The 57,440-nt window shown below is 63.2% G+C and carries 50 protein-coding genes (2 of these 50 cut by a window edge); 24 read left to right on the top strand and 26 right to left on the bottom strand.

The window, feature by feature from the left end:
- Together HDG34_RS33070 and HDG34_RS33065 are read right to left on the bottom strand one after the other, a co-directional pair.
- On the bottom strand, positions 1–828 hold the 5' portion of the coding sequence (locus HDG34_RS33070; RefSeq protein WP_184066610.1) for an acyltransferase. Its footprint begins 255 nt before the window's first position; only the first 828 of its 1,083 coding nucleotides appear in the window; its start codon is at positions 826–828; its stop codon lies off the left edge, out of view.
- Between the two features lie 258 nt (positions 829–1,086).
- Entirely contained in the window at positions 1,087–1,353 is a 267-nt protein-coding gene (locus HDG34_RS33065) for a hypothetical protein (protein ID WP_184066608.1), read from the bottom strand.
- Positions 1,354–1,386: 33 nt separating this feature from the next.
- On the opposite strand from HDG34_RS33065, the gene HDG34_RS33060 reads away from it, so the two are divergent.
- The 3 genes from HDG34_RS33060 to HDG34_RS33050 all read left to right on the top strand — a co-directional run bounded on the left by HDG34_RS33060 (position 1,387) and on the right by HDG34_RS33050 (position 7,567).
- Positions 1,387–3,588, top strand: coding sequence for a hypothetical protein (locus HDG34_RS33060; protein ID WP_184066606.1), 2,202 nt, complete (start codon positions 1,387–1,389; stop codon positions 3,586–3,588).
- Between the two features lie 62 nt (positions 3,589–3,650).
- On the top strand, positions 3,651–5,117 hold the full coding sequence (locus tag HDG34_RS33055; RefSeq protein WP_184066604.1) for a flippase: 1,467 nt from the start codon (positions 3,651–3,653) through the stop codon (positions 5,115–5,117).
- Positions 5,114–7,567, top strand: coding sequence for a glycosyltransferase family 4 protein (locus HDG34_RS33050; RefSeq protein WP_184066602.1), 2,454 nt, complete (start codon positions 5,114–5,116; stop codon positions 7,565–7,567). Before HDG34_RS33055 ends, HDG34_RS33050 begins: the two co-directional genes overlap by 4 nt.
- A gap of 121 nt (positions 7,568–7,688) precedes the next feature.
- Here the strand turns inward: HDG34_RS33050 and HDG34_RS33045 are convergent, their stop codons facing one another.
- Positions 7,689–7,979, bottom strand: coding sequence for a contact-dependent growth inhibition system immunity protein (locus HDG34_RS33045; protein ID WP_184066600.1), 291 nt, complete (start codon positions 7,977–7,979; stop codon positions 7,689–7,691).
- Positions 7,980–7,988: 9 nt separating this feature from the next.
- Positions 7,989–8,825 (bottom strand): RNase A-like domain-containing protein, encoded by an 837-nt coding sequence (locus HDG34_RS33040; protein ID WP_184066598.1) that lies wholly within the window; start codon positions 8,823–8,825, stop codon positions 7,989–7,991.
- A gap of 70 nt (positions 8,826–8,895) precedes the next feature.
- On the opposite strand from HDG34_RS33040, the gene HDG34_RS39960 reads away from it, so the two are divergent.
- The 5 genes from HDG34_RS39960 to HDG34_RS33015 all read left to right on the top strand — a co-directional run bounded on the left by HDG34_RS39960 (position 8,896) and on the right by HDG34_RS33015 (position 11,793).
- A complete protein-coding gene (locus tag HDG34_RS39960) occupies positions 8,896–9,183 on the top strand; it encodes a hypothetical protein (protein ID WP_184066596.1) in 288 nt (95 codons plus the stop codon).
- Between the two features lie 126 nt (positions 9,184–9,309).
- Entirely contained in the window at positions 9,310–9,729 is a 420-nt protein-coding gene (locus tag HDG34_RS33030; protein ID WP_184066594.1) for a hypothetical protein, read from the top strand.
- The gene (locus HDG34_RS33025) at positions 9,729–10,292 is read left to right on the top strand and encodes a lysozyme (protein ID WP_184066592.1); all 564 of its coding nucleotides are present in this window, start codon (positions 9,729–9,731) and stop codon (positions 10,290–10,292) included. Before HDG34_RS33030 ends, HDG34_RS33025 begins: the two co-directional genes overlap by 1 nt.
- Positions 10,279–10,728 carry a hypothetical protein gene (locus HDG34_RS33020; RefSeq protein ID WP_184146169.1) on the top strand — a complete coding sequence of 150 codons (450 nt, stop codon included), beginning with the start codon at positions 10,279–10,281 and terminating at the stop codon, positions 10,726–10,728. The genes HDG34_RS33025 and HDG34_RS33020 overlap by 14 nt, the downstream gene beginning before the upstream one ends.
- Positions 10,729–11,028: 300 nt before the next feature.
- The gene (locus tag HDG34_RS33015) at positions 11,029–11,793 is read left to right on the top strand and encodes a hypothetical protein (protein WP_184066588.1); all 765 of its coding nucleotides are present in this window, start codon (positions 11,029–11,031) and stop codon (positions 11,791–11,793) included.
- Between the two features lie 47 nt (positions 11,794–11,840).
- Here the strand turns inward: HDG34_RS33015 and HDG34_RS33010 are convergent, their stop codons facing one another.
- Positions 11,841–13,088: an acyltransferase gene (locus HDG34_RS33010; RefSeq protein ID WP_184066586.1), complete on the bottom strand. Its 1,248-nt coding sequence runs from the start codon at positions 13,086–13,088 to the stop codon at positions 11,841–11,843.
- Positions 13,089–13,346: 258 nt separating this feature from the next.
- Here HDG34_RS33010 and HDG34_RS33005 point away from each other — a divergent pair, with 258 nt between their 5' ends.
- Together HDG34_RS33005 and galU are read left to right on the top strand one after the other, a co-directional pair.
- The gene (locus tag HDG34_RS33005; RefSeq protein ID WP_008921966.1) at positions 13,347–13,490 is read left to right on the top strand and encodes a hypothetical protein; all 144 of its coding nucleotides are present in this window, start codon (positions 13,347–13,349) and stop codon (positions 13,488–13,490) included.
- Positions 13,491–13,774: 284 nt separating this feature from the next.
- Entirely contained in the window at positions 13,775–14,692 is a 918-nt protein-coding gene (galU, locus tag HDG34_RS33000) for a UTP--glucose-1-phosphate uridylyltransferase GalU (protein WP_184066584.1), read from the top strand.
- Positions 14,693–14,763: 71 nt separating this feature from the next.
- On the opposite strand, the gene HDG34_RS32995 is transcribed toward galU, so the two are convergent.
- The 7 genes from HDG34_RS32995 to HDG34_RS32965 all read right to left on the bottom strand — a co-directional run bounded on the left by HDG34_RS32995 (position 14,764) and on the right by HDG34_RS32965 (position 21,830).
- A complete protein-coding gene (locus tag HDG34_RS32995; protein WP_184066581.1) occupies positions 14,764–16,938 on the bottom strand; it encodes a malate synthase G in 2,175 nt (724 codons plus the stop codon).
- 80 nt (positions 16,939–17,018) lie between these two features.
- Positions 17,019–17,423, bottom strand: coding sequence for a heme-binding protein (locus HDG34_RS32990; protein WP_184003617.1), 405 nt, complete (start codon positions 17,421–17,423; stop codon positions 17,019–17,021).
- A 538-nt stretch (positions 17,424–17,961) separates the two neighbouring features.
- Complete coding sequence (locus HDG34_RS32985; RefSeq protein ID WP_184066578.1) at positions 17,962–18,219, bottom strand: hypothetical protein; 258 nt, start codon at positions 18,217–18,219, stop codon at positions 17,962–17,964.
- A 354-nt stretch (positions 18,220–18,573) separates the two neighbouring features.
- A complete protein-coding gene (locus HDG34_RS32980; RefSeq protein WP_184066708.1) occupies positions 18,574–19,005 on the bottom strand; it encodes a MarR family winged helix-turn-helix transcriptional regulator in 432 nt (143 codons plus the stop codon).
- 96 nt (positions 19,006–19,101) lie between these two features.
- Positions 19,102–19,725: a ubiquinol-cytochrome c reductase iron-sulfur subunit gene (petA, locus tag HDG34_RS32975; RefSeq protein WP_184066576.1), complete on the bottom strand. Its 624-nt coding sequence runs from the start codon at positions 19,723–19,725 to the stop codon at positions 19,102–19,104.
- A gap of 134 nt (positions 19,726–19,859) precedes the next feature.
- Complete coding sequence (locus HDG34_RS32970; protein WP_090804862.1) at positions 19,860–20,291, bottom strand: carboxypeptidase regulatory-like domain-containing protein; 432 nt, start codon at positions 20,289–20,291, stop codon at positions 19,860–19,862.
- Between the two features lie 81 nt (positions 20,292–20,372).
- Positions 20,373–21,830, bottom strand: coding sequence for a PDZ domain-containing protein (locus HDG34_RS32965; protein WP_260321412.1), 1,458 nt, complete (start codon positions 21,828–21,830; stop codon positions 20,373–20,375).
- A 237-nt stretch (positions 21,831–22,067) separates the two neighbouring features.
- Between HDG34_RS32965 and HDG34_RS32960 the strand changes: the two genes are divergently transcribed.
- On the top strand, positions 22,068–22,949 hold the full coding sequence (locus HDG34_RS32960; protein WP_184066573.1) for an MOSC domain-containing protein: 882 nt from the start codon (positions 22,068–22,070) through the stop codon (positions 22,947–22,949).
- Positions 22,950–22,987: 38 nt separating this feature from the next.
- Here HDG34_RS32960 and cobA read toward each other — a convergent pair whose 3' ends face one another.
- On the bottom strand, positions 22,988–23,788 hold the full coding sequence (gene cobA, locus HDG34_RS32955; protein ID WP_184066570.1) for a uroporphyrinogen-III C-methyltransferase: 801 nt from the start codon (positions 23,786–23,788) through the stop codon (positions 22,988–22,990).
- A 594-nt stretch (positions 23,789–24,382) separates the two neighbouring features.
- Here cobA and nirB point away from each other — a divergent pair.
- From nirB to HDG34_RS32925, 6 genes are all read left to right on the top strand, one after another.
- Positions 24,383–26,923, top strand: coding sequence for a nitrite reductase large subunit NirB (gene nirB, locus HDG34_RS32950; protein ID WP_184066566.1), 2,541 nt, complete (start codon positions 24,383–24,385; stop codon positions 26,921–26,923).
- A gap of 39 nt (positions 26,924–26,962) precedes the next feature.
- Positions 26,963–27,328: a nitrite reductase small subunit NirD gene (gene nirD, locus HDG34_RS32945; protein ID WP_184066563.1), complete on the top strand. Its 366-nt coding sequence runs from the start codon at positions 26,963–26,965 to the stop codon at positions 27,326–27,328.
- A gap of 50 nt (positions 27,329–27,378) precedes the next feature.
- Complete coding sequence (locus tag HDG34_RS32940; protein ID WP_184066560.1) at positions 27,379–31,563, top strand: bifunctional nitrate reductase/sulfite reductase flavoprotein subunit alpha; 4,185 nt, start codon at positions 27,379–27,381, stop codon at positions 31,561–31,563.
- Between the two features lie 169 nt (positions 31,564–31,732).
- Positions 31,733–33,100 carry an MFS transporter gene (locus HDG34_RS32935; RefSeq protein ID WP_184066557.1) on the top strand — a complete coding sequence of 456 codons (1,368 nt, stop codon included), beginning with the start codon at positions 31,733–31,735 and terminating at the stop codon, positions 33,098–33,100.
- A gap of 118 nt (positions 33,101–33,218) precedes the next feature.
- Positions 33,219–33,680, top strand: coding sequence for an SRPBCC family protein (locus HDG34_RS32930; protein ID WP_184066555.1), 462 nt, complete (start codon positions 33,219–33,221; stop codon positions 33,678–33,680).
- Complete coding sequence (locus tag HDG34_RS32925; protein ID WP_184066552.1) at positions 33,664–34,029, top strand: helix-turn-helix transcriptional regulator; 366 nt, start codon at positions 33,664–33,666, stop codon at positions 34,027–34,029. The genes HDG34_RS32930 and HDG34_RS32925 overlap by 17 nt, the downstream gene beginning before the upstream one ends.
- A 203-nt stretch (positions 34,030–34,232) precedes the next feature.
- On the opposite strand, the gene HDG34_RS32920 is transcribed toward HDG34_RS32925, so the two are convergent.
- Positions 34,233–34,598: a hypothetical protein gene (locus HDG34_RS32920; RefSeq protein ID WP_026225375.1), complete on the bottom strand. Its 366-nt coding sequence runs from the start codon at positions 34,596–34,598 to the stop codon at positions 34,233–34,235.
- Between the two features lie 261 nt (positions 34,599–34,859).
- Entirely contained in the window at positions 34,860–35,660 is an 801-nt protein-coding gene (gene tam, locus HDG34_RS32915) for a trans-aconitate 2-methyltransferase (protein ID WP_184066549.1), read from the bottom strand.
- Between the two features lie 94 nt (positions 35,661–35,754).
- Here tam and HDG34_RS32910 point away from each other — a divergent pair, with 94 nt between their 5' ends.
- From HDG34_RS32910 to HDG34_RS32900, 3 genes are all read left to right on the top strand, one after another.
- Entirely contained in the window at positions 35,755–36,654 is a 900-nt protein-coding gene (locus HDG34_RS32910) for a LysR family transcriptional regulator (protein ID WP_090804878.1), read from the top strand.
- Positions 36,655–36,738: 84 nt separating this feature from the next.
- The gene (locus HDG34_RS32905) at positions 36,739–37,362 is read left to right on the top strand and encodes a glutathione S-transferase family protein (protein ID WP_184066545.1); all 624 of its coding nucleotides are present in this window, start codon (positions 36,739–36,741) and stop codon (positions 37,360–37,362) included.
- Between the two features lie 156 nt (positions 37,363–37,518).
- Complete coding sequence (locus HDG34_RS32900; RefSeq protein WP_184066542.1) at positions 37,519–37,863, top strand: hypothetical protein; 345 nt, start codon at positions 37,519–37,521, stop codon at positions 37,861–37,863.
- A gap of 82 nt (positions 37,864–37,945) precedes the next feature.
- Here the strand turns inward: HDG34_RS32900 and fabV are convergent, their stop codons facing one another.
- Positions 37,946–39,142 carry an enoyl-ACP reductase FabV gene (gene fabV / locus HDG34_RS32895; RefSeq protein ID WP_184043658.1) on the bottom strand — a complete coding sequence of 399 codons (1,197 nt, stop codon included), beginning with the start codon at positions 39,140–39,142 and terminating at the stop codon, positions 37,946–37,948.
- Between the two features lie 133 nt (positions 39,143–39,275).
- Here fabV and HDG34_RS32890 point away from each other — a divergent pair, with 133 nt between their 5' ends.
- A complete protein-coding gene (locus HDG34_RS32890) occupies positions 39,276–41,804 on the top strand; it encodes a transglycosylase domain-containing protein (RefSeq protein ID WP_184066539.1) in 2,529 nt (842 codons plus the stop codon).
- Positions 41,805–41,858: 54 nt separating this feature from the next.
- Here HDG34_RS32890 and HDG34_RS32885 read toward each other — a convergent pair whose 3' ends face one another.
- A complete protein-coding gene (locus tag HDG34_RS32885; RefSeq protein WP_184066521.1) occupies positions 41,859–43,211 on the bottom strand; it encodes an MFS transporter in 1,353 nt (450 codons plus the stop codon).
- 296 nt (positions 43,212–43,507) lie between these two features.
- On the opposite strand from HDG34_RS32885, the gene HDG34_RS32880 reads away from it, so the two are divergent.
- A complete protein-coding gene (locus HDG34_RS32880) occupies positions 43,508–43,915 on the top strand; it encodes a hypothetical protein (RefSeq protein WP_184066518.1) in 408 nt (135 codons plus the stop codon).
- Between the two features lie 81 nt (positions 43,916–43,996).
- On the opposite strand, the gene HDG34_RS32875 is transcribed toward HDG34_RS32880, so the two are convergent.
- A complete protein-coding gene (locus tag HDG34_RS32875; RefSeq protein ID WP_184066514.1) occupies positions 43,997–45,067 on the bottom strand; it encodes a DNA-binding protein in 1,071 nt (356 codons plus the stop codon).
- 98 nt (positions 45,068–45,165) lie between these two features.
- Here HDG34_RS32875 and HDG34_RS32870 point away from each other — a divergent pair, with 98 nt between their 5' ends.
- Positions 45,166–45,582 (top strand): FadR/GntR family transcriptional regulator, encoded by a 417-nt coding sequence (locus tag HDG34_RS32870; RefSeq protein WP_184066511.1) that lies wholly within the window; start codon positions 45,166–45,168, stop codon positions 45,580–45,582.
- Between the two features lie 353 nt (positions 45,583–45,935).
- Here the strand turns inward: HDG34_RS32870 and HDG34_RS32865 are convergent, their stop codons facing one another.
- Together HDG34_RS32865 and HDG34_RS32860 are read right to left on the bottom strand one after the other, a co-directional pair.
- The gene (locus tag HDG34_RS32865; protein WP_090812492.1) at positions 45,936–47,321 is read right to left on the bottom strand and encodes an MFS transporter; all 1,386 of its coding nucleotides are present in this window, start codon (positions 47,319–47,321) and stop codon (positions 45,936–45,938) included.
- A gap of 89 nt (positions 47,322–47,410) precedes the next feature.
- Positions 47,411–48,577, bottom strand: a complete 1,167-nt coding sequence (locus HDG34_RS32860; protein WP_184066508.1) for a Xaa-Pro peptidase family protein — start codon at positions 48,575–48,577, stop codon at positions 47,411–47,413.
- A 175-nt stretch (positions 48,578–48,752) separates the two neighbouring features.
- On the opposite strand from HDG34_RS32860, the gene HDG34_RS32855 reads away from it, so the two are divergent.
- Positions 48,753–49,748 carry a LysR substrate-binding domain-containing protein gene (locus HDG34_RS32855; RefSeq protein ID WP_184066505.1) on the top strand — a complete coding sequence of 332 codons (996 nt, stop codon included), beginning with the start codon at positions 48,753–48,755 and terminating at the stop codon, positions 49,746–49,748.
- Between the two features lie 16 nt (positions 49,749–49,764).
- Here HDG34_RS32855 and iolB read toward each other — a convergent pair whose 3' ends face one another.
- The 6 genes from iolB to HDG34_RS32825 form a co-directional block, all read right to left on the bottom strand.
- Positions 49,765–50,595, bottom strand: coding sequence for a 5-deoxy-glucuronate isomerase (gene iolB, locus HDG34_RS32850; RefSeq protein ID WP_184066502.1), 831 nt, complete (start codon positions 50,593–50,595; stop codon positions 49,765–49,767).
- A gap of 59 nt (positions 50,596–50,654) precedes the next feature.
- The gene (locus HDG34_RS32845; RefSeq protein WP_184066499.1) at positions 50,655–52,148 is read right to left on the bottom strand and encodes a mannitol dehydrogenase family protein; all 1,494 of its coding nucleotides are present in this window, start codon (positions 52,146–52,148) and stop codon (positions 50,655–50,657) included.
- A complete protein-coding gene (gene uxuA, locus HDG34_RS32840) occupies positions 52,135–53,193 on the bottom strand; it encodes a mannonate dehydratase (protein ID WP_311734902.1) in 1,059 nt (352 codons plus the stop codon). Before uxuA ends, HDG34_RS32845 begins: the two co-directional genes overlap by 14 nt.
- A gap of 417 nt (positions 53,194–53,610) precedes the next feature.
- Entirely contained in the window at positions 53,611–55,335 is a 1,725-nt protein-coding gene (locus HDG34_RS32835) for an FAD-binding protein (protein ID WP_184066496.1), read from the bottom strand.
- 66 nt (positions 55,336–55,401) lie between these two features.
- The gene (locus HDG34_RS32830; RefSeq protein ID WP_184066493.1) at positions 55,402–56,637 is read right to left on the bottom strand and encodes a CaiB/BaiF CoA-transferase family protein; all 1,236 of its coding nucleotides are present in this window, start codon (positions 56,635–56,637) and stop codon (positions 55,402–55,404) included.
- A 181-nt stretch (positions 56,638–56,818) separates the two neighbouring features.
- On the bottom strand, positions 56,819–57,440 hold the 3' portion of the coding sequence (locus HDG34_RS32825) for an enoyl-CoA hydratase-related protein (RefSeq protein WP_184066490.1). The gene runs 212 nt beyond the window's last position; only the last 622 of its 834 coding nucleotides appear in the window; its start codon lies beyond the right edge, outside the window — the gene reads right to left on this strand; its stop codon occupies positions 56,819–56,821.

Raw genomic sequence — 57,440 nt, 5'->3', positions numbered from 1 at the left:
GCACAACAGCCGCTTCACGATGCCCTTGCTCTGCAGCGCGATCACGACGATCGACGTACACAGCACCAGCGACACGCTATACAGCCCGGCATTCGACAACGGCGTATTCGCTGCGCGAAAACGCGGGTAGTGCAGATGCAGCCATGCCAGCACCGCGAGCGCGGCCAGAGCGCCGAGCACCGCGAGTCCCTTGAACGGTTCGAGCGCATTGCGATCGCGCCGCACGGCAACCGCGAGCAGCGCGCCGGCCGCGAGCAGATCCATGCGGAACGGCGTCAGGTAGTAGATCGGCCAGAACGAATCGAACCACGGTGTCGCGAGCGCGCGCAGCAGCGGCACCAGAACGATCAGCGCGGCCGCCACCAGCCCAAGCAGACGCTCGGGCACGAGCAGGATCACGAACGGCCAGAAGATATAAAACTGCTCCTCGACCGCGAGCGACCACAGCACGTTGAGGCTGTCATGACCGCTTTGATTGAGCGCATCGCCGATATTGGTCGCGAAGAACGCGTACCAGTACCAGTGCTGCGCCCACGCGAGGCCGAACAGCAGCGACGACACGGCCATCAGCAGCAGGTACGGCGGCAGGATGCGGCGCGCGCGCCGCGCATAGAAATAGCTGAAATACGACTGCTGGCGCGACTTGCGATCGAGCAGGATGCCGCTGATCAGAAAGCCGCTCAAAACGAAGAACAGATCGACGCCCATCCATAGCGGCGCTTTCAACGCGTGCTGCGCGAACACCGCGAGCACGGCGATCGCGCGCAGACCGTCGAGCTGCACGATGCGGGAATGGGAGGGCGCGAGGGGCAATGCGCTGGCTGTCATGAACCGTCCATGGTGTAAAGCGGATGAGCCGGGCGAAGCGCCGCGCGGTTCGCCACGGATTGCCAGCGAACAGGCGCGCGCTTCGCGTCGCAACTGAAGTGCAATCGATTCTAGGGAAAAGAAACTCGAGAAAAAACCCGTTGGAATCGGCTAATTGAATCAGATTGAAACAGGGTATTTCTTTGGCCATTCCCGAAAGATTTATATGTTTATGTGGTGAGCATCGGGCAATCCGTAATAAATGCGCATTGCGTGATATCACATCGGTAGGAACGGGGGATCGTCGCGACAGAGGCGACTGACGGCGAGGCTTGCGCTTTGATCGATTTTTAAAATCGTTTCTTTTGCGACGTATAAGCGGACGAATATTTTTGAATTATTTTCGATTTTCGTCACCGCATTTTTTCCGCGTAACTTAGCCGTGCGGACGGCTGCCTTCAGGCGCCGCGCTTCAATCGGTTGCGCTTCGTTTCGCTTTGCCACATCACTGAATTTCGCCCCGAGCGGGCGCAGGTCCGCGTGCATCGCGTTGACCGGACATCGACTGGAGGTTCCGCCTTGCGCCGTATCACGTTCAAAAGCTGGTTCGCCGTGACAGCCTGCACTGCCGGCGTCGTCGCCGCATCGGCCGGTCTGCCGGCGCGCGCCGAAACCGCTTTGAACGCGAAGACCTCATGGATCGGCAACAGCTTCGGCTTTGGCGATGGCACATGGACGCAGATCGATATCACCGCGATCGCGGTCACGCCCGACGGCAAGGTCTATACGAACGCGCCGTGGGACGAAAGCGGCGCTGAAGCGAGCGTCTATCAGGACGGCAAGATGCTCGGCTTCGCGGGCGGCACGCATGGCTGGGGCAACGCCGGCGGCAATGCGATCGCGGTCAACCGCAAATATGCATTCGTTGCGATCGCGGTCGGCAATGAGAAGGGGCGTCTGGTCGAGCCGGGCGTGTGGCCGGACAAGGGTAAGCAATGGTTTGGTATCTCGCGGCGCCTGATCGACGAGCCGAAGCGCGTGGCACCGTTTCAGCCCGCGGCTAAAAACGCGGACCCGCACGCGCAGCTCGCGGCCGGCTTTCTGATGATGAACGAAGTGCCGACCGGCACGAACGCCGAGATCGGCGGGCTCGCCGCGAACGACACGACGCTGTTCGCGGCCAATACCGCGCGCAATCGCATCGAAGTCTACGATGCCGAATCGATGCAGCAGAAAGCGACGTGGAACGTGCACGAGCCTGGACGTATCGCGCTCGCGCCCGACGGCACGCTATGGGTGCTCAGCGGCACGCGCGGCGATCGCGCGCCGGGTATCGGGCATTACACGGCGACCGGTCAGCGCATCGACGAGACCATCACGCTGCCGGCCGATACGGTCGCGGTCGGCCTCGCCGTCGATGCGCAAGGCCGCCTCCTGATCGCCGATAACGGTCCGCGCCAGCAGGTGCTGTTCTTCACGAAGCGCGACGGCCGCTACACGGAGTCGGGCACGCTCGGCGAGCGCGGCGGCATTTTCAGCGGCGTCGCGGGCAAGCCCGGACCGTTGCGATTCAACGGGTTGACCGGCGTGGGTGTCGATGCGCGCGGCAACGTGTACGTGTCGACCAATGGCATCGGTCCGCGTTACGAGCCGATCGGCGCGGGCCTCGGCGCGACGCTCGAAAGTTATGCGCCGAACGGCAAGCGCAACTGGCAGGTCGAGGGGCTGCTGTTCGTCGACGGCGCGTGGATCGATCCGGCCCGGCCCGACAGCGTCTATACCGGCAACAAGCGCTTCGAACTCGATTTGTCGAAGCCGTCTGGACAGGACTGGAAATACGCGGGGTTCCTGTCGAATCGGTTCAAGTACCCGGACGATCCGGTGTTCCATACCGACCAGTATCCGGGTCTGCCGATCGCGCGGCGGTTGAAGGGGCACACGTTCCTCTATCTGACCGACATGTATGCGGATCATCTGAAGATCTATCGCTTCGATCCGCAGCATGACGGCGAGACCGCGATTCCCTCGGGATTTATCGCAGGTCGCGAGCGCGCGGTCGCGAAGGTGCCGAATGCACCGCCGGGCGGTGACTGGATCTGGCGCGACACGAATGGCGACGGGCGCTTCGATCGCGACGAATACACGCTGAACACGAGCGGCACGAAGCTCGCCGGCGGCTGGGGCTGGTGGGTCGATATGGCCGGCGACATCTGGCGTACCCGGGATACGAAGGGCATCTATCGCTTCCGTTTCGGCGGACTCGACGCGAAGGGCAACCCGGTCTACTCGTACTCGAACCTGACGCAGTACCCGGTGCCGGCACCGTTCAGCGAACTGCATCGCGCGATCTATGAACCGGACACCGACACGATGTACGTGAGCGGCTATACGGCCGATATGCCGACCGCGCAGGGCTTCTGGAAGGAAGTGGGGCGCGTGCTGGTGCGCTATGACAAGTGGTCGAGCGGCAAGCCGGTGCAGCGCTACGCGATCACGCTGCCGTGGCAGACGCAGAGCAAGCCCATCGCGACGATCATCGGCGTCACGGTCGAGGGGCAATACGTGTTCGGCGTCGAGCCGGTCGGCGCGGTGCACGTGTGGGACAAGGACAGCGGCAAGGAACTCGGCGTGATCCGGCCGGGCCCCGAAGTGGGCCGCGCGTCGGGTTGGGTCGACGTGCCGAACGGTATCAGCGCGACGAAGCGCGGCGATGGCGAGTACCTCGTCTTCGTCGAGGAAGACGCGCGCGGCAAGGTGCTGATGTATCGCTGGAAGCCTTGAGGTGCGTTGGCCTCGCTGACGCAGCCCCGCACGCAATCTAACCGCAAAACCGAAGGGATTCGATGGACAAAGGCATTCTCAGGAACGTGGCGATCAACTTTTTCGGGCTCGTGCTGCCGACGTTCGTGTCGCTCGTGACCGTGCCGTCGTATATCCGGCTGCTCGGCGTGGAGCGCTACGGTGTGATCAGTCTCGTGTGGACGCTGATCGGCTACTTCGGGATTCTCGATCTCGGCATGAGCATGGCCGCGCAAAACCATATTTCGAAGGCGCGCGCGTCGGGCGATCAGCAGGAAAGCGCGCGCGTGTTCTGGAGCGCGACGTGGCTCAATCTGACGACCGGCGTGGCGGGCGGTCTGATCATCTACTTCGGCGCGTTCCTGTACACCGCGTATTTCACGAAGGTATCGCCCGAGTTGCAGCACGAAGTCTATATGGCGCTGCCGTGGCTCGCGGTTGCGATTCCGATCGCGAACGTGTCGTGGGTGTTCGCGGGCGCGATCAACGGCGCGGAACGCTTCGGCGTCTACAACACGAACCAGACCATCGGCACGTTCCTGTTCCAGCTGCTGCCGCTCGGTGCCGCGTGGTGGCTCGGCGCGACTTTGCAGAACGTACTCGCCGCGGCAGTCGTCGCGCGGATTCTCGCGGCGTTGCTGCTCGGCCGCTACGCGCTGAAAGTGCTTGAAATACGCAGCATTCAGCCGCCGCGGCTCGGCGTCGCAAAGGGGCTGTTCAACTTCGGTGGCTGGATGCTGATCGCGAGCGTGACGACGATGGTCGCCGATTCGCTCGATCGCGTCATGCTCGGTTCACGGCTCGGCGCGCGTTTCGTCACGTACTACACGGTGCCGCAGAACCTCGTCACGCGTCTGAACATCGTGCCGACCGCGCTGGTACGCACGCTGTTTCCGCGGCTTTCCGCAGTCGGCCGCGCCGACGCCGACACGATCACGCAGCAATCGCTCGAATTTCTGAACGGCGTGTTCACGCCGGTCGCGCTCGTCGCGATGCTGGTGCTCGAACCGTTCCTGCATCTGTGGGTCGGCAACGAGATCGCGACGGTCGCGGCGCCCGTGGGCCGCATCATGATCGTCGCCGTGTGGCTCGTCGGCCAGGCGAACGTGACGCGCATCCTGATTCAGTCGCAGGTCAATCCAGCCACCGCCGCGCGCATCGGCCTCGTCGAGTTGCCGCTTTTCGCCGGCGCGCTGTGGCTCGGTATCACGCATTTCGGGCTGACGGGCGCGGCGGTCGCAGTTGCTGCCCGCGCGCTGTTCGACTACGCGGTGCTGCTGCGTTTCGCCGCGATCCGCGCGCGCCAGATCGTGCTCGACATGCTCGCCCATCTCGCCTTCCTGCTCGCCAGCCTGTGGCTCGCCAGCTTCCTGCCGAGCCTCGCGCTCGCGATCGCCGCCGGTGTGCTGATGGTCGGCGCGAACGTCGCGTGGTCGATCACGATGACGCCCGCCTTGCGCAATCTTGCGCGTTCACTGCTATTGCGACTGAATCCGAGGAAAAGCGCATGAATCAAGACGTCCTTGAAAAAGACCTGTTGAGGCCCGCGACGCGCAGCGCGCTCGACGAACTGACGAGCGTGCCCGGCATCCAGCCGGCACCGCGCCGTACCGCACCGCGCGCGAGCAAAAGCGTGCGCATCGCGATCGTGCACGACTGGCTCGTCACCTACGCGGGCGCGGAGAAAGTGCTCGAGCAGATCATCGCGTGCTTTCCCGATGCGGATCTGTTCAGCCTCGTGGACTTTCTCGACGATCGCAGCTTCCTGCGCGGCAAGCCGGTGACGACGTCGTTCATCCAGAAGTTGCCGCTCGCGCGCAGCAAGTACCGCTCGTATCTGCCGCTGATGCCGCTCGCGATCGAGCAGCTCGACGTGTCGGCGTACGACGTCGTGATCTCGAGCAGTCACGCGGTCGCCAAGGGCATTCTGACCGGTCCCGATCAGGTGCATATCAGCTACGTGCATTCGCCGATCCGCTATGCGTGGGATTTGCAGCATCAGTATCTGCAGCAGTCGAAGCTGACCAACGGCCCGAAGTCGGCGCTGGCGCGGCTGATTCTGCATTACATGCGCAACTGGGATATCCGCACGTCCAACTCGGTCGACGGCTTCGTCGCGAACTCGGCGTTCATCGCGCGACGCATCAAGAAGGTGTATCAGCGCGACGCGCAGGTGATCTTCCCGCCGGTCGATGTCGAGGCGTTCACGCTGTGCACGCAGAAGCAAGACTTTTATCTGACCGCCTCGCGCATGGTTCCGTACAAGAAAATCGATCTGATCGTCGAGGCGTTCGCGCGGATGCCCGAGCGCAAGCTCGTCGTGATCGGCGACGGACCCGACATGGCGCAGATCCGCGCGAAGGCGGGGCCGAACGTCGAGATCATGGGCTATCAACCGTTCGAGGTGCTGAAGGACCGCATGAGCCGCGCGAAGGCATTCGTGTTCGCGGCCGAAGAGGACTTTGGCATTTCGGTGGTCGAGGCGCAGGCTTGCGGCACGCCGGTGATCGCGTACGGCAAGGGAGGGGCGCTCGAAACGGTGCGCGATCTGTCGGAGCCGAAGCCGACCGGCATGTTCTTCGATGAACAGGATACCGACTCGATCATCGCTGCCGTGAATCGTTTCGACGAGCTTCGGCACCGGTTCCTGCCGGAGAATTGCCGCGGCAACGCCGAGCAGTTTTCGGCCGCGCATTTCCGCGAGCGCTTTTTCTCGCAGGTGCGCGCGGCGGTGCCCGCGTTGCGCACGGCGACGCTGCCGGCCTATACGCCGTATCGGCCGGCCGTGCAGGGCGCCGCGAACGTGCCGCGCATTCTTGCCGTCGATCAGAGCGGCGTGCTCGGCGGCGCCGAACTGTCGCTGCTCGAAATCGTCAAGGCGCTGCGCTCGCGCATCGAGGTCGTGCTGTTCGACGACGGGCCGTTCAACACCGCACTCGCGAAAACCGGCGTCGAGGTCACTGTACTCGATGCCGGCGCGCTCAAAAATGTGCGCAAGCAGGGCGGTTCGATGCCGAAAGGTCAGGCGTTGAAGGGACTCATCTCACTCGTGCGTGCCACCGCGAAACGCGCGCGCAAGGTGGATGTGATCTACGCGAACACCCAGCGTGCGATGGTGATCGGCGCCGTGGCCGGCAAGCTCGCGAGACGGCCGGTGGTCTGGCATTTGCGCGACATCGTCAGCGCCGAGCATTTCGGCGGCAAGCAGCTTGCGATCATCAAGTGGTGCGCGCGGCTCGGCCTCACGCACGTGATCGCCAATTCGGCTGCGTCGGCGCAGGCGTTTGCGAAGCTCACGCGGTTCGACAGCAAGCGCATCGACGTCGTGTTCAACGGGATTGCCGCGGAGCCGTTCGACGCATTGCGCACGGTGCCGCAAGCGGTGCTGCGCGAGCGCCTGAATCTGCCGCGCGACGCGTTTCTCGTCGGCTCGTTCAGCCGGCTTGCGCGTTGGAAGGGGCAGCATGTGCTGCTCGAAGCGATGGTGCTCAATCCGCAGATGCATGCAGTGCTGGTCGGCGCGGCGCTGTTCGGCGAGGACCAGTACGAGAGCGAACTGCGCACCTTCGTCGCCGCGCACAAGCTTGGCGAGCGCGTACATTTTCTCGGCTTCCAGCACGATATTCCGGCCTGCATGTGCGCGGTCGATGCGGTTGTGCATACGTCGATCACCCCGGAGCCGTTCGGCCGCGTGATCGTCGAGGGGATGCTCGCGCAGCGGCCGGTCGTGGCGTCGCGCGCAGGCGGCGTGCTCGAAATCATCGACGACTACGAGAACGGCGTGCTGTGTACGCCGGGCGACGCGCACGCGCTCGCCGATACGCTCGCCGAATTGCGCTCGAACGGCGACTTGCGCGACAAACTGGTCAGGAACGGCTATCGGACCGCGCAGGAGCGCTTCGGCACGCGCAGCTATGTGGATGGGGTTGCGCAGATTCTGACCGGCGTGGCAGCGCGGTGACGAGGTGATTTTTACGCGAGGATAGACGAGGGCTTGGCCAGTCCTTGCTTGGCGTAGCGGAGCGAAAGTCTCGAACGACTTTCGCTCCGTTTTTTTTATTCCTCGCGCAGCGACAGGTTGATTACTCGCTCAGAAGGCGCTTGAGTTCGTCAAGGAATGAAGCAGTAGTGTGGCCCCACAGATTGGGATCAATCCCTGCACCGTAATCTCTTTCGAACGCAGAATCGAGGTCGGACGGATGCTCATTCATGAATGAATTTATTTCATCAACTATTTCCTTTTGATATTCCAGTGGGCTATCATTTCTATAGCATGAGACAATTTCAGGGATTGTGTTTCCCCACAAATCAAAATCCTCATTGAAATACGCACCGAAAAGCTCGTACATTCTAGGGTAGCGATCTGATAGCATTGGCTATCCTTAGCCCACGTGGGCGGTAAATATGTAATACGGCATATTATTATATTCCTGAAACTTCAAAATTACGGTGACTTCGTGCATCTTGGTCAGTTCGTTGGTTTTTCTCGTTACCCCGTATCCTATATCGCCACAAACTTTCTTGACCAATGTAAGGGGAATGCGGTTTTTCGGAGATTGTATCCAGCTCTGTATTTTCAAGGCATTTGAGTTCATTACATCAGATATCGCCAACTCTGCCACCTGAAGATTATAAAACGATGAAACAACCCTTTTTTGGGGTTCCCGTTTAAGGCGTTCCCGTAGCCATGCCTCGTCCTTCTCAACATGCTTCAGAATCGTATGCCCGCCAAGCCTTGGATTAATGGCCTTCGCCTCATGCATTTGCAGATTGATCCTGCCCATCGTGACGCTGGCCACGCGTGCAGCCTTGATCGAGCCAGCGAAGCCAAACGGCACGATCATATCAACTGACAGGCCGATCTTGTTTGCCAGGTCAGGACTGGCCTTCATCGCCTCGGCCAGTTTCGTCGTACCTTGCTGGGTCAGCGTGGCCGTATCCCGGCCCGTCCAGATTTGTCGCAAACCTGCCGACGCCGTATCTGAGCCATGCACGCCGAACACAACGCACCCCGCCTTGCTCGCCATCGTCGGTTCGGGCAGCACACACAGAGCCGCCGCCCCGACCATTTCCAATACCCCGCCGACAACCTGCAAACCGCCCCATAGCCGGTTGGAAAGCATTTCGGTGGGGCTGATCGACTGGCGGGAGAGCACCGCCGCCAGTTGAGGCGCACTGAGTACCACTCGCACGGCATCCGGATCGTGTTGATACGACATTACGATGTCCCCTGGAGTTGTTGGGCTACCACGCTAGCAGGCGACTACAGGGAGATGGAATGGGCGACGGATGATTTTAGGGGGCTTTGCCTGTGTCAATCAAACGGCGCGCGGCGAGTGGCGGTCGAAATCGAGACTTCGGCATGCGCGCGAAGCGCCTCAGCCACAAGTTGCCCGCATCAAGCTGGCACGCAGGATTATCCGCGAGCCGCAGCGCGCCGCTGCAATGGATGCAATAGCGCTGATCACGCAGAACACCGGCACACCGGCCGAACCCCGGGCGGCATCGATTCCTGACGGTAAAGGTGGCTCAACGCCGCCCTTTTTGTTGAACCGCGATTGCGGAAATATGCATTGAAAATGAGATACGCGAAATCATCGTGAATATTTGTCAAAAAGTCTTAATCTCAAATTAAAGGTGTTGACCGTGGCTGCTTCGGATGATTAATTCGTCGGTGTGTTCTGGAAAATCAGCAGAGGTCAAATGGAACAACAGAATCAGAAAAGTGCCATGGACGAGGAGGAAGAGTGCCAAGTTTGCCGTATCACCTATTCAATCTACTCAAACTTCCCGCCAATGCCGTCTGCAATGGTGCTGAACGCCGAAACCGGCGAATGGCTTCCGTTCGATAGGTTGAAGTCGTATTCAAACGGTTACGACATGGCCGAAGCCCTCGGTTACGCATGGGCGTGCGATTGTCGCGGACGCTCACGGAATCGTTTCGATCAGCGGTTCACGCTAACCGATGCTGGAGGTAATGCACTCCCTAATACGTATTACACCGCCCAACTTCCATCGGGCGCACTTGTTCACGGCATTACCGATTCGCAGGGACGCACCAAGCGCTATCAGACACATGGTGCGCGATCCATTCACGTCTTTATTGGTCATAGGGAGGCGTAATGCGTGATGCACTGGGAGCAGCACTAACAGATACAAACCCGAATTCACTTGTAATTCTCCAGTCGGACAGGATCGGCAAGCCGTGGAATGTTTCCCAAGCTGGAGTTCAGTTCACTGCGCAGTGGGAGGCCTTTCGGTCGCATTTGTACGATAAGGATGGAGGTGGCGGCGGCGGAAATTCCACGATCGGATACGGACATCTGGTCCATATCGGACCAATATCCGGTGCACCTTCCGAAGCGCTTTACGGAAATGGAATTACCGAACCGCAGGCGCTGAAACTGCTTCATCATGATCTACGCGAAGCCGAGCGAATTTTAAATAGCAGAATTTTTGTTCCGTTGTTTCAGTACGAGTACGATGCGGTTGTTGATTTCATCTTCAATCATAGAAGTGGAAATAACGAGTTTTTCGCGCTCGTTAATACCGGTCATTACGATCAAGCGCCGTCGAAATTTCTGCAATACACAGCGGCGCATGGCAAACACCCACTGGGGTTGGTCAGGCGCCGTCGTGCTGAGGGCCGACTGTTTGCTACGGGGAATTATGATGCGACTCACTAAGATAACGGTTGCAGTGATCCTATCATGCGGCACGTCGGCCGCCTTTGCAGACGCGACTTGCGAGGCATCCGCGAAAACGCGCGATGACTATCTGGCGTGTACAAATGCCGACACGAAAAGCATGCTAAGTGACGCTGAAAAACTCTATCGAAATCTCCACGCCAACGCTAAGGGCGAAGCGCTCGCGGAACTCGCGAAAAATCACAAGCTGTGGGAAGAAAAATTGCAATCCGATTGCAAGTTATTTGGGATGGCATTCAACGACTGGAAAGGCGGTTATATGCCTGATACAGACTTCCAGGTGGCGGCCTGCAGGCAGGATGCGGCAAAACAGAGGCTCGAATTTTATGAATGGTTGTCTTGTCCGGACGATATGGAATCGTCGGAGCATCCGGAATGCTCAACGGTTAAAACGATTCTTGGACGCAAGAAATAAATCGAAATTGAGTTGAGTCCGATCTGTAACGAGAGGGAACTGCGCGTGGATGTGCGACAAGCTGTTGAACTGCGTACGGACACTCGTTGAGGACGTGCCGCTTGCAGAAGGGAAAACGCGTTCAATTCCGGTGAAGGATCATCCGAATCTGATCGTCGTGGCTTGGCGTGCAGGGAATGGGCGATGAGTGATCCGATCAATAAGGATCTGCGATTGCTTTTCCAGTGCTGCCCACGGAAGCACGATTTTCTGGACGCTTAACCCCGACTATCTGAAAGCGACAGGCGCCAAAGCATACCGATGACAATCACTACGATACTGGTGGCGGCTATGGCCGCCCTATCTGGCAGCGCACATGCGGCTCAGTCTTACGACAGCTACGAAGCCTTGTACGTTGCCCAGGCGGGGGCAGTGTTTGGCGACCCGATCAAACGAAACGGTGACCCGACCGATCAAAACGCCGGCGTGGTCTATTCCTACCCAGGCGAGCCAGGCACTTTTATGAAGCTGCAAGCCAAACTGGAACGGAAAACGCTAAACATTGAACTCTGGAAGGATCGCCTGGCAGTCGACGGCAAATCCTATCGCTTTGCGCACGCTACGACATTCCCCGGAGAGCATGTGTCGGAAATCTTTCCGCAATCAGCCAACGTATTCATTGCAGCGCGAACCGATACGCATCCGCCCTTACTCTGCGTGGAAGGGCACGGCAACGGTTCGGGCGAAGCCGGAAGTCGATACCGGCAGATCTCGCTGCTGGTCAACCCTCTAGCGCGCAAGCCGACGTTTCTTCATCTGCCGAGTTTACTTTCGTCATGTCGGGCCGTCGTGGCGACGAAGGAAGGGAAGCTTGCCTTTCCGAATAACAGTTACGTATTCGACGATGCACAGGCATCCCGCGTTGGCCTGTTAGTGTCGTACTACACGTTTAAGAATCAGCGATTTGTCCCGGTCCCGGCTCTAAAGCAACTCCGGCTCAAATTTACGCATCCAGAGATACCGTTTCAATTTTCCATTCAGGACGAGCACCAGGTATCGACGTTGCTATTCAGCGAGATCAAATGATGGTGAAGCACCCGAACGCGCGGGATTGATCCAATGTCAACGTTCTATCAGCGCCCTTTAGGCTTAAAACTCGCCGACCACCTCATCGCAGGCAACTCAACGAGCCGATAGAATACATAGGCGGCCGGCACCGCGACCAGCATATAGCCGAACGACGGCCAGATCGACATCTGCAGTGACGAACGAAACAGCCACGCCGACAGCAGTACGAAGATCGGCAGATGGATCAGATACAGCGAGAAGCTGAAGTCGCCGACGCGCGACAGCAGGCGCGCTACTGCATCCGACCCGGCACGAAGCAGCGCGCGCACGCCGCCCGTTTCACGCCGGGGGGCATGACGTCCATCGAGCGCCTTGTACAGATAGCACGCGAAGCCGAGAGCCCATATCTGGAACGCGCCGTACTGGCCGAAATGAAACGCGACGCAGCCTGCCGCGATCAATACCGCCGCGAGCACGTACAGCGATGCCGGCGCACGCGCCGCTTGCACGCTGCGCGTTTTGGCGTCGGCGATCCACGCACCGAGCGTCCAGGAGAACCAGTACGACGTGAAGAACTGCAGATCGTGGCGCTCCAACCCGTACGCGGACGCAACGTTGATCGCGCCGACGAGCGCGAGCACGGCGTTCATGCCGATGCGTCTGCGTAGCGCGAACAGCAGCGGATAGATCGCATAGAACTGCACTTCGAGCGACAGCGTCCACAGCGCGCCGTTCGAGCCATACGTTTTACCCGCCACACCCTGCAGCGAAAACAGGTTGACCAGAAACGGATGCCAGCCGATGTCGCGAATCTTGTGACTGACGGGCGGCAATTGCAGGCTCAACGAATCGAGCGCGAAGGTCAGTACGAGCGCCGCGAGCAGCACCGGGTAGATGCGCGCGAAGCGCCGCAGCCAGAAGTTGCCTGCATCGAGCCGGTAAGCGGGATTGCCCGCGAGCCGCAGCGCGCCGCCGCGATGGATGCAGTAGCCACTGATGACGAAGAACATCGGCACACCGGCCGAGCCCCATGCGATCGGAAACGTCAGATACGCGGCGAGACTACTGGGACTCAATGAATGTCCGACGCTCTGATGAAACGCCTGCATGCCGACCCACACGATCTGGCGGCAATGAAAGTAGGCGACCAGCAGCGCGGCGAAGCCTCGCATCGCGTCGATCGCGTGCTCCTTGCCGGCGCTATCGACACGCGCGTCGCTGCGCGCATGCGCCGTGGCCGGGTTTCTCTCCGGGCGCGGCAGCGGGGAGAGGGGCAGGGATGAGCCGGCGGCATCCAGTGCTGGGTCGCTCATACGCGGTCCTTATCTGAAGCGGAAAAAAGAAAAAATTGCGCGGAACAGGCCTTCGAGCGGGCGTCTTGCGCACCCGCGACGCATCCATCCTAGAGCACCGCAATCCTGAAAAATGATTAAAAAATTCCATTTCGCATTGAATCCGATATCGATTTTGTGACGAATTGTAATTGCGCGTCGACGTATGGCGTATCGAATTATTTATCGCTTTTGTCGTGCTAATTTAAAGCAAGGATTTTCTGACCCCGAGGTGAAGTCATGAACCTGCATTTACTGGCCGGCGTGGCCGTCCTGCTGATCCTGGTGGCCGCCTCCGCCTACCGCGATGCCTTGCGCAACGAGCCGATCCGTCGTTACCGGATGAACCCAGGCAAGCTGCCACCGGTCGACGAACAGGAATGACGTGCTGCCGAAGCCGGTCATCGGGTCGCCAGGCGACCCGTGGCAGGGGTCGTCCGAAAGGTAAGACTTTCGGATTTGCTCGATCACCAACTGGCAATGGATACGTAATAATTTCCTCAATTTGTCACAATATCCAATTGCGATTAATGCGTGAATTATCCGAATTAAATCGGAGAAAAACGCTTGCGTGAACCTCGCAGTTTTTCTGCTAGTCTTGCGCCGGCGTTGATTGGCCGCCAGGTCCGCGAACACACCAATTTCTAACCGATGTGGGAATGCCTACCATGCTGAAAGTCACCAAAGCCGTGTTTCCCGTAGCGGGCCTCGGGACACGATTCCTGCCGGCTACCAAAGCAAGTCCGAAGGAAATGCTGCCGATCGTCGACAAGCCGCTGATCCAGTACGCGGTCGAAGAAGCGATCGACGCCGGCATCACCGAGATGATCTTCGTGACGGGCCGCAGCAAGCGCGCGATCGAAGATCACTTCGATAAATCCTATGAGATCGAGTCCGAACTCGAAGCGCGCAACAAGCAGAAGCTGCTCGACCTCGTGCGTAGCATCAAGCCGGCCAACGTCGACTGCTTTTACGTGCGCCAGGCCGAAGCGCTCGGTCTCGGCCATGCGGTGCTGTGCGCCGAAAAACTGGTGGGCGACAGCCCGTTCGCGGTGATTCTCGCCGACGACCTGCTGCATAGCGCGAAGCCCGTGATGAGTCAGCTCGTCGATACCTTCAACCACTATCACAGCTCGGTGATCGGCGTCGAAACGATCGCGCGCGAGGACAGCCGCTCGTACGGCGTCGTCGACGGCCGCGAGTGGGAAGACAACGTGATCAAGCTGTCGGGCATCGTCGAGAAGCCAGCGCCGGATGAGGCGCCGTCGAATCTCGGCGTGGTGGGCCGCTACGTGCTGATGCCGACGATCTTCAAACATATCCGCGCGCTGAAGCCGGGCGCGGGCGGCGAGCTGCAACTGACCGACGCGGTGCAGTCGTTGCTGACCGAGGAGCAGGTGCTAGCGTATCGCTACTTCGGCACGCGCTTCGATTGCGGCAGCAAGCTCGGCTATCTGAAGGCGACCGTCGAATTCGCACTGCGCCATCCCGAGGTGAAGGCTGAATTCGAGGCGTATCTGCAAGCCTTTATGAAGAACGAAGCGTCAGGTGGCGAGGCGGCGCAATTGACGGCAGAAGCCGCGTGAAGTGACACGACCTGGAAGGAAAAACGGGCGCCGCATTGCACGGCGCCCGTCGTCGTTTCGGCCGGACGGCCTCAACCCTGCTTCTTCACCTCGAGCCGGAACTTGTGCAGCAACGGCTCGGTATATCCGCTCGGCTGCTGGCGCCCCTCGAAGACGAGCGCCTGCGCGGCCTTGAACGCGATCGTGTCGAAGCCGGGCGCCATCGGCTGGTAGAGCGGATCACCGGCGTTTTGCGCGTCCACCACCTTGGCCATGCGCTTGAACGTCTCCTCGACGAGCTCGCGCTTGATCACACCGTGATACAGCCAGTTGGCGATGTGCTGGCTCGAAATACGCAGCGTCGCGCGGTCTTCCATCAGGCCGACGTTGTGAATGTCCGGCACTTTCGAGCAGCCGACGCCCTGGTCGATCCAGCGCACCACATAGCCGAGAATGCCCTGCGCGTTGTTGTCGACTTCGGCGCGGATTTCGTCGTCGCTCCATTGCGCCTTTTCGACGACCGGAATCGTCAGCAGGCCGTCGAGCAGTTCGTCGCGCACCGTCGCATAGTCGGTGCGTTCGAGTTCCTGCTGGACCGCCTGCACGTCGACCTGGTGATAGTGCAGCGCGTGCAGCGTCGCCGCGGTCGGCGAGGGCACCCACGCGGTGTTCGCGCCGGCCTTCGGATGGCCGATCTTCTGCTCCAGCATCGCGTGCATCAGGTCGGGCATCGCCCACATGCCCTTGCCGATCTGCGAGCGGCCGCGCAGGCCCGCGCTCAAACCGACCAGCACGTTGCTGCGCTCGTACGACGTGATCCACTTGCTCGACTTCATGTCGCCCTTGCGCATCATCGGGCCCGCTTCCATCGCCGAGTGCATCTCGTCGCCGGTGCGATCGAGGAAGCCCGTGTTGATGAACGCGACGCGCGCCGACGCTTCGGCGATACAGGCGAGCAGATTCACGCTGGTGCGGCGCTCCTCGTCCATGATGCCCATCTTGATCGTGTTGCGCGGCAGCTTCAGCAGGTCTTCGACGCGCGCGAACAGTTCGCTCGCGAACGCGACTTCGGCCGGTCCGTGCATCTTCGGCTTCACGATATAGATCGAGCCGGTGCGCGAGTTCAGCTTGTTCTGGCGGTCGCGCAGCGCGCACAGCGTGGTGATCACCGCGTCGAGAATGCCTTCCGGAATCTCGTGGCCATCTTTTGTCAACACGGCCGGGTTCGTCATCAGATGGCCGACGTTGCGGATGAACAGCAGCGAGCGGCCATGCAGCTTGACCTGCGACTTGCCGTCTGCGCCGATGTATTCGCGATCGGCATTGAGCCGGCGCGTGAAGGTCTTGCCGTTCTTCGTGACCTGTTCGGTCAGGTCGCCGTTCATCAGGCCGAGCCAGTTGCGATAGAGCTGCACCTTGTCGTCGGCGTCGACGGCTGCGACCGAGTCTTCGCAATCGATGATCGTGGTGACGGCCGCTTCGACGACGATGTCCTTCACATGGGCGGCATCGGTCTTGCCGATCGAATCGTTCGCATCGATCTGGATCTCGACGTGCAGGCCGTTGTGCTTGAGCAGCACCGCCGACGGCGTGCTCGCGTCGCCCTGATAGCCGACCAACTGCGCGGGTGTCTTCAGCGCCGTGGTGCCGCTCTTCAGCGCGACGACCAGTTGGCCGTTCTCGACGCTATAGCGCGTTGCGTCCGCGTGCGAGCCGTTCGCGAGCGGCGCGGCCTGATCGAGGAACTTGCGCGCGTACGCGATCACGGCTGCGCCGCGCACCGGGTTGAAGCCCTTCTGCTTTTCCGCGCCGTCCGTTTCGGGGATCGCGTCGGTGCCGTACAGCGCGTCGTACAGGCTGCCCCAGCGCGCGTTTGCGGCGTTCAGCGCGTAGCGCTGGTTCGACAGCGGCACGACGAGCTGCGGGCCGGCCTGTCCGGAGATTTCGCTGTCCACGTGGTCGGTCGTGGCCTGGACGCTGGTGGGCACGGGCACGATGTAGCCGATGCCTTCGAGAAACGCACGATACGCGCGCAGATCCCGCACCGGGCCGGGATTGGCCCGATGCCAGTTGTCGAGTTCGCTTTGCAGGCGGTCGCGCTCGGCGAGCAACGCCCGATTTTTGGGCGCCAGCTCGTGCACGAGGGCGTCGAATCCCGACCAGAAAGCGGCGCTGTCGATACCGGTGCCGGGCAGGGCTTCGGATTCGACGAACTGGTCGAGGTTGGCGGCGACCTGCAGTCCGCCGCGCGGGTTCATCTGAGTCATCGACTGCTCCATCTGTTATGGGACCGACGAGGGGGCATCGGTCCGCGTTGTGTCTCGGGATTGCTTTGGCGCTCGGCGCTTTACACGCCGAGCGCCTGAATGCCGGCTTTCGCGATCTGCGCATCCTGCTCCGACTTGACGCCCGACACGCCGACCGCGCCGACCACGTGGCCGTCGACGATCACCGGCACCCCGCCTTCGAGCGTGCCCTGCAGCGGTGCGCTGAGGAACGCGGTGCGGCCGTTGTTGATCATGTCTTCATAGACCTTGGTTTCGCGCCGGCCGAGCGCCGCGGTGCGCGCTTTTTCGGTCGCGATATACGAGGTGGAGGGCGCCGCGCCGTCGAGACGCAGCACCGCGAGCGGATGGCCGCCGTCGTCCGCGACGACGATCGCGACAGGCCATTTGTTCTTCTCGGCCTCCGCGCGGGCGGCATCGACAATGCGGGTCGTCTCGGCGACGGTCAACACGGGTTTGCTCAGCATAATGAATTTCCTGTCTCGGTGATGGGAAGGTGGCGTCTACAGCTTCTTTCGGTAACCGGCGATGCGGCGCTTCAGAAGATCCTCGGGGCTCCGTTGCAAGCTTCTTGCGGCTCTCCGGCGCGCGCCTGATCCGACGATTTTACTTCCGCGCGAGGCAGCGCGAAACGGCGGCCTCGCCAGGCAGCTCTGCCCGTGCGCTCGACAGTGCCGCCGCAACGCCACGCGCCGGGCGGTCCACAAGCGCGGCCTGGTTCAGAAATAACGAGGTAGACCAGCAGATGAGCTGGTTTTCGAAGCCTTCAATGCGGCCAGACAATGGTCGCGCCGCGAGCCGTAGCGGGGGCGACGGCTTCGGTTCATCGTTGGATGACAGCGGCCAAGCGAACGAGGCCCAGTTCACGCTTTCACGAGTGAGCCAGACCCGCGCATGGGCGACGCGAACACCGCTTAGCCGCCCCCGAACCAGTCGAAACCAGTGGAAGGCGGCCGAAACTGGCTGATACGCCCGAAGAAACGTTCGATCTGCGTTCGACCTGGATCAGGTCGGTTTCCCGCACTCGCCGACAATGAGGCCAACCGGGGCAGCAGCATTGACTATGATCGCGCTGTCAGTCCGGACCACACGATGACGGCTCGGCGGTGCGACCCAGTCAGCGATCGGGGCGCGTTGATGAATGGCGATCGCGGAGAAATCCTTGCAGCCAGTTTTCAGGGCGACGTCTGAGGTCGGGTGCGCGATGGCAAGGTGGGCGAAGCCCAAACATATTCCAGCGCATAGTGCAGGCAGCGTACGCATGGTGTGTCCTCCTTGTGCGAGAGAACCGGTAGAGTGCCAGTCAACTGTCTGTCAGCTTCGATCAGTGGGGCTGTGCAGCGATCGACCTTGCTCCGCGTCGGCAGTGGCGGATCGATCGTTGGCTCGTTGAAGGCACGACAGGCCTGGTACGCTTTCAATCTATGCAGTGGCGATTAAAGCAGGCTTAAAGGCTTTCCCCGTGCCGGCACGATGATGATCGCCCGTTCTCTCCACTGTGCGGGGACGCCTTGTGGCAGGTTCCTGCTATCCATACGCTGAAGGCCCGGCAAACCAAGAATCTCGCGGATGTGAGCGCCGATGGCCGACCCGCATTGCAGGGCCGCGGCGTCAATATCAATCGGACGATCCAGCAGTCCCGCCGAAAAGGGGTATCTGTTGAACCTGGAACTGCCCCAGCGCCCAACCGAATGACTCGATTTCCCGCTTATGCAGCATCGCGAGCTTCAACAGGCACCGCTCGCCTTTTTCCGTCAGGTGGACCTGCACGAGTCGCCGGTCGGAAGCGTCGGGGTGACGCTCGACGAGCCCGGCGGCTTCGCAGCGGGACACGAGCGCCGCGGTGCCGTTGGGCGCTGCCTGCAACCGTTCAGCCAGTTCGCCGATACTGGCCCAGGAGCGGTCGGGAAATCCCCTGACGTGAAGCAGCATCTGATATTGCAGAGGCGTGACTCCTTCCGCGTGAGTAATTTCTTCCGAATACCGCAGGAACCTGCGTAACTGGTAACGGAATGCCGACATGGCTTCGAGATCCTGCTTGTTGGGCATGCCGACCCGGATGTGCGGTGATGTTTGCTTCACTTTGCTACCTGGTATTGCGTGACCCTAGCAGGAACTTCCCGCGTCCTCGACCGTATGCCGCGGCTATGCCTCCTCGCCTTTTTCATCCTGTCCGATAACGACGCTCGTCGACGACGCAAACATGTAACGCGGCACATCCAGATTCTGGGGCGCGGGTTTGTCTTTGAACACTCGACCGGCCAGGTCGTAAGTCGAGCCGTGACAAGGGCACAGAAAGCCCCCGGGCCAATCGTCGGGCAGACTGGGTTGCGGCCCGGGCTGGAAGCGGGGCAGCGGGGTGCAGCCGAGATGGGTGCAAACGCCGATCACAACGAGTATGTTGCGATGATCCGGGCGCGACCGGTATTCGTTGTTGCAGTAGGCCGGTAGCGGTATCGAGAACGGATGCACGGTATGCGGGTCGGCGACCATCGGGTTGGCCTTGAGCACGGCCGTCAGCATCTCGTTGGTTCTGTTGACGATGAAAATCGGCTTGCCGCGCCACGCCACGGTCATCATGCTGCCAGGCTCGAGTCTGCTGATGTCGGCGCTGACTGGCGCCCCGGCTGCCCTCGCACTCGCTGGCGGCGCAAACGAGTCGACAAAAGGAACGACGACCGCCACGCCTCCTATGGCGCCGACGGCCGATGTGGCGATGAGCCATCTGCGGCGGGTTTCGTCGAGAGGCTCGCTGGAACCGTTTTTCATGGCAAGCTCCGAGTCGGTTCGGTTGCCCATCGCGACTTTTCACGAGTACCGGTTACGAATGCACCACCGCGGTCGTCATGCGCCGGAAAGCCGGCGAATCGGATCGCGTGCGGCCAGAAAGGCGAAACGCCGGTCTACATCGACCACAGGAACACTTCATGCACATGCGACGACGGAGCGATATTCACGTCCCTGCGCTCCGTCTTGCCGTTATATGTGGCGCTTACGCTATACCGGCCGTGAGGCAGCGACGCCAACAGGAAAGGACCCTTTGCGGTGGTCTGCAATATCGTATTGCCGTGCATGTCGGATAGCGTCACCGGGATATTCGCAAGGTATTCGTTGCCGCTAGCCGCCTTGCCCGCAAACTCGAGCGTGAGTGGATACCTTGGCATGACCTCCTTGATAGCGGTGGATTGGCCAAGGCCGATCCCGCCGCTCAGGAACGTAACCTCACCCTCGTGCTGTACCGCGGGTAAAGGCTGAGTTGCCGCGAACGCGTATTGGACGCTTGCACTCAGTGCGAGTGCCGTCAAGCCAACTTTGACGATTGCGTGCTGGTTCATTTCGAGCTCCTCGTAAGGTGTGGCGATGAGGTACGCGCCGCCACTGCGCTGCCAGGGTCTATTTACATATATAAACAGACCCTAGCCCATGTCGATGGTGACGAACATGCGCTGTCCGTCGCGTTGGACCAATAGCGCGACCGCGTTACCGCTGTTCGCCGCTTTCCGCCGGAACTGGGCGGGACTTGCTACATGAGTGCTGTCGACCATCAGGATGATGTCTCCCGGTTCGATGCCGGCGAGCGCGCCGGCCCCCGTGCTTTTTTCGACCAGGACACCACCTTCGACACCTGCGTCGTGTCGCTCCTGTGCGGTCAAACCGCGCACGGTCAACCCATCGGGAGCTGCGACCTGCGCAATGGCCGGGATCTCGGCAGGAGTGGCATTCAGACTGCCAAGCGCGACTGTCGTATCGTGCGTGGCGTTATCGCGCCAGTACGCGAGATGGACGGACGTGCCCGGTTTGAGATCGGCTACTGTGACGGGCAACTGGGTCGAATCTGGAATATCAACGCCATTGACCTTCATGATGACGTCGCCTGGTCTGAGACCGGACCTGGCAGCCGGTCCTCGCGGGTCGACCGAGCTGACGAGCGCCCCTTGCGGCCTGTTCAGACCGAAAGATTGCGCAAGCGGCCAACTGACATCCTGAATCGTGATGCCGAGGCGTCCGTGTTCCGCCTCGTGGTGCAGTTGCAACTGTCGGGCAACTTTCATCGCTTCATCGATCGGCAGCACGAACGCGGCTCCTTCAACGTCGCCGATCTCTTTCGTGATAGGCATTTCGATCCCAATGACGTTGCCGTTCAGACTGAACACCGGGCTGCCTGCATCGCCCGCATTTTCGGTCACGTCAGTCTGGATAAGCGGTACATACGACTCGCCTGGCAAAGGCCGCGACATGTTGCTGATGATGCCTGCCGTCACCGTGTCGTTCAGTCCATAAGGGGAGCCGATCGAGACGACCCACTGACCGGCCTTGTTCGCGGACGGTGAGCCAATTTTGACTGTCGGCAGTTTGGTGGCGGGAATCTTGAGCAGCGCGATACCGCTCGCTGGGTCGTCGCCGACCACCGTGGCCTTGAACTTGCGACCGTCCTTTAGCGTCACGCTGATTCGGGTTGCTTTGGTTATCAGGCTGGAGTCGGTGAGAATGTAACCATCGGCGGCGATGATGAATCCAGAGCCGCTGCGTTGCGATGCCAGGCCTGGCGCGCCAGGAGGGGCGTAGGCGAACTGCTGGAACTGCCGGGTAAAAGGATCGTCTTCGCTGCCGGCCGGCGGCCAGAGGGGAGTGAAGGTGGCGACGGGTTGAGCGGCTGTCACGCTGATATTGACGACTGCTTTGCCTTCTTCGCTGACGAGGCGCGAGAAGTCCGTCACTATCGCGGGCGCCGTGTCGTGGCCTGGAAGCCTGGCAGCCGGCACATTCGCGCCGGAGCTTACGTTGTTCGGAGGGGATTGCGCCATGCAGCCCGCGGACACCGCCACGGTCAGACATTCCACGATCAGGAAGTACTTGAGGTTGTCGCGTCGCATCACATGCCCCCCGACACGAGCAGTTGAGTCGGTTGAGTCGGAGTAACGCGTCTGTCCGATGCGTTCTCCATGCTGCTGTGATTCGACTCTAGGTCGCCACTTTTAAAACAAGCTTAAAAAAAGCCCGATGAGAGGGTCCGGCTCGCACGTCCCCGTCAACGCTAATTTCGGTACTATACGGATCTACTTTCAGTCCCCGATTTTCGCCGGAACTGCGCTCCCGACCCGCGTGCAACCATGCCTACCATCAACGAACTGTTCGTCTATCCGATCAAATCCTGCGCGGGCATCGCGCTCACCGAGGCGCGGCTGTTGGCGACGGGCCTCGAATACGACCGCAACTGGATGATCGTCGATCCCGAAGGCGCGATGTTCACGCAGCGCGCGTATCCGCGCATGGCGCTGATCAAGGTCGAACCCGGCGCAGAGGATCTGATCGTCAGCGCGCCGGGCATGCGTGAGCTGCGCACGCCGCTCGATGCCGCGCGGCTCGCCGCGGCACCCAGGGTCGCTACCGCGGTGTGGCGCGACGCGGCCTACGGGCTCGACACCGGCGCAGAAACGGCGGCCTGGTTCACGGAGTTCCTCGGTCTGCCCGCGCGCTTGCTGCGCTTCGATCCCGAGCGGGAACGCGTCGTCGATCCGGACTATACGGACAGCACGGGGGGCGCCACGACCTTTTTTGCCGATGGCTTTCCGCTGCTGGTGGTCGGCCAGGCCTCGCTCGACGATCTGAACGCGCGCCTGAACGGCAAAGGCGCACCGTCGATCGGAATCGATCGCTTCAGGCCCAATATCGTGCTCAGCGGCCTCGATGCCTATGAAGAGGACTATGTCGAGACACTCGCCGTCGGCGCGAATGCGGAGTCGAGCGCGCGCGTCGAGTTACGGCTCGTCAAGCTGTGCTCGCGCTGTCCGATGCCGACCATCGATCAGGCGCGCGGCGCGCCCGATCCCGACTGGCCGAACGAACCGACCGACACGATGCTCGGTTACCGAGTCAGCGAACGCTTCGACGGCGCGGTCACGTTCGGCAACAACGCGCTGGTCGCGAGCGGGGCGGGGGCCTGGCTGCGCGTCGGGCAGCAGGTCGACGCGGAGCTCGGGTTCGGCGATTGATGGGATGAAAGGCGGGCGAGGCCCGCTTCGAGCGCCGATCAGGCTGCCCGCGCCATGGCCGACGCGGGTAGTGTTTGCCCATCTCGATTGCCGCGAGCTTCGCGTTCCCAGCAAGGCGCTTCGGCGCTCTCGCCAACCGCATTGCCCACCAGAATCACCGCCGGACTGCCGAAGCCGGCGCCGAGCGCATCGGCGGCGAGCCGATCGAGCCGCGTCAACAGGCGCCGCTCGCCGCCGCCGCCGGCCCACTGCACGACCGCGGCCGGCGTTTCGGCCGGCAGGTGCGCGAGCAACGCAGCGGCGATGCCGTCGATGCGCCGCATGCCCATATAGATCGCGAGCGTCGTGCGCGTCGCGGCAAGGGCGCCCCAGTCCGGCTCGCCGTGATCTTCGGTGTGCGCCGTGACGAAGCTCACGCCGTGGCAATGCCGCCGATGCGTGAGCGACATGCCGAGACCCGCGGCGGCCGCGAAGCCCGACGAGATGCCGTTGACGATCTCGACCGCGAGGCCCGCATCGCGCAGCACCGCGAGTTCCTCGCCCGCGCGACCAAACAGCAGCGCTTCGCCGCCTTTGACCCGCACCACGTGCAGACCCTTCAGCGCATAACGCCGCATCAGCCGCTCGATGAACGCCTGCGGCGTCGAGCGGCAGCCGCCGCGTTTGCCGACGCGAATCACGCGCGCCTGCGGCGCGAGGGTCACGATGTCGGGATTCGCGAGGTCGTCGAGCAGCACGACGTCGGCGGCCGCGAGCGCCTTGACGGCCTTCAGCGTCAGCAAGTCGAGCTCGCCCGGGCCGGCGCTCAGCAGCGTGACCTTGCCGGTGTTGGTGTTCATGTCGGTGTCCTTATGCCGTTGGTTTCCGTCGGCCCGAAACGAAAACGGCGCCCGCCCGTGAAGATCACGAGGGGACGCCGTTGTCCGTTGCATTGCCTGTCGACGGTTGAGTCTGCGCGTCGCGACGACGTTGCCGCGATGACGTTGCGCAAGAGTAATGCAAGGACCACGCCATCGATCCGATCAAGGCGCGCAAGCCGTTGCCACACATTGCGATTCACGCGGAAAACATGACGGCGATCGCACGCCCGTGCGCCTTCGTTTCGCACGTCGACAGTGCTGCGTCGCACCATCCCTGTGCCTGGCCGCCTCAAAACGCGTCGCGCGCGGGCTCCGGTCCGAAGCCGCGCGAGTTGCCGCAAATCCCCGCCACACCGCGCTTTCGGGCGCATTTATCGAAATTGGCACAGCCCTTGCGATAAGCGTTGCCATCGGACCAACGTGGGTTCGTCGCGCTTGCAGCACAACTGCACGCGCCCCGCAGCACCCAACAGGACAACGGCGTCCCCCGAATTCGGCCCCTCGGCTGGATTCGCGGGACGCCGTTTTTATTTCCGCAATCGCTTTCGCCAGACACCAGAGGACAGCGCGCTCATGAAAATCATCGTTATCGGCCACGGGATGGTCGGCCACAAACTGGTCGAATGCCTGGCGCAACGGGCCGCGCACGATCTCGACATCACGGTGCTGGGCGAAGAATCGCGACCGGCCTACGATCGCGTGCATCTGTCCGAGTTCTTCTCGGGCAAGACCGCCGATGACCTGTCGCTCGTCGAGCCGGGCTTCTTCGAGCGCCACGGCGTGCAACTGAAGCTGAACGCGCGGGCGGTCGCGGTCGATCGCGACGCGCGCACGGTGACGGTCGCGACCGGCGAAACGCTGCCGTACGACCGCCTCGTGTTCGCGACCGGCTCCTATCCGTTCGTGCCGCCGGTGCCGGGCCGCGAGCGCGGCGACTGCTTCGTCTATCGAACGATCGACGATCTCGAAGCGATGCGCGAATGCGGCGCCCGCTCGAAAGCGGGCACGGTCGTGGGCGGGGGCCTGCTCGGTCTCGAATGCGCGAAGGCGCTGCGCGACATGGGTCTGCAAACGCACGTGGTCGAATTCGCGCCGCGCCTGATGGCGGTGCAGGTCGACGACGGCGGCGGCCGCGTATTGCGCGGCCGGATCGAAGAGCTTGGCGTCACAGTGCACACGCAGAAGAACACGACGGCGATCGTCGATGGCGAAGCGGGCACGCACCGCATGCAGTTCGCCGACGGCAGCCATCTCGACACCGACATGATCGTGTTCTCCGCCGGCATCCGTCCGCGCGACGATCTCGCTCGCGCATGCGGCCTCGAACTCGGCGCGCGCGGCGGCATCGCCATCGACGACGCGTGCCGCACCAGCGATCCGCACATCTATGCGATCGGCGAATGCGCGCTGTGGCACGGCCAGCTGTTCGGGCTCGTCGCGCCCGGCTACGAGATGGCGCGCGTGGTCGCGAAGCAGTTGCTCGGCGACCCGGCCGAATTCGCCGGCGCCGACATGAGCACGAAGCTCAAGCTGATGGGCGTCGACGTCGCCAGCATCGGCGACGCGCACGGCAATACGCCGGGCAGCCGCACCTACCAGTTCAGCGACGAACGCAAGCAGATCTACAAGAAGCTCGTCGTGTCCGATTGCGGCAAGCATCTGCTCGGCGGCGTGATGGTCGGCGACGCGAGCGAATACGGCACGCTGCTGCAGATGATGCTGAACCGCATCGAGCTGCCAGCGTCCCCCGAATTCCTGATCCTGCCGCAAGCGGACGGCAGCGCGAAGCCGGCGCTCGGCGTCGAGGCGTTGCCCGCGGCCGCGCAGATCTGCTCGTGCAACAACGTGTCGAAGGGCGAGCTGTGCGCAGCCGTGTGCGCGGGCGCGACGGACATCGGCGCGTTGAAGAGCGCGACCGGCGCGGGCACCTCGTGCGGCGGCTGCGTGCCGCTCGTCACGCAGGTGATGAAGGCCGAGATGAAGAAGCAGGGCCTCGCGGTGAACAACCACGTCTGCGAGCACTTCCCGTATTCGCGCCAGGAGCTGTATCACCTCGTGCGCGTCGAGGGAGTGCGCAGTTTCGGCGCGCTGCTCGCCAAGCATGGCCGCGGGCTCGGTTGCGACATCTGCAAGCCGGCGGTCGCGAGCATTCTCGCGTCGTGCTGGAACGAATTCGTGCTGAGGAAGGAGCACGCGTCGCTGCAGGACACCAACGACTACTACCTCGCGAACATCCAGCGCGACGGCACCTATTCGGTCGTGCCGCGCATGCCGGGCGGCGAAGTGACGCCCGACGGCCTGATCGCGGTCGCGCAGGTCGCGAAGAAATATGGCCTCTACACGAAGATCACCGGCGGCCAGCGTGTCGATCTGTTCGGCGCGCGCGTCGAGCAATTGCCGTCGATCTGGGAAGAGCTGATCGCGGCCGGCTTCGAATCGGGTCACGCGTACGGCAAATCGCTGCGTACGGTGAAGTCGTGCGTCGGCTCGACGTGGTGCCGCTATGGCGTCGGCGATTCGGTCGGTCTCGCGGTCGAACTCGAGAATCGCTACAAGGGCCTGCGCACGCCGCACAAGATCAAGTTCGGCGTGTCGGGCTGCACCCGCGAATGCGCGGAAGCGCAGGGCAAGGACGTCGGCGTGATCGCGACCGAGAAGGGCTGGAATCTCTACGTGTGCGGCAACGGCGGCATGAAGCCGCGTCACGCGGAACTGCTCGCCTCGGACCTCGATAAGGCGACGCTCGTGCGCTATATCGACCGCTTCCTGATGTTCTACGTGCGCACCGCCGACCGACTGCAACGCACCAGCGTGTGGCGCGACAACCTCGAAGGCGGGCTCGACTACCTGATCGACGTGATCGTCGACGACCGCCTTGGCGTCGCCAACGAGCTCGAAGTGGAGATGCAGCATGTGGTCGACACGTACGAGTGCGAATGGAAAAAGGCCGTCACCGATCCCGAAACGCGCAAGCGCTTCCGCCATTTCGTCAACAGCGGCGAGTCCGATAGCAACGTCGCGTTCGTCGAGGAGCGCGGACAGATCCGGCCGGCAACGCCCGCTGAGCGGCAGGTGCAGCGCATCGAGATTCCCGTTGTCGTCGAGACGGTTTGACCTCATCCGATTCCCGCTTAACTCAAAAGGAGCCCAGTGATGAAGAACGAACGCTTGCCCCGCGCCTGGACCGCGATCTGCGCACTCGACGACATCGTGCCGAACACCGGCGTTTGCGCGCTCGTCAATGGCGAACAGGTGGCCGTGTTTCACGTCGATGGCGGCCAAGTCGAGTCGCCGGCCGAGCCCACGGTCTACGCGATCGAAAACTTCGATCCGGGTTCGCACGCGGCGGTGCTGTCGCGCGGACTCGTCGGCAGCCTCGGCGAGCGCATCGTCGTCGCGTCGCCGATCTACAAGCATCACTTCGATCTGCGCACCGGCGAATGCCTCGAAACGCCGTCGTATTCGGTCAGCGCATTTGCCACGCGCGTCGAAAACGGCCAGGTGTGGGTCGCGGTTTGAGGTAGCGGCCTTTGTCCATCGTTCTGATGTTTCAACCCGATCATTCGCGCATGTCTGCTACCAGCGTAAAGAGCGTGTGTCCGTATTGCGGCGTCGGCTGCGGCATGGTGCTGCACGTCGAGGACGGCCAGGTCGTGAAGATCGCTGGCGACAAGGAGCATCCGGCCAACCTGGGCCGGCTCTGCACCAAAGGGCAGTCGGCCCACGTCGCGCTGCGCAAGTCGGGTCGTCTCGAAGGCGCGTTCGTGCGTCGTGCGCGCGACGAAGACCCGGTGCCGCTGCCGATGGCGCAGGCGCTGAGCGATACCGCCGCGCGTCTGCGGCGCGTGCTCGACGAGCATGGTCCCGATGCGCTGTCGTTTTACGTGTCGGGGCAGATGTCGCTCGAAGCGCAGTATCTGGTCAACAAGCTCGCGAAGGGCTTTATCGGCACGAACAATATCGAAGCGAATTCGCGCCTGTGCATGGCGAGCGCGGCGAGCGGCTACAAGCTGTCGCTCGGCGCGGACGGTCCGCCCGGCTCGTACGAAGACTTCGATCACGCGGATCTGTTTTTCGTCAGCGGCGCGAATATGGCCGACTGCCACCCGATCCTGTTCCTGCGCATGATGGATCGCGTGAAGGCGGGCGCGAAGCTGATCGTCGTCGATCCGCGCCGCAACACGACCGCCGGGAAAGCCGATCTGTTCCTGCAGATCAAACCCGGCACCGACCTCGCGCTGCTGAACGGTCTGCTGCATCTGCTGCACGAAAACGGCGCAACGGATGCGGCTTTTATCGGCGAACACACCGAAGGCTGGGACGCGATGCCCGCGTTTCTGGCCGGGTACACGCCGGAGAACGTCGCCCGCATCACGGGCCTCGCCGCCGACGACATCCGTCGCGCCGCGCAGATGATCGCGTCGGCCAAAGACTGGATGAGTTGCTGGACGATGGGCCTGAACCAGAGCACGCACGGCACGTGGCACACCAACGCGCTGTGCAATCTGCATCTGGCGACGGGCCGCATCTGCCGGCGCGGCAGTGGACCGTTCTCGCTGACGGGCCAACCGAACGCGATGGGCGGCCGCGAAATGGGCTATCTGGGCCATGGTCTGCCGGGGCAGCGTTCGGCGCTGGTCGCCGCAGATCGCGCGTTCGTCGAAGCACTGTGGGGCATCGCACCGGGCACGCTCAAAGCGGACGCGGGCCACGGCACGATCGACATGTTCGCGCGCATGGCCGCGGGCGACATCAAGGCGTGCTGGATCATCTGCACGAATCCGGTCGCGACCGTCGCGAACCGGCAGACCGCGATCGCCGGTTTGCGCGCGGCCGAACTCGTGATCGCGCAGGACGCGTTCCTCGATACCGAAACAAACCGCTACGCCGACGTGTTGCTGCCCGGCGCGTTGTGGGCCGAAGCCGAAGGCGTGATGGTCAACTCGGAGCGCAATCTGACGCTGATGCAGCAGGCCATCGAACCGCCCGGCGCGGCGCTGCCCGACTGGCAGATCATCGCGCGCATCGCGTGTGAAATGGGCTTTGCCGATGCGTTCAGTTATGCGAGCGCCGACGAAGTGTTCGCCGAACTCACGCGCGCGGCGAATCCGGCGACCGGCTACGACCTGCGCGGCGCGAGCCATCGCCGCTTGAAGGACGCGCCACTGCAGTGGCCGATCGCGTCGGCCGATTCGTCCGAGCGCAATCCGCTTCGCTATCTGAATGACGGCGTGAGCCAGACACTCAGGGAGTCGGAAGATGGCGGCCACCCGCGCATTGCTTTTCCGACCGCGAGCGGCAGGGCGAAGTTTTTCGCGCGTGCGTATCAGCCCGCGGCCGAGTTGCCCGATCGCGAGTTTCCGATCGTGTTGAACACGGGCCGTCTGCAGCATCAGTGGCACACGATGACCAAGACCGGCAAGGTCGCGATGCTGAACAAGCTGAACCCCGGACCCTTCGTCGAAATTCATCCGGACGACGCGGCCGAACTCGGGATTCGCGCGAAGGACGCGGTCGAGATCCGTTCGCGGCGCGGCCGCGCGGTCCTGCCCGCCGTCGTCACCGATCGTGTGAGCGCGGGTCAGTGCTTCGCGCCGATGCACTGGAACGACGTGTTCGGCGACGAACTGTGCATCAATGCGGTGACCAACGACGCGGTCGATCCGGTTTCTCTGCAGCCCGAACTGAAAGTCTGCGCGGTCGCGCTGAGTCCGGTGACGGCGGATCGCGACGCGAGCACTCGCAATGACGACGATGCGCTCTCTACCCCCGCCGACGCAGCGGTTTTAGCGCCCAGCGCCAAGGATCAACCCATGCCTCGTATCGAAGCCCTCACCACTTTGCTGCAACTGCCGCCCGAGCCCGCGCCCGTGCCGTCGCTCAGCGACGCGGAGCGCGCGTATCTGGCGGGTTTCGTCAGTGGCCTGCGTTCGGCCGAAGCGCAAGGTCTCGTCAACGTGCCGGTGCTGCCGCACAGCGCACCGTTCGATGCGGTGAAGCGGCTCTATGTCGATGGTCTGCTTGCGGGACTGTATAGCCGCAGCGCGACGACAGCCCAGACGTCGACCGCTGCCTTGCGGCCGAATCTCGCGCAGGAAGAGCCACGCGAATCGGGCGTGCGCATCGTGCGCGTGCGGCCGAAGGTCACGCTGTTGTGGGCCTCGCAAACCGGCAACACCGAATCGCTGACCGAGCGTTACGCGACGCGTCTGATGGAATCGGGCTTCGAAATCCGCACCGCGTGCATGGCCGACTATTCGTTCGCGACGCTCGCGAAGGCGCAATACGTGCTGCTGATGACCAGCACGTTCGGCGACGGCGATGCGCCCGACAACGCGCAGGACTTCTGGACGCAACTGAACGCCGCCTCGGCGCCGCGCCTCGACGGCGTGCGTTTCGCGGTGCTCGCGCTCGGCGATCGCAACTACGATCAGTTCTGCGGTCACGGCCGCCGTCTGGACGAGCGGCTCGCCGCGCAGGGTGCGCTGCGTCTGAGCGAGCGCGTCGATTGCGATACTGAATATCAGCAGGGCGCCGATGCATGGCTCGAACGCGTGATCGTCTGCATCAAGCAGGCGGATGCCGCGCTGTACGCGGTGCCGCCGGGCGGCATGATCAACGCGGTGGTGGGCGCGGTGCCGACCAAGGCGCGGCCGGCCGCGTCGCGCGTCGTCGGCAATCTGCGCCTGAACCGGCAGGGCGCCGCGAAGGATACGCGCTACGTGTCGCTGCAAACGGGCGGGACGAACCTCGAATACGAAGCGGGCGATGCGCTCGGCGTGTGGCCGAGCAACTGCCCCGAACTCGTCGACGAACTGATCACGCTGAGCGGTTTGCACGCGGAGGCATCGGTGCACGTCGCGGGTATCGGCGACATGCGGCTCGCCGATGCGCTCGGCAAGCACTACGAGATCGCGCGGCCGAGCGCCGAGGCGCTCGCGTTCGTCGCGGCGCGCAGCGGCAATGGCGCGCTGGGCGATCTGCTCGCGCCCGAACGCAAGGCGGATCTGAAGCAATGGCTATGGGGACAGCAGCTCGCCGACGTATTGCACGAGTTTCCGGTGAGCCTCTCAGCCGCCGAGCTGACCGGCATGCTGAAACGCCTGCAGCCGCGTCTGTATTCGATCGCATCGAGCCCGAAGGCGCATCCGGGCGAAGTGCATCTGACGGTATCGGCGGTGCGTTACAGCAACGGGCGGCGGCACCGCAAGGGCGTGTCGTCGACGTTTCTCGCGGATCGCGCAAGCGACACCGATGTGCCCGTGTTCGTGCAGAAGTCCGCGCACTTTCGTCCTCCTCATCAATCGGACACGCCGATGATCATGGTCGGGCCGGGCACCGGCATCGCACCGTTTCGCGGCTTTCTGCACGAACGGCAGGCACGCGGCGAGCGCGGACGCAACTGGTTGTTCTTCGGCGAACAGCATGCCGCGACCGACTTCTACTATCGCGACGAACTCGAAGCGATGCGCGCGAGCGGTCTGCTGACCCGGCTCGATGTCGCGTTCTCGCGTGACCAGGCCGACAAGATCTATGTGCAGGACCGCATGCGCGAACACGGTGCGCAACTGTGGGCATGGCTCGAAGACGGTGCGCATTTCTATGTATGCGGCGACGCGAACCGGATGGCGCGCGATGTCGATGCGGCGCTGAAGGACGTCATCACGACTCACGGTGGCATGAGCGAAGAGAAAGCACTCGAATACGTGAGCCGTCTGACGCGCGAAAAGCGTTATGCACGCGACGTGTATTGAGCCGCCGATGCGTTTCAGAAGATGCCTTTAAAAAGGCCTCGTAACAGACAGCACGATGGCATGACGCTTGCATGTCGATCCCGGTGAAAACTCCGGGCGACGTGCCGGCGCAAAACACAAGTAACGCAGCAACTGGACTACCAGGCATTTTATTTACTGAGGATCTCTGATGAAAAACGTAATGCACTCCCTGCGAAGCGGTGATTGGCGCGCACTCGTCGCCTGCTTTCTGTATTTCGACACGGGCTTCACCGTCTGGGTGCTGTATGGGCCGCTCGCGCCGTTCATCAGCAAGAGCATCGCGATGACGCCCGCGCAGCAGGGGCTGCTCGTCGCGGTGCCGGTGTTGTCCGCGGCGATTCTGCGCGTGACGCTCGGCAATCTGTATCAGTCCGCGCACGGCAAACGCATTGCGTTGATGGGCGTGCTGCTGTCGGCGGTGCCGACGATCGTGCTGCCGTTGCTGCAATCGGTGCCGTCGTACGAAATGCTGCTGGTGCTCGGCGTGTTCCTTGGCGTCGGCGGCGCCAGCTTCGCGGTCGCGCTGCCGATGGCCGGCAGTAACTATCCGCCGAAAGTGCAGGGCCTCGTCTTGGGGCTGGCCGCGGCCGGCAACATCGGCGCGGTGCTCGACGGCTTCCTGTTCCCGCAACTGGCGACGCGCTACGGTTGGCAGCTCGCCGCGGGCGGCGCCTTGCCGCTGCTCGCGATCGCCGCGATCACGCTGTACTTCTGGGCCAACGACGCGGGCGTCAAAACCGGCAGCGTGCTGCGCGCCTTCGGCAGTTTCGCGACGACGCTGGTCGGCCTGATCGCGCTCGTGCTGCTCGTCGAAGCGGGGCTATTCGGCGCGGGCAAGACCGGCGTGCTGCTGCTGCCGGTGATCGGTGCGCTGCTGGCGATCGCGGTGCTGCCGCAACGCTACCGCTCGGTGCTCGCCGAGCGCGATACGTGGGTCATCATGCTCGTCTATAGCATCACGTTTGGCGGTTTCGTCGGTATGTCCTCGTATGTGTCGCTGCTGCTGACCAACCTGTATCAACTGTCGAAAATCGACGCGGGCCTGTTCATGGCGCTGCTCGCCGCGACCGGCGCGATGGTGCGCCCGCTCGGCGGCCTGATTGCCGACCGCGTGTCGGGCGTGCGCGCGCTGACCGTGCTGCTGGCGATCATCGCGGTTTGCGATTTCCTGTTCGCGGCGGCGATGCCGTCGCTCGCGGGCGGCATTGCGTTGCTGCTGTGCCTGTATGTCGCGTTCGGACTCGGCAATGGCGCGACGTTTCAGCTCGTGCCGCATCGCTGGGCCGGCCGCACCGGGCTGATGTCCGGCATCATCGGCGCGGCGGGCGGCATCGGCGGCTTCTATCTGCCGGTCGTGATGGGCATCGCGAAGGAGAGCACCGGCAGCTATCAAATGGGCTTCGCGACGTTCGGCACACTGTCGGCTTGCGCGTTCCTTGCGATCGTCGCGCTGCGCCGGCCGTGGATGGCGTGGTCGATGCAAACCGGCGTCATGCACGCGCATGCGACGGAGTAAGGCGCGGCGCGCGGCGTCCGGTCGTGCCGGCGCCGCACGCATCACGCTCTGAACAAAGCGCAGTCGAATGCTTGCATATCGGAGGCGGTGCTTCTAATATGCAGTCAGGAGGCTGCATATGAACTCATCGACCGATCGCATCGAAAAGCAGGTTCTGTTGAAGGCGCCGCGCTCGCGCGTCTGGCGTGCGCTGTCCAACGCCGAGGAATTCGGCAAATGGTTCGGCGTGAATCTCACCGGCAAGCAGTTCGTCGCGGGGCAATCCACGCAGGGGCACATCACCTATCCAGGCTATGAGCATCTGCTGATGAACGTGCTGGTCGAGCGTGTCGAGCCCGAGCATCATCTGTCGTGGCGCTGGCATCCGGCCGCGATCGACATCACGATCGACTACACGCCTGAGCCGACCACGCTCGTGGAATTCGATCTGAGCGACGTCGAGTCGGGCACGCTGCTGCGCGTCGTCGAATCGGGCTTCGACCAGTTGCCGGTCGGGCGCCGCGCGCAAGCGTTCCGGCTGAACGACGGCGGCTGGGAGCAGCAGATGGTCAACGTCGAGCGATATGTCGGCGCGAGCTAGGGCGGCTCCCGCGAGGACGGGCCTCAAGGCGGCGACACTGCGCAGTTCGGCGGCGGTGTTCGCGGCGCTCGGTGACGAGACGCGTCTGCGGCTTGTCGCGGCGTTGTGCGCGGGCAGTGCGATGTCGATCGCGCAGCTGACGGCCGGCACCGACATCACGCGGCAGTCGGTCACGCAGCATCTGCAGGTGCTGGCCGACGCGGGCCTCGTGCACGACGTGAAGGTCGGACGCGAGCGCCTGTGGGCGTTCGAGCCCGCGCATCTCGACGCGGCGCGCCGCGCGCTCGACGCGATTTCGCGGCAGTGGGATCAGGCGCTGCTGAAGCTGAAGACGATGGTCGAAGAATGAAGGGCGGGCGTCCGTGGTGATTGCACGAACCGAGCCGGCACGCGGATTGGCCGCCTGCCGGTAGGCCGTACGCGACGGCGGGTGCCGCATTTTTTACCGACTGCGAGCGGCACATCATGCACGGAAGCGCGGAACAACGCAAAAAGGGGCCAAAAAATTGGCCCCCAATCCGCTGTAAAAAAGGAAGAAAAACGAGCCCGCGACTAATCGGCGATCCGCTTGTCGGCCAGCGCGTTCTGGCAGTCGGCCAGAACCTGCCGGACGAGCCGGGCTTGCGGGTCGAGTTCGTCGGTATCGAGAATTTCTTCAACCGCGTCGCGCGCCCAGTCGGCATCGACGAAGCGCGCGTGGCGCCGCGCGATTTCGACCGCGGTGGCCGACAGCTTCGCGACGCACAGCCAGTCGGCTTCGCGCGCGCGGCGGTCGAGCCACTTGTGCGCGGACTGCACGTGAAACGCCGCGTCGGGCCAGTCTTCGTTCAGATAATAAGCGCCGAGGCTTCCGCATGTGAGCCAGCACAACAGCTCCAGGCGGTCACGGGGACTCAGATGTTGGCGTACATCACTCATGGCGACGCTCGCTGCAGTAAATGGCTTCCCGGTGAGGCCGGCGGGCGCCGTCCTCCGCTTTTTACACACGCTTTTTACAAACATTAGCATGCGGAATTCCCGGGCGGCAATTCCTGACCACCCTTAGCGTGCGGCGCCGCCACAGGTGCGGTTTTCGGGCGGTGCGTCAGCGTGGTGCGCCGGCGATCTGATCGCCGCGGGACGACCCGCCGCAGCCGAAGTGCCGGCATTTACCGGCTCGCAGCGGTTCCCGGCGCGGCTTCAACGTTCGCCGCGCGTCGTCGCGACGATGAAAAACCGCGGAAACGGCAGCAGCACCGTGCCATCGGCGAGCGCCGGGTAGGCTCTGACGATTTCGTCGCGATAGCGTTGCACAAACGCGCCGCGTTCGGCGTCGTCGAGCGCGGCGAGAAACGGCCGCAGCGCGCTGCCCTTGAACCATTCGACCACCGCGTCGGCGCCCGCGAGCGGGTGGTGATAGACCGTGCGCCACACGTCGACGCGCGCACACAGCGGCTTGAGCAGCGCGTAGTACCAGTTTGCGTCGTAGCGCATGGTGCGCTCGATACCGTTCAGCTTCGTCGCCCAAGGCCCGTCGATGGCGATTTCGCGCAGCAGCCGGTGCGCCGGTTCGTCGAGATTGTCGGGCATCTGCACGGCGAGGCTGCCGCCCCTGGCAAGTTTGGCCACCAGCGCGGTGAACAGCCGCTGATGGTCCGGCACCCATTGCAGCACCGCGTTCGCGAGGATCACGTCGTAGGGGCCGTGCGCGTCCCACGTCGAAACGTCGCTGATGTCGAAGCGACATTGCGGCAGCCGCCGACGGGCCGCCGCGATCATGTCGGCGGAGCTGTCGATGCCGCTCACCGACGCGCCCGGCACCCGCTCGGCCAGCACCTCGGTCGAGTTGCCCGGGCCGCAGCCGATGTCGACCGCGAGCCGCGCGCCGTTCAACGGTACCGCCGCGAGCAGATCGCGGACCGGCCGCGTGCGCTCGTTCTCGAACAGCATGTACTGCTTCGCGTGCCAATCGCTATGCTCGTTGGTGGTTTTGTCGGTCATCTTTTGCTCCTTCGCGGGGTTCGTTGCGGCCATTCTCGGCCGCTGACAGCCCGGAGTAAAATGAATTTATGATCCCGATTACTTCATTTTTCTAATGAAAATCGACACGCTCGGCGTGCAGGCTTTCGTCGCGATTGCCGATCGCGGCAGCTTCCAGAGCGCGGCGGATTCGCTGCACGTCACGCAAACCGCGATCACGCAGCGGCTGCGCAAGCTCGAAAGCTATCTCGGCGTCACGCTGATCGAGCGCACCACGCGTTCGATGGCGCTCACCGAAATCGGTCGCAATTTTCTGCCGCAGGCGCGTCGGCTGCTCGGCGAGCTGGCGGACGCGCTCGTCGAGATCCGCGAAACGGGCATCGCGCGACGTGGCGACGTGTCGATCGCGTGCGTGCCGACCGTCGGCGTGCAGTATCTGCCGCGCATCCTGCAGGCGTATTCGGCGCGCTATCCGCACAATCGCATCAAGATTCTCGATCACGCGTCGTCGGCGGTGGAGGAGGCCGTGTTGCGCAGAGAGGTCGAGTTCGGCATCAACATCGCGCGCGAGCATCATCCCGATCTCGCCACCGTGCCGCTCACCGAAGACCGCTACGTGCTGATCTGCCACGAGGACCATCCGCTCGCGAAGCGGCGGCGCATCGCATGGCGGCAGTTGCAGCCGTTCCCGCTGATTTTCGCCGGCGAGGTCAGCGGTAATCGCGCGCTGCTCGACGTCGCGCTGGAATCGAGCGAGCTCGCGCTGCGTTCGTTCTACGAGGTGCAGCGCAGTTCGACCGCCGTCGGACTCGTCGCGCAACGCGTCGGCGCGGCCGTGGTGCCCGCGCTCGCGCTGCAGAACGGCGCGTATCCGAGCGTGCGCACCGTCGAGCTCACGCAGCCCACCGTGTCGCGCACGCTGGTGCTCGTCGCGCGCAAGACCGCGCAGTTGTCACCGGCCGCGCAGGCGCTGTACGACATGATCCGCGAACAGGCGACGCTGAAAACCGGATGACGGCGCGCCGCGCGCAAGGCAAACTGGCTGGCTTCCGAGTTTCATTCCTTCAACCCGTTCGATCCACGCGGTGCCCAACTACTTATGCTGCAGATACTCGGCAAGACCACCTCGATCAACGTGCGCAAGGTGTTGTGGACCTGCGCGGAACTTGGGCTTGCGTTCGAACAGGAAGACTGGGGCTCGGGCTTTCGCTCGACCGAGGCCGCCGAATTCCGCGCGCTGAACCCGAACGCGATGGTCCCCGTGATTCGCGACGGCGACTTCGTGTTGTGGGAATCGAACTCGATCATCCGTTACCTCGCGAACCGTTATCGCGGTGACGGGCTGTATCCGGCCGATCCGGTCGAGCGCGCGCGCTGTGATCAATGGATCGACTGGCAGGCGAGCGAATTGAACCGCTCGTGGAGCTACGCGTTTCTCGCGCTCGTGCGGCACTCGCCCGAACATCAGGACCCGCGCCAGATCGCCGCGTCGTGCGCGAACTGGTCGAAGCATATGGCGATCGTCGAGCAGCAACTCGCGCGCACCGGTGCGTATATCGCGGGCGACGCGTTTTCGCTCGCCGATATTCCGATTGCGCTGTCCGCGAACCGCTGGCTCGAAACGCCGCAGCAGCACGACGATTTGCCGGCGCTGGCCGCTTATATGGCGCGCCTGGCCGAGCGCGACGGCTATCGCAAGCATTGCCGAAACGGCACGCCGTAATCGTTGATTCGCGCGCTTCTGCAATCTGTCGATGCTTACAGAATCCGCCTTCAATGCTGACGCTCTGCTTGTGAATTCCCGCGCTCGACGGCTTCTGCGCGGTGCACCCCGCGTCGCCTACAATGGCGGCCATCTAGCGACATTGAAGGTTCAACGATGCGGTTAACGAAATTCGCGCTGGCTTTGCTGGCGGCGTGCTTCACTCTGAACGCGAGCGCCGAAATGACGGCCGCGCAATACAAGCGCTGGGCACACGCCGACAACAACTCGATCTATGCGGCGTACATCACCGGCACGATCAACGCGTTCGGCTGGGCGAACGGCGATCTGGTCGCGAGGAAACAGCCGCAGCTGTTCTGTCCGCCACCAACGCTCGCGATCGGCAACCAGACGGTCTATCCGTTGCTCGATGCGTTCTTCGCGAACCATCCGGGCATTTCCGAGGATTTTCCAATCGGGCTCGCGATTCTGCGCGCGTTGCAGGACGCGTATCCGTGCTGACGTGTTGAAGGAGTGAGGGGAGGCAGGCGAGGAGGGGCAACCTCAGGGGCGAACTCGCGAAACGGGCCCGCCCCCCGGTGGATCAAACCTGCACGAGATTTGGAATCTGCACGTCCGGATTGACGTCCGCGTCGTAATCGACGCCCTTCATTTCAAAGCCGAACAGGCGCAGGAAATCGGTCTTGTAGCCCGCGAAATCGGTGAGTTCGTAGATGTTGTCGTTGCTCACCTGGTTCCACAGCTCCTGCACGCGGCCTTGCACCTGCGGATCGAGTTCCTTGTAGTCGGCGCGCAGACGGCCTTCGTCGTCCAGATGCGGCTGGCTGCCATAGAGGCTGTCCTTGTACAGGCCGTAGACCTGCTCGATACAGCCTTCGTGCGTGCCTTTTTCCTTCATCACCTTGAAGAGCAGCGACAGATAGAGCGGCATCATCGGAATCGCCGAGCTTGCCTGCGTGACGACTGCCTTCAGCACCGCGACGCGCGCATCGCCGCCCTTGGCCGCGAGCTTTGAGCGGATGCCGAGCACTTTCTGGTCGAGATCTTTCTTGGCCGCGCCGATCGAGCCGTTCCAGTAGATGTCGTGGGTGATCTTCTCGCCGAGGTAGGTGAACGCGGTGGTCCTGGCGCCGTCGGCGAGCACGCCGGCTTCGCCCAACGCGTCCATCCACATCTGCCAGTCCTCGCCGCCCATCACCGCGACCGTGTGCGCGATTTCTTCCGGCGTGGCCGGTTCGAGCACGGTTTCCTTGATCACTTCCTTGTCGGTGTCGATGCCGCGCAGATTGACAGCCTTGCCGATCGGCTTGAGCACCGAGCTGAACACTTCACCGGTCTTCGGGTGCTGGCGCTTCGGCGCCGCGAGGCTATAGACGACCAGATCGACCTGGCCGAGATCGCGCTTGATCACTTCGATCGTGCGCGCCTTCACTTCGTCGGAGAACGCGTCGCCGTTGATGCTGGTCGCGTACAGGCCTTCGGCGGTGGCGAACTTCTCGAACGCCGCGGTGTTGTACCAGCCGGCCGTGCCAGCCTTGGTTTCGCTGCCGGCGCGCTCGAAGAACACGCCGAGGGTCGACGCGCCCGAGCCGAACGCTGCGCTAATGCGGGCGGCGAGGCCATAGCCGGTCGACGCGCCGATCACGAGCACCTTCTTCGGGCCGTTGGCGATGGGGCCGCGTGCCTTCACATACTCGATCTGTTCCTTGACGTTGGCTTCGCAGCCGGTCGGATGGGTCGATACACAGATGAAGCCACGCACACGCGGTTTGATGATCATGAAGCACCTCTTGTCGGAATTGGCGACATTATAGTGGCCTCGCCGGAGCCGCACTCCATGCCGCGAACGAGGCAAAAACCGGCGCCCCCCCACATCTTGGTACGATTGCGCCTTTCCCAGCCGACGACAGCAAGTGAAGCGCCTCTTTTCCTCCTTTCTGGCGGCCCTCGACAAAGGGCTGACGCTCGCGAACCCGCTGTTCGCGAAGGCCGCATGGCATCTGCGCCATCCGACCCGCCGCACGTTCGCGTGGGGGCTCGCCGCGCTGCCGGTGCTATTCGTACTGTACGTGCTGCTGCTGATTCCGTTCACGCCGAGCATCGGCGACATCCGCAAGGCCAAGATCGAGCAGCCCGCGCAGATCCTGTCGGCGGACGGCAAGCTGCTCGCCGAGTTCAAGCCGTCGAACCGCGAGTGGGTCAAGCTGAAGGACATCTCGCCGAACGTCGTGAACGCGCTGATCGCCACCGAGGATCACCGCTTCTATCAGCATTTCGGGCTCGACTGGCGGCGCACCGCTTCGGCCGCGCTGCACACGTTCTCCGGCGACCGCCAGGGCGGCTCGACGATCACGCAGCAGCTCGCGCGCAATCTGTATCCCGACGAAATCGGCCGCGCGCCGACGTTGACGCGCAAGCTGAAGGAAGCGATCACCGCACTGAAGATCGAGGCGTTCTACACGAAGGACGAGATCCTCGAAACCTACCTGAATACGGTCCCGTTCCTGTACAACGCGTACGGCATCGAGATGGCTGCGCGCACCTATTTCGACAAGTCCGCATCCGACCTGAACGTGCTCGAAGCGGCGACGCTGACCGGCATGCTGAAGGGCAACGCGTACTACAACCCGGTGCTGAACCCCGAGCGCGCCTTGCAGCGGCGCAATACGGTGCTCGCGCAGCTGGTCAAGTACGGCAAGCTGACACCCGCCCAGTACGACACGCTCGCCCGCAAGCCGCTGCGTCTCGACTTCGAGCGCCAGATCGAGCCACCCGGACCCGCGCCGCACTTCACGCAGCAACTGCGCAAATGGCTCGTCGCGTGGGCCGATCGCAACGACTACAACATCTATTCCGATGGACTCGTCGTGCGCACGACGATCGACTCGCGTCTGCAGACGATGGCGACCCAGGCGGTCACGCTGCAGGGCAACCAGTTGCAGAACATCGCGAACTCCGCGTGGGGCACGCGCGCGGGCTGCTCGGCGGATAAGGACCTGCTGCGCACGTTCCTGCGCGAAACGCCTGACTTCCGCGCGGCCAAAGACACGGGCCTCGCCGACGACGACGCGCTGAAACGCCTGCTCGCCGATCGCAAGCTCGTGCAGAGCGTGTGCGACACGAAGACGCGCGTGCAGGCCGACTTCCTCGCAATGGACCCGCGTACCGGCGAGATCAAGGCGTGGGTCGGCAGCCGCGACTTTGGCGTTGATCCGTTCGATCACGTGCAGCAGGCGCGCCGTCAGCCGGGCTCGACCTTCAAGCCGTTCGTCTACGCGGCGGCCTTCGAGGCCGGCGCGAAGCCGGACGACAAACTGCCGGACAATCCGGTTCAGATCGAACTCGCCGGCGGCGAAATCTGGAAGCCGAACGACGAGGACGAGCCGAGCGGCCGCATGATCAGCCTGCGCGACGCGCTCGCCTATTCGCGCAACCGCATCACCGCGCAGGTGATGGAGTCGGTGGGTCCGAACAGGGTCGCCAGGCTCGCGCGCGCGATGGGTGTGCGCGACAGCCAGCTCGACCCGGTGCCGTCGCTCGCGCTCGGCACGAGCCCGGTCACGCTTAAGGAAATGGTGTCGGCGTACGGCACGATCGCGAACCTCGGCGGCTACGTCGAGCCGCTGATGGTCACGCGCATCGAGGACCGCAACGGCAACCTGCTCGCCGAATTCAAGCCGGCCACGCCGAGTCGCGAGCTGCCCGCCGACACGGCGCGCACGCTCGTCGACGTGATGCGCGACGTGATCAGCCGCGGCACCGGCGCGAGCATCCGCACGCGCTTCGGCGTGCGCGGCGATGTCGCGGGCAAGACCGGCACGACCCAGGGCAACGCGGATGGCTGGTTCATCCTGATGCAGCCGCAACTGGTGGCGGGGGCGTGGGTCGGCTTCAACGACAGCCGTGTGACGCTGCGCAGCGATTACTGGGGGCAGGGTGCGCATAGCGCGCTGCCGATCGTCGGCGATTTCTTCCAGCGCGCGCAGCGCTCGCGGCTCGTCGACAGCCACATGAAGTTCGATACCGCGCAGCAGCCGGGCTGGTTCGCCGAGCGCGCCGAACGCTTGCGCGACTGGATCGGGCACCTGTTCACGCGCACGCCGGTGCAGCCGGACAAGCAGATCGTGGCGCGTGCTCCGGCGCGGCGCGCGCCGGTCGCGTCGGTGCAGCCGCCGGCGTCTGCCGTGGCGGCACCGGCGGCGGTGTCAGAGGCAGCGGGCGCGTCCGCGGTGCAGGGCGAAGCGCGCGCGTTGCCGCCGTTGCTGCCGGCGCCGGGGTCGGGGTCGGCTCCCGCGCCGGCGCCGGGTAATACCGTCGACGGTGAAGCGCACGGCGGCGGTGCGGCAGCGCTCGCGCCAACCCCGACGCCGGACGACATCGTGCCGCCCGATGCGGGCGGTCAGGGCACAGAAGGGTCGAATAACGGCAGCGGGGCGAATTGAAGGCGACCCGGGCGGGCTGCCCGGGTGCGTATTGAACGGCGCGTGGGACTAGCGCTAAGACCTCGCGACCCCCGCTTCACCCGGCGGTCGCGCATGCGGATTGCCATGCGTCGTCTCGAGCGACGTGTCGTGATGCAGCAGCAACACCGCCGCCATGCCGATGAGTCCCGCGCCCGACAGGCATAGCAGCCCGGCGCCGAAGCCGCCGGTGCTGTCCTTGATCCAGCCCATCGCGAACGGCCCGAAGAAACCCGCCAGGTTGCCCAGTGAGTTGATCGCGGCGATGCCGCCCGCGGCCGCCGCGCCCGACAGGAACGCGGCCGGCAAGGTCCAGATTACCGGCAGGCAACCGAAGATGCCGAAGCCGGCAATCGATAGCGCGATCATCTTCTGCACCGGATCGTCGAGGCCGGCCGCGGCCGCGATGCCGGCCGCCGCGACGAACAGCGCAGTCGCGACGTGCCAGCGGCGTTCGAGGTGGCGATCCGAATGCCGTCCCCACAAAATCATGCTGACGAGGCCGACCACGTACGGCAGCGACGTCACGAAACCCGTCTGCAGATTAGTGAGGCCGAACGACTTCACGATCTGCGGCAGGAAGAAGCTCAGGCCGTAGTTGGTCGCGTTCGCCCCGAAATAGATCAGCGCGATGGCGAGCACGCGCGGATTGATCAGCGCCTCCTTCACGCTGAAGTGGCGCACCGCCTCGCGATGCTCGCGCTCCTGCTTCTGCCGCGCGATCAGCCAGTCGCGCTCCTCGGCGCTGAGCCAGGTGGCGTCGGCGGGCTTGTCGGTCAGATACAACAGCACCGCGACCGACAGCAATAACGCCGGCACCGCCTCGATCAGATACAGCCACTGCCAGCCGCCGAGTCCGCCGCGGCCGTCGAGCGACAGCAGCGCGCCGGAGATCGGGCCGCCGATCACCGTCGACAGCGGAATCGCCGCCATGAAGTAGCCGACCACGCGCCCGCGATACGCGGCCGGAAACCATAAGGTCAGCAGAAAGATGATGCCCGGGAAAAAGCCGGCCTCGGCGACGCCAAGCAGAATGCGCAGGCCGAAAAACACGTGCGCGGGCGAGAGCCCGGTGAAGCGCGCGATGTCCGGGATAAACGCCATCGCGCCCGCGAGAATACCCCACGTAAACATGATCCGCGCGATCCAGCGGCGCGCGCCGAATCGTTCGAGCAGCAGGTTCGACGGCACTTCGAAAAAGAAGTACGCGATAAAGAACACGCCCGCGCCGAAGCCGAACGCGCTCGCGGACAGATCGAGCGCCTTGTTCATCTGCAAGGCCGCGAAGCCGACGTTGACGCGATCGAGATAGGCGATGAAATAGCACAGGATCAGGAACGGCACGAGCCGAACCGTGACGCGCTGAAGGGTACGTGCCTCGAGATCCATATATGTCTCCTCCGGTTCGGCGACCGGTGTATGCCGCTATGTGGTGGGGTCCGTCTGCGGTTCGAAATGCCTGTCCGTCGAACAGGCATCGTTACAGACTAGACGCTCAAAAGGGATTCCGGAAGGTCTTTTGTGAACCATGTGGTCCGCTCATTGCCGACGCCGTCGCGGCGTGGCGCTCGCGTCCATTGTTAGGACTCGCGCAACAGTGTTTTCGGTTGTATCGGCTGATCTTGAGCGAACGATTCCGGATAATTGCTGCCTGACTAATCAGTTAAAAATGCAGGTGATCCACGATGTCGAATCAGGGTTCGGACATGCTCGCTGAGGCGCGCAAAACGGTGCGGGTACGCGAAGTGGCGTCCGTCGCTCGAGCGGAAAGCACGAAAAGGAAGAGGGCGCCGCTGCCCACGCGCATGCGCGCGGTGGCGGCGGTGGCGCTCGCGTGCGCGAGTCTCGTCGGGTGCGCGTCGAGCACGGATGTGGTCGCGAGCGGCAAGCCCGGCAGCTACACGGTCGCCGCCAGCGCGACCGGAGGACGCATGGCCTGGGCGCGCGCGCACGAACTCGCGATGAACGAGGCGCGCGACTACTGCGATCGTCTCGGTATGCAAAGCAGCGTGAAGACGGAGACGGTCAGCGGCGTCAGCGCGATGACCGAGCACGGGTCGTCGGTCAGTTTCGAGTGTCATCCGCGGTTCTGACGCAGCGTTGCGCGCGGGCGGCGGGTGCCGCCGCCCCATGACGATCACTTTTTATCGAACGTCACCAGGTGTAACCACTTCTCAGTCTTCGCGTGGTTTGGCGTTGGTCGAACGTTTGACGAACGGTGCGCCCGAGAAGCCCACCGTCGCGCGGCCCTGCACGGGTGATGTTTCGCGGGCGCGGCGGGCAGGGCGCGCGGACGTTTTTTCTGTTCGCGCCATCTCGATCTGCCGCGAAAGCGTGTCGATACGCTCGCGCAACAGGTCGGTCGCCGCCACCCGTTCAGCCAGCAACGCATCCTTTTCCGCAAGCTGCCCGCGGGTCGCGGCATGCCGCGCAGCGGAGGCAGCCAGTTCTGCCTTTGATGCGGCCAACTCGTCCCGAATCGCGTCCCGCTCGGCCCGCGATTCGGCTTCGAGCGTCGCCGCCCGCTCGTGACTCGCCTGGAGCTCCTTGCGCAGACGTTGCGCCGCCGCTCGTTCACCGTCGATTTCGAGCAAGGCGCGCTTTTCCGCCGCGGCGAGCCGCTGCTCGTTCTGCTCGTGCGAGCGGCGCAGCTTCGCGAGTTCGTCGGCGAAATCGCGGCGGGCATCGGCGAGCGCGGCGGCTCCTGCCGCGATTTCTTCCTTCGATGTCGCCAGTTGCGCCGTCAGCATGTCGTTGGCCGTCTGCAGCTCGACGACGCGCGCGTCGAGTCCGGCAATCCGCGCGCGCAGGGTCGCGACATCGTTGGCCGCCTGTTCGGCCTTGTCGACGGCGTCCTGACGCTGCCTGTCGTGTTGCTTGGCCTGTTCTTGCGCGGCGGCGATTTGCGCGTCCGCGTCCTGCCTGAACACGTCGAGCGCGGCGTTCGCGGCGTCGCTCGACAGACGCCACAGCTGGGCCGCCAATTCGCCGGCAGCCGCTGCGACCTCGGGCGGCAAGTCCGGACGGCCGACGTCCACACGCGTCTTGTCGCGCACGTCGGTCCAGAAATCGCGCAACGCCTTGGCCGGCGCGCTCATGCTGCCTTTGCGCACCAGCTGGTACAGGCGGTTCGCGGTCGGTGTTTCGCCGTAACGGAAAAACAGCAACGCGCAGACCTCGCGATAAAGCGTCTGCGTGTCGGACGCGTTTTGACGGACGACTTCGATGTCGGCTTCGAGGGTCATGTGGAAGCGGCTTTGGGGAATATGGATGTGTTGATAATACAACGTAAAACGCACCATATACTACACAATTCAATACTGAACACGACATTAGTACTATAATGTCGTGTTTAAGATTTGGCTGCGAGTTGTCGATCGTTAGCGTCCGTCTGTTTGCACAATTTTGTTACCGACAGCTGGAAAGAGTCCGCGAAGCCTTGGCGAAGTACCAGCTTCTGGACGCGCAATCGTCGCCATTGGCACAGGCCCAGGCGGACCTCGAATTTCACGACACAATTCTGGTGGCAGCAGGCAGCCATATATTGACGACGATCACGCGACAGGTACTGGCGGTCACCATCACCCACCGGTCACGATACGCGTACACGCCTGAACAACTGAAGCAGGCGCAAACTCAGCACGAGTCAATATTCAATGCGATCAGCACTGGCGACTATGCGTTGGCCAAGTGGCTGATGGCCGAGCACGTGAACAAGTCTAGCGATCTGGCTGCTCAACATCTTTCGTCGTTCGCGTAGTCTTGTGCGACCCCACGGGGAACACCACGTTCTCCCGTGGCTCTGCGGTAGTCTCGCCCTGGGCGCTCCCTCATCTGCGCAGTACGCAGCGGGATGCATCCGACAGCAGCAATCCGGCTAACCCGAACTTTGGCCCCTCAGACAGCCGGAACCGGGGTGATCGCCCTTTTCCTGCAGTTTGATACGGTTAATCAGCGCGGGTTGCAGCTGATCCGCCTGGTCTCATTGCGGTCATCCGAGCCATCGTCGTACAGTTCGTATTCGTCAGCGCATCCCGTCTTGAACGCACGTACGCGCGGTGCGAAGGTGTAGCCATCGTAACGACGGAGCAATGCGATGGAGAACACCAGCGCTCAGCGCGACAAAGGACGCGGCGAATGCGCGCACGCATGCGCACCCAGCGCGGTGGCCGCTTCATCTTCCGGCTCCGCGGACAGATCCCGCTTGAAAGTCTCGGCGAGGAAAAACGCGCACACCAGGCTCAGCAACCCCGTCGCCGCGATATAGATCGAAATGGGCAGCGTCTGGCCATACGTGGCGAACAGATAAGTGGCGATCAATGGCGTCGGCCCTGACGTGATGATGCCGGCGATCTGATACGGCAGCGACGCACCCGTATAGCGCACCCGCGTACCGAACAGTTCCGCAAACCACGTCGATTGCACGCCATACACGGACGCCTGGCTTAACGCGATACCGCAGACGTACGCCACGAGAATCAAGGTCGGATTGCGTGTCTCGAGCAACGGAAAGAACGCGAATCCGTAGATCGCCACGAACACCGCCCCGAACATGAAGACCGTCCGGCGTCCGATCAGATCCGACAGTTTTCCGAACAATGGCAGCGTGATCAGTGCGAAGGCGCAGCCGAGAATGATGGCGTTCAGCAGCAGTCCGCGCGGCAGCCCGAGCCGTGTCGTGCCATAGACCAGCACGAACACGTTGATCACGTTGAAGGTGATATCGACCGCGAAGCGCGTGCCGATCGTCAGCACGAGGTCTTTCGGATGCCGGCGCAGCAATTCGATCAGCGGCGCCTTGACGACCTGCTTGCTCGCCTTGATCTGTTCGAATACCGGCGATTCCATGACGCGCAGCCGGATAAACAGGCCGATCGCGATCAGCGCGACGCTCAGCAGGAACGGCAGGCGCCATCCCCAGGTATAGAACGCGTCCGACGGCAGACTCGACACGGCTTTGAACACCGCGGTCGAGAGCATCAGCCCGAGCGGCACGCCCAATTGCGGGAACGCGCCGAAGAAGCCACGCTTGCTGGCCGGCGCCGTTTCTACCACCATCAGCACCGCGCCGCCCCATTCGCCGCCGACGCCAAGCCCTTGCAGAAAGCGCATCGCCACCAGCAGGATCGGCGCCCAGACGCCGATCGAGGCGTAAGTCGGCAGCAGCCCGATCACGAAGGTGCCGACGCCCATGATCGTCAGCGTCGCGACGAGCGTCGCCTTGCGTCCGATGCGGTCGCCAAAGTGCCCGAAAAACACCGCGCCGAAAGGCCGTGCGAGATAGCCGACCGCAAAACTCCCGAACGCCGCAATGGTGCCGACCACCGGATCGAACGAGGGGAAGAACAGCCTGGCGAACACCAGCGCCGAAGCGGTGGCATAGAGAAAAAAGTCGTACCACTCGATGGCGGTCCCGACCACCGAAGCGACCAGCACACGGTTGACGGCCGAACGGCTGATAACCGGCGCGTTGCCGGATGAAACGGGCGATGTGTTCATGTCTCCTCCCTTCTCTGGGAATCTATGTTTTGAACTGCTGCGTGTCGGCGGCGCGGGTCCGCCGGCACGTTACGATAAATTCACTGTGCTCACCAGTGCAGTTCCATCGGGAACTGGTCAAGCGTTTCGACGCCGCCCGAGGTCAACCGCACGATACGTTCCGTGCGCAAACCGCCGACGTTCGGCACCGTAATGGTCGCCTTCAGGGTAAAGACCATGTTTTCCTGCAGCACGGTCCTGTTGCCCGGCCCGATCCACGGCGCTTCTTCTTCCGGGTCCATGCCGGTGCCGTGACCGGTGCCATGGCCGCGCGCTTCGCTCGAGTATTGCTCGTAGTTCGATTTCACCAGCGCCTGCTGGATCACCGCATTCAGTTCCATGGCCGCCATGCCGGGACGCGCGGCGGCAAGCCCCGCTTCGACCGCGCGCGCCGCTGCCGCGACGATCGCCATCTTCTCGGGATTCGCCGGACCGTAGGTAAAACCGCGTCCGCCATCGGCCACGTACCCACGATAACGCGCGCCGATGTCGGTCATGATCAGGTCGCCCGGTTGCAGGATGCGGTCGGTGGGGCGCGCCAGGTTATACGCCGAGCGCGGACCGGATTGCACCATCGAATCAAACGCGGTCCGGTCTGCTCCTCCCGCGAGCATCGCGCGGTCAGCGATCAGAGCGAGTTCACGCTCGGTGTAGGGACGGCGGTCGGCGAGCGCGTCGCGAATCGCTGCCATCGCCGAATCGGTCAAGGCGGCGGCTTTGCGCATCAGTGCGACTTCGGCGTCGCTCTTGATCGCCTTGATTTCGGCCAGCACCATCGTCGGTTCGAGCTTCAATTCGTTGAGACCGGCGTTCAGGCGCTGCAACAGGTCCGCGGGGATATAGGCGGCGCCGGCGAGGCCGACCGTGCCGCTGCGATGCCGCGCCGAAAATGCCTGCACCCGTTGCGTGACTTCACGCAGGCTGCGCACTTCGAAGGCGGTCACGCTCGTCGCGTAGTCGAAGCATTGATCCGACACGAACAGCACGGGGTCGCCGTCCACGGGCAGCAGCAGGATCGCGTTGGCAATGTCCGATACGCCGTCGAGCGGGCGGAATTCGGTAAAGTAGCCGATGTTCGCGCCACGCCAGCAATCGCCGAAGGCAAGCAGGCCGACCAGCCCCGCCTTGTCGAGTGCGCTGCGGACCTTGGCGACGCGGCCGAGGAACTCGTCGGTGGTGATGCCTTCCGGCGGGATGTCTGTGGTACGAGTGTTCATTACTTCTTCGTCTCCTGTGTGGCTGCAGGATGCAGCCCGCCTCAATGCCCATGAAGGGAATTCGCCCCGCTTTGGAATGCAGGCCGTCCTCTGCATAGTAGAATCGACCGATATGCTTTGATAATGAAAAATAACGCAAAACCTATATCGATACGGAATACATGGAGGCGACATCGTGACCTCGGCAATTCATCCGGACACCGGCGCAGGGGCCATCGCGACGAGCCGCTTCGACCCCACGCGTCTGAAGACACGTCAATTGGCCCTGATCATTCAGCTCGATACCCATCGCTCGGTATTGCGGGCGGCGAACGCCGCGCACATGACGCAGCCCGGGGCGACCAAGTTGCTGCGTGAACTGGAAGAGACGATGGGTGTGGAGCTGTTCGAACGGCATCCGCGCGGTGTCGAGCCCACCTGGTACGGCGAGGTGCTGATCCGCCATGCACGCAGCGTGCTGGCGGAGTTGCGGCACGCGTACGACGAAGTGTCAGCGCTCAAAGCCGGCCTGACCGGGCAGGCGATGATCGGCACCGAGGTCACGGCGGCCACCAACCTCGTGCCTCAAGCGGTGGCGCTGCTCAAGAAGCGCTTCCCGCAGATTCGCGTCAACATCGAGATGGAGTTCAGCGAGGTGCTGGTGCAGCGTCTGCAGGAAGGCAAGCTGGATATGATCGTCGCGCGAATCCGCAATCCGGACGACCTTGCGGAGCTGCACTATGCGCCGCTCGCAGAAGCACAGCACGCGCTGTTCGCACGCGTTGGCCATCCGCTCGTCAAGCGCAAGGCGCTGAGCTGGGACGAACTGGCGCCGCAAACGTGGATCTTGCCGCCAAAAGGCAACGTCATGCGCAATCAGTTCACGCAACTGTTTCTCGAACGGAAGCTCGCGTTGCCGACGGATGTGGTCGAGAGCTCGTCGCTGCCTGTCATCACGAGTCTGCTGCAAATGAGCGATATGATCGCGCCGCTTGCGCGCGAGCCGGTGCGGCCTTATTGCATTGCCGGTGCGCTCGAACCGCTACCGTTCGAACTCGATCTGAAGCTCGGACCGGCGGGCATCGTCACACGGCGCGGCGACAGGCTCTCGCCGGGCGCGCGGGCGATGCTGCAAGCGCTGCGCGAGGCCGCCGGATTCGACACCCAAGGCCCCGACGCCGACAGCGATTGACTTACCGCAACGGGACTCAGCGCGCGCCGTCCACCGCGACCCTTGCGCCGGGTTGTACTAACCATTCGTGAGCCGGCTCGTTATGTACGTGCCAGGCGCGGCGCGGACCGGCCATCACATTCAGGTAGTAGAGGTCATAGCCGTGCGCGGCGGCAACCGGGTGATAGCCGCGCGGCACCAGCACGACATGCTTGTCGTACGCCGCGAGCGTTTCGTCGAGACTGCGATCGTCGGTATAGACGCGCTGAATCGCGAAGCCCTGCGGCGGCGAGACGCGGTGGTAATAGGTTTCCTCGAGATAGGTCTGCTGCTCGCCATTGTCGGTATCGTGCCGATGCGGCGGGTAGCTCGACCAGTTGCCTGCGGGCGTCACGGATTCCACCACCAGCAAGCTCTCCGCCGGCTCGGTTTCCGGAAGGATGTGGCGCACGTGACGCAGATTGGCGCCAGCGCCACGGGTTTCCTGCCTGACCTCGTCAGGTGCAATGAAGCGCGGCGGCAGGCCACCCTTCGCGGGCGCGGAACAGATGCCGAGTTCGACGTCGTGCGTGGCCACGACCGTGTAGCGCGTATGCGGCGGCACATACATGGACCACGGCGCGCCATCGAACGGCGATATCCGTGCGCCGATCGCGCGGCTCGCGAGCCCTTCGCATCCGACTATTGCGCGCCCCCTGACAAGCACGACCACGACTTCGCGATCGCCCGTCTCCCGCGTAAGCCTGGCGCCGGCGTTCAGGTCGAAAACGTCGAAGCCGACGTATTTCCAGCCGGCGTTCGCCGGCGTGATATGGATGATCTGGCCGTCTTCGGCATGCTTTGACGGTCTGACGAGCAGGTCGCTCATGTCTTCCTCCCGTTATTTAGGGCTGCTACTCTGTCTGCAGAACGTGGCGGTCGCTGCGGCTACGTGCATGGCCGTGAAGCGGTACAAGCGCCCATGGCTTTGACGACGCCTTGTGCGCGAATCGCCGCCAGATGGCGTGCGACCTGCGTGACGAAGCGCGGCTGTGCGCGCAGATCGCATCCGAAAATCGACTCGATTTCGAACAGTGTTTGTACCGCATCGATGGCATCCGCGTGCAAGGTCGAGCGGACCGCCTCGGCCAGTGTGTCGGCGAGCGGGTCCGCGATGGCGTAGGTGCGGCCCGTCTCGTCCTGACCGCTGAGGTACGCGATCCAGCCGGCCAACACAAATGCGAGACGTTCGGTCGGCGCGCCGCTTTTCAGGTTGGCGCGCACGCTTTCCAGCCAGCGCTGCGGCAGTTTCTGCGAGCCGTCGGTCGCGATCTGTTGCAAGCGGTGATCGAGCGCAGTGTTGCGAAAACGCGTGAACAGTTCAGCGCGATAGCTGGCCAAAGCGGGGCGCGACAGCGTCGGCTCCACCTCGTCGCGCAACATGTTTTCGACAAAGTTCCGCACGGCCGGCGCCGCGATCGCCTGATCGACGGTGTCGTAGCCGATCAGCGACCCGAGGTACGCGAGCGCCGAATGCGCGCCGTTCAACATCCGCAATTTGGCCTGCTCATAGGGACGCGCGTCACCCACGAGCGTCGCGCCTGCGCGCTCCCACGCCGGCCGCGGCCCCGCGAAGCGGTCCTCGATCACCCATTGCGAAAACGGCTCGGTCATCACCGGCCACGCATCGTCGGCACCAAGTTGCTTCGCCACGTGCATGCGATCGGCGTCGGTGGTGAGCGGCACGATCCGATCTACCATCGTGTTGGGAAACGCGCCCTCTCGCTCGATCCAGTCGGCCAGCACAGGATCCGCTTCGCGCGCGAACGCCAGCGTCAACGCGCGCATCGTGCCGCCGTTGGACGGCAGGTTGTCGCACGACAGCACGGTAAACGGGCCCAAACCGGCCGCGCGGCGCAGCGCCAGCGCGCGCACGACGAAGCCGATCGCGCTACGCGGCGCGGCGGCCTCGCGCAGATCATGAACAATCTCGGGATGATCGAACTGCAACGCGCCGCTGGCCGGATTGCGGCAATAGCCTTTCTCGGTGATCGTCAGGCTGACGATATGGCAGCGCGGATCGCTCATCGCATCGAGCACGGCGGCGGGCGACTGCGGCGCGACCAGCGAAGCGATCAGCGCACCGACCACCTGGAACGAATCCGCATCGCCGTTTCGCACATTCACGGTATACAGATGGTCCTGCGCAGTGAGCGCCTCCGACGTGTCCGCACGCCGCAACGAAACGCCGACGATGCCCCAGCGCTGATCGCCAGCGCGCAATGTGTGCTCGGTGTACACCGCCTGGTGCGCGCGATGAAACGCCCCGAGGCCCAGATGGACGATGCCCGGTGCAAGGCTCGTGCGATCGTAGGCGGGAACGACGACTTCGCCAGCGGCGCGCGGCGCGAGCGAAGCCACGACGGCATTACTCAGCCGCATGATAGGCCGGATGTTTGGCGAGGCCTTCCCAGATGCCGTTCAGGTAGACCGCACCCAGCGCGCGATCGAACAGCCCATAGCCGGCGCGGCCCGTTTCGCCCCAGATCATTCGCCCATGGTCCGGCCTTGCATAGCCTTCAAAGCCGGTTTCGAAATAGGCTTTGACGATTTCCGCCATGTCGAGCGAGCCGTCGGCCGAACGATGCGAGGTCTCATGAAAGTCGCCTGCGGCATTGGTTTGCACGTTACGCAGGTGCGCGAAATGAATCCGGCCACGCGCGCCGAACTCGCGCACCAATGCCGGAATATCGTTCTGCTGGTCCGCGCCTAGCGAACCGGAACACAGTGTCAGGCCGTTGGCGGAATCGTCGACGATCGCCAGCACGCGCTGCAGGTCAGCGCGATTCTTCACGATGCGCGGCAGGCCGAAAATCGGCCGCGGCGGATCGTCGGGGTGGATCGCCATCTTGAGGCCGGCTTCTTTGGCCACCGGAATGATCGCGCGCAGGAAGTAGTCGAGATTGGCCCAGAGATCGGCTTCGTCTAGCGCTTCGTAGTCGCGCAGCAGGACTTTCAACTGTTCGGGCCGATAGCTCGCGTCCCAGCCGGGCAACTGGATACCCTGGCTGACGTCGAGCTCGCGGATCGCTTGCGTGTCGAACGCGAGCGTCGTCGAGCCATCGGGCAGGTGCATTTCCAGCGAGGTGCGGGTCCAGTCGAAAACCGGCATGAAGTTGTAGCAGACCACCTTCACGCCGCAGGCGCCGAGGTTACGCAATGTCTCGCCATAGTTGGCGATGAGCCTCTCGCGCGTCGGTCGGCCCAGCTTGATGTCCTCGTGCACCGGCACGCTTTCGATCACTTCCAGTGTCAGCCCGTGAGCCTCTATCTTCTGCTTCAGCGACAGGATCCTGTCGATCGGCCACACCTCGCCCACAGGCACGTCATAGATCGCCGAGACGACCCCGACCATGCCGGGGATCTGGCGGATATAAGCGAGCGGCACAGGGTCCGCGTCGCCATACCAGCGGAAGGTCATTTTCACGATCGAGTCTCCTCCTCGTACGCTCGCCTCGCCTTCGACGCAGGCAGCGCATCAATGAATGGTCGGTTCGGCCCTTCCGTATTGGCCCACGGCGGCGAGGCGGCGTCTGGACGCCTTGCGCCTGGGTTCACGCGTCGGGGCGCAGCCAGGAGTCTGCATACTAGCGGGGATCGACATGCCTTTATAATGAAGAATAACGCTTGATCTATACCATTATGGAATACATGAGGCTGCGCGGTTGCCGCTCGCCTGCTGCCAGAAACAGTACGCGCGACTCGTTCAAGCCATCTGCAGCCTGCCAGTTCTACTCGTTGGTGACGTACGCTATCCTCATCATGTCGTCTTTGTACGACTCAACCGCCTTACCGCGACAGCCCCCCTGATCGAACGGCGCAAGGTGATTAGCTCGCTACCGACTCACGACGACAGATCCGCCAGCCGCCCTAACCACAGACCTTCAGGCACGTTCCGCTCGAGGAATATGTTGCAGGCGAAGTCCGCGTTGCGCTCGGGAAAGTCTTCGCGGTAGTGACCACCCCGGCTCTCGCGCCTGACAAGCGACGCCGAAGCCATCAATTCACCGACCTGGATCAAGTTCGCCAATTCGATGCCCCGCATGAGCTCAGCCGGCGTGCCGATCACCGTGTCGTGAAACAACTGGTTTCGCGTCTCCCTGCAGACACGGCTGAAGGTCCGGAGCCCGGCTTCCTCGCGCACGATCAGCAAATACCGGTTTGCACACTGCTGAATCCGTGCTTTCAGTTCGTCCAGCGTGTGCCTGCCATTTCGGCGGAATTGCTTGGCGACCGTGCGGTTGTCGTCCAAGGCCCCGGTCATCGCGCGGTGCGTCATCTTTTTCGCGCGTTCGGCCGCGGCCAGGCCCGCCCGGCGGCCGAAGACCTGGCACGTCAGGGCCATATTGCCGCCGAGACGGTCTGCGCCATGTGGACCCGCTGCCACCTCACCCGCAGCGAACAGACCCTTCAGATTGGACTGTGCGTTTTCGTCTATAAATAATCCGCCGTTGATCGCATGCGCGGAACAGGTGATCTGCACTCGGTCCCGATAAAGGTCGACGCCGTGCTCCTTATACCATTGGCAGGTTAGCGGCCACATCCTTGCGATGCTTCGGCTCTTGTCGGCCAGTATCGATTCGAGATCGCATCCGGCGAAGTCGAGAAACACGCCTCCTTCAGCCGTGCCGCGGCCATCGTTGAGTGCCTTCTGAATCGAAATTTCGACGTAGCGTGAGATGTCGCTCGAGCTGAACGGAAAGTGCCGCTCTTTTTGCCGAATGACATCTTCCTGAGCCAGCCCCGTCGGCAGATAGTCAGGGACGAACGCCCTGCCATCGCGGTCGGTGAGATTCGGGTGCGCGTCCCACAGGTAGTTGCCGAACAGGTTGACGAAAGGCGTCAGCACGCTCACACCGGCCTGCATGAACTCCATGTTGACCAGTCGCGCGCCCGCGCGATAAGCCATTGCATAGCCGTCGCCGGTAATGTCCGATGGATACAGGTTTTGGGCGAACAGCTGACTTGCACCCCCGGTGGTAAGAATCGTCGACTTGGCACGGATCAGCATCGGGTTTCCATCCGAATCGATCGCGTATGCGCCGAGACATTCGCCGTCCTGCGACAGCAGGTCGACGATCATCAACCGGTCCATGACCTTGATGCCGCGCCGGGACGCTTCGGTCCCCAGCGATTTCACGATTGGTTTGAAGTGCTCATGAATCACATGCGAGCGCGGTTTGGAAGAAAAGCATGCGCGAAAAACCAGGTAGTGGTCGTCCTCGCGCTCAAACTTTACGCCGTATCGTTCGAGGTAGCGCAGAGACTCATGCGCTTCGTTCGCGAGAATCGCGCTCAAGCGCGGGTCCGCCATGCCTTGAGCGGCATGCAAGATATCGGCGAGAAAAACATCAGGATTATCGCTGTGATCCCCTGCTCCGTCCGGCACATTGAAGGCGCCTACTTCAGCTACGCTATGAAACGTCGCGCCGCTTTTGCGAAATGCCCCTTTGATCACAACCAGCACGTCAGCGCCGCTGGAATCCGCCTCGAGCGCGGCCCGCAGCGCAGCGCCGCCGCTGCCAACGACCAGCACATCCGTACTGACTTCCCTGCACCTGTCACTCATGCCTGCTTCCCCTGTTTTCATCGACGCGTACGGCACGCTCGCCGCATGGATGGCTTCAAACCCGCTTCACGCGACTCCGCCTTTTGCCGCGGCCGCCGCAACGGCCTCGGCGTCCTCGGCAACGCCGATTACGCCGTCCGCCAGCAGCGAGTCGATCATCGGCCGGTTCATTCCCACCCCTGACAAGATGTCGATCGTGTGCGCGCCCAACCGTGGCGGCGGCATACGGATAGCTGGCGCGCTGCCGTTGTAGCGCACCGGGTGATTGACGAGCGTCACGGGGCTGCCGGTTGCACCCTCGACTGTCTCGAAGCTCTTCAAGTGGCGCACCTGCGGATCGGCGACCACCTGCGCATAGTCGTTGACGCGCGTGTGCCAGACATGATGCCGTTCGAATAGTGGCAACCAGTGCGCCGTCGTGTCCTGCGCAAGCCGGCGCGCAAGCCGGTCGGAGATTTCCTGCTGCTCGTCGAATGCGCGCTTCGCGGGAATCCGTTCCTTTTCCGGGATCCCAAGGATCCGATAAATGATGTCGAGAGGACTCAGCGACAGTGCGATGAAACCGTCCGCAGTTGCATAAATGCCGTACGGTGCGGGGAAGTACCAACCTGATACACGCCCCGCCTGTCGCACGTCGTCATGGCCGTCGCCGTTCAGGAAACACGTGAGAGACTCCTGTTGCAAATCGAGCGCAGCCGCCAGCAAGCTTACGTCGACCCGGCAGCCCTCGCCCCTACGCTCGCGGTTGAGCAGTGCCGTCAGGATACCGTTCGCATACAGCGCAGCGCCGTGATGATCCACGACAGACACGCCCACCGCGCGTGGACCGTCCTCCCGGCTTCCGGTGATTGTCGCGATACCCGACATGGCCTGAATGATCAGGTCCTGCCCCGGCCGGCTGGCATAGGGTCCATCCTGACCGAATCCCGAGCCGGATGCATAGATGATGTCCGGCTTGACTGCCTTGAGTGCCTCGTAACCCAATCCCAGCTGTTCCATCACACCGGGACGGTAATTCTCGGCGACCACGTCGACCTGAGGCAGCAAGCTCATGACGATATCGATCGCCCGAGGGTCCTTGAGATTCAAAGCCAGACTGCGCTTATTGCGATTACCCATCAAAAGCAGCATCGTCTGCCCATCGATGGCGCGGTTCGCGCCGCCCCACTTGCGCTGAAATGCGCCGTCGACGGGTTCGACCGATATGACGTCGGCCCCGCAATCGGCGAGGTGCTGCACGCCCAAAGGCCCCATCAGAAAATGATTGAAGCTGAGAATGCGGATACCATTCAGCCCGTTCATATAATCTCCGTTACGTCGTGAGTCCGGCTGTCGGGGTGAGGTGGAACAGGGTTCTACTGAACTCCGCGTTCGCCCTGAACATTCGGAAGACCGCGGCGTGGATATCTGCATCGATGCCGGTCAGAACTAAAGGAAAGCGTTGCCGATCGCGTCGAGAGGCGCATGCGCGAGGCACCAATGGTCAGCGACCCTTGAAGCGCGGCGGCCGCTTTTTGACGAATGCGCGGTGGCCTTCGGCGCGATCCTCGGTCTTGAACACGTCGAGATTCGCCTGATGCTCGCACTGCAGGCCTTGTTGGAGGTTGGTCTCGAACGAATCGAGCACGGCGCGCTTGGCCAGTCGGACCGCGAGCGGCGCGCGGGCGGCGATCAGCGACGCGATCTCGACGGCGCGTGCGATGCTGCGTGCCGGCGCGACGACCTCGGTCACAAGTCCGTGGCGCTCGGCCTCGGCTGCCGTCAGCGGCTCGCCGGTAAGCACGAGTTTCATCGCCAGTGTCTTGCCGAGCACCCGCGGCAGGCGCTGGGTGGCGCCATCGCCCGGAAGCGCGCCGATGACGATCTCTCGCTGCGAGAAGGTCGCGTCGTCCGCCGCGACGACGATATCGGCCAGCATCACCAGCTCGTGGCCACCACCGATGGCGAAGCCGTTGACCGCGGCGATCAGCGGCTTCGGAAAGGTTTCAATCGCCTTCCAGCTCGCGAGGCGCACCGGGTCCGCATACGCTGCGACCCCGCGTGCCGCCATGTCGGCAATATCCGCACCGGCGCTGAAGAAACCCTCGCCGCCGGTGAGCACGACA

Origin of the sequence: Paraburkholderia sp. HC6.4b, assembly GCF_014200875.1 — a bacterium.
Classification (GTDB): Bacteria; Pseudomonadota; Gammaproteobacteria; order Burkholderiales; family Burkholderiaceae; genus Paraburkholderia; species Paraburkholderia tuberum.
This window is presented reverse-complemented; position numbering and strand designations above follow the sequence as displayed.

What these genes read in the sequence shown, in the direction of transcription:
- HDG34_RS32865 (WP_090812492.1), bottom strand. Translation starts at nt 47,321, where the DNA reads ATGAACACATCGCCCGTTTCATCCGGCAACGCGCCGGTTATCAGCCGT.
- HDG34_RS32940 (WP_184066560.1), top strand. Translation starts at nt 27,379, where the DNA reads ATGTCTGCTACCAGCGTAAAGAGCGTGTGTCCGTATTGCGGCGTCGGC.
- HDG34_RS32920 (WP_026225375.1), bottom strand. Translation starts at nt 34,598, where the DNA reads ATGAGTGATGTACGCCAACATCTGAGTCCCCGTGACCGCCTGGAGCTG.
- HDG34_RS33020 (WP_184146169.1), top strand. Translation starts at nt 10,279, where the DNA reads ATGCGACTCACTAAGATAACGGTTGCAGTGATCCTATCATGCGGCACG.
- iolB (WP_184066502.1), bottom strand. Translation starts at nt 50,595, where the DNA reads ATGAGCGACCTGCTCGTCAGACCGTCAAAGCATGCCGAAGACGGCCAG.
- HDG34_RS32985 (WP_184066578.1), bottom strand. Translation starts at nt 18,219, where the DNA reads ATGCGTACGCTGCCTGCACTATGCGCTGGAATATGTTTGGGCTTCGCC.
- HDG34_RS32995 (WP_184066581.1), bottom strand. Translation starts at nt 16,938, where the DNA reads ATGACTCAGATGAACCCGCGCGGCGGACTGCAGGTCGCCGCCAACCTC.
- HDG34_RS32885 (WP_184066521.1), bottom strand. Translation starts at nt 43,211, where the DNA reads ATGGATCTCGAGGCACGTACCCTTCAGCGCGTCACGGTTCGGCTCGTG.
- HDG34_RS33010 (WP_184066586.1), bottom strand. Translation starts at nt 13,088, where the DNA reads ATGAGCGACCCAGCACTGGATGCCGCCGGCTCATCCCTGCCCCTCTCC.
- HDG34_RS33005 (WP_008921966.1), top strand. Translation starts at nt 13,347, where the DNA reads ATGAACCTGCATTTACTGGCCGGCGTGGCCGTCCTGCTGATCCTGGTG.
- HDG34_RS32930 (WP_184066555.1), top strand. Translation starts at nt 33,219, where the DNA reads ATGAACTCATCGACCGATCGCATCGAAAAGCAGGTTCTGTTGAAGGCG.
- HDG34_RS33025 (WP_184066592.1), top strand. Translation starts at nt 9,729, where the DNA reads ATGCGTGATGCACTGGGAGCAGCACTAACAGATACAAACCCGAATTCA.
- HDG34_RS32990 (WP_184003617.1), bottom strand. Translation starts at nt 17,423, where the DNA reads ATGCTGAGCAAACCCGTGTTGACCGTCGCCGAGACGACCCGCATTGTC.
- HDG34_RS33030 (WP_184066594.1), top strand. Translation starts at nt 9,310, where the DNA reads ATGGAACAACAGAATCAGAAAAGTGCCATGGACGAGGAGGAAGAGTGC.
- HDG34_RS32880 (WP_184066518.1), top strand. Translation starts at nt 43,508, where the DNA reads ATGTCGAATCAGGGTTCGGACATGCTCGCTGAGGCGCGCAAAACGGTG.
- HDG34_RS33015 (WP_184066588.1), top strand. Translation starts at nt 11,029, where the DNA reads ATGACAATCACTACGATACTGGTGGCGGCTATGGCCGCCCTATCTGGC.
- fabV (WP_184043658.1), bottom strand. Translation starts at nt 39,142, where the DNA reads ATGATCATCAAACCGCGTGTGCGTGGCTTCATCTGTGTATCGACCCAT.
- tam (WP_184066549.1), bottom strand. Translation starts at nt 35,660, where the DNA reads ATGACCGACAAAACCACCAACGAGCATAGCGATTGGCACGCGAAGCAG.
- HDG34_RS33065 (WP_184066608.1), bottom strand. Translation starts at nt 1,353, where the DNA reads ATGCACGCGGACCTGCGCCCGCTCGGGGCGAAATTCAGTGATGTGGCA.
- HDG34_RS32845 (WP_184066499.1), bottom strand. Translation starts at nt 52,148, where the DNA reads ATGCGGCTGAGTAATGCCGTCGTGGCTTCGCTCGCGCCGCGCGCCGCT.
- HDG34_RS32905 (WP_184066545.1), top strand. Translation starts at nt 36,739, where the DNA reads ATGCTGCAGATACTCGGCAAGACCACCTCGATCAACGTGCGCAAGGTG.
- HDG34_RS33040 (WP_184066598.1), bottom strand. Translation starts at nt 8,825, where the DNA reads ATGTCGTATCAACACGATCCGGATGCCGTGCGAGTGGTACTCAGTGCG.
- HDG34_RS32830 (WP_184066493.1), bottom strand. Translation starts at nt 56,637, where the DNA reads ATGAACGGGCTGAATGGTATCCGCATTCTCAGCTTCAATCATTTTCTG.
- HDG34_RS33050 (WP_184066602.1), top strand. Translation starts at nt 5,114, where the DNA reads ATGAATCAAGACGTCCTTGAAAAAGACCTGTTGAGGCCCGCGACGCGC.
- HDG34_RS32970 (WP_090804862.1), bottom strand. Translation starts at nt 20,291, where the DNA reads ATGAACCAGCACGCAATCGTCAAAGTTGGCTTGACGGCACTCGCACTG.
- HDG34_RS32925 (WP_184066552.1), top strand. Translation starts at nt 33,664, where the DNA reads ATGTCGGCGCGAGCTAGGGCGGCTCCCGCGAGGACGGGCCTCAAGGCG.
- HDG34_RS32980 (WP_184066708.1), bottom strand. Translation starts at nt 19,005, where the DNA reads ATGCCCAACAAGCAGGATCTCGAAGCCATGTCGGCATTCCGTTACCAG.
- HDG34_RS39960 (WP_184066596.1), top strand. Translation starts at nt 8,896, where the DNA reads ATGATTTTAGGGGGCTTTGCCTGTGTCAATCAAACGGCGCGCGGCGAG.
- HDG34_RS32870 (WP_184066511.1), top strand. Translation starts at nt 45,166, where the DNA reads ATGTCGTGTTTAAGATTTGGCTGCGAGTTGTCGATCGTTAGCGTCCGT.
- petA (WP_184066576.1), bottom strand. Translation starts at nt 19,725, where the DNA reads ATGAAAAACGGTTCCAGCGAGCCTCTCGACGAAACCCGCCGCAGATGG.
- HDG34_RS32900 (WP_184066542.1), top strand. Translation starts at nt 37,519, where the DNA reads ATGCGGTTAACGAAATTCGCGCTGGCTTTGCTGGCGGCGTGCTTCACT.
- nirD (WP_184066563.1), top strand. Translation starts at nt 26,963, where the DNA reads ATGAAGAACGAACGCTTGCCCCGCGCCTGGACCGCGATCTGCGCACTC.
- HDG34_RS32910 (WP_090804878.1), top strand. Translation starts at nt 35,755, where the DNA reads ATGAAAATCGACACGCTCGGCGTGCAGGCTTTCGTCGCGATTGCCGAT.
- cobA (WP_184066570.1), bottom strand. Translation starts at nt 23,788, where the DNA reads ATGAACACCAACACCGGCAAGGTCACGCTGCTGAGCGCCGGCCCGGGC.
- HDG34_RS32875 (WP_184066514.1), bottom strand. Translation starts at nt 45,067, where the DNA reads ATGACCCTCGAAGCCGACATCGAAGTCGTCCGTCAAAACGCGTCCGAC.
- HDG34_RS32960 (WP_184066573.1), top strand. Translation starts at nt 22,068, where the DNA reads ATGCCTACCATCAACGAACTGTTCGTCTATCCGATCAAATCCTGCGCG.
- HDG34_RS32835 (WP_184066496.1), bottom strand. Translation starts at nt 55,335, where the DNA reads ATGAGTGACAGGTGCAGGGAAGTCAGTACGGATGTGCTGGTCGTTGGC.
- nirB (WP_184066566.1), top strand. Translation starts at nt 24,383, where the DNA reads ATGAAAATCATCGTTATCGGCCACGGGATGGTCGGCCACAAACTGGTC.
- HDG34_RS32860 (WP_184066508.1), bottom strand. Translation starts at nt 48,577, where the DNA reads ATGAACACTCGTACCACAGACATCCCGCCGGAAGGCATCACCACCGAC.
- galU (WP_184066584.1), top strand. Translation starts at nt 13,775, where the DNA reads ATGCTGAAAGTCACCAAAGCCGTGTTTCCCGTAGCGGGCCTCGGGACA.
- HDG34_RS32965 (WP_260321412.1), bottom strand. Translation starts at nt 21,830, where the DNA reads ATGCGACGCGACAACCTCAAGTACTTCCTGATCGTGGAATGTCTGACC.
- HDG34_RS32935 (WP_184066557.1), top strand. Translation starts at nt 31,733, where the DNA reads ATGAAAAACGTAATGCACTCCCTGCGAAGCGGTGATTGGCGCGCACTC.
- HDG34_RS33045 (WP_184066600.1), bottom strand. Translation starts at nt 7,979, where the DNA reads ATGCTATCAGATCGCTACCCTAGAATGTACGAGCTTTTCGGTGCGTAT.
- HDG34_RS33055 (WP_184066604.1), top strand. Translation starts at nt 3,651, where the DNA reads ATGGACAAAGGCATTCTCAGGAACGTGGCGATCAACTTTTTCGGGCTC.